The organism is Rhizobium sp. LARHSG275 (assembly GCF_052871115.1).
The window spans coordinates 340,808-397,693 of record NZ_JBIXJN010000001.1; the positions used below are offsets into that span (position 1 = coordinate 340,808).

General features: G+C 61.7%; 54 protein-coding genes (2 of these 54 only partly in view). 31 read left to right on the forward strand and 23 right to left on the reverse strand.

Going from position 1 to position 56,886, the window contains the following annotated elements; all coding sequences use genetic code 11:
* The 3 genes in view from ACIPSK_RS01580 to ACIPSK_RS01590 are tightly spaced (at most 13 nt apart) and all read right to left on the reverse strand, a layout consistent with a single transcriptional unit that may run on beyond the window.
* On the reverse strand, window positions 1-673 hold the 5' portion of the coding sequence (locus ACIPSK_RS01580) for a TadE/TadG family type IV pilus assembly protein (RefSeq protein WP_162115117.1). 125 nt of this gene lie to the left of the window's left edge; only the first 673 of its 798 coding nucleotides appear in the window; it begins with the start codon at window positions 671-673; its stop codon lies beyond the left edge, outside the window.
* Between the two features lie 5 nt (window positions 674-678).
* Window positions 679-1,242, reverse strand: a complete 564-nt coding sequence (locus ACIPSK_RS01585; RefSeq protein WP_162115116.1) for an A24 family peptidase — start codon at window positions 1,240-1,242, stop codon at window positions 679-681.
* A 13-nt stretch (window positions 1,243-1,255) separates the two neighbouring features.
* The gene (locus tag ACIPSK_RS01590; protein WP_018246152.1) at window positions 1,256-1,459 is read right to left on the reverse strand and encodes a hypothetical protein; all 204 of its coding nucleotides are present in this window, start codon (window positions 1,457-1,459) and stop codon (window positions 1,256-1,258) included.
* A 517-nt stretch (window positions 1,460-1,976) separates the two neighbouring features.
* On the opposite strand from ACIPSK_RS01590, the gene ACIPSK_RS01595 reads away from it, so the two are divergent.
* Window positions 1,977-2,099, forward strand: coding sequence for a hypothetical protein (locus ACIPSK_RS01595; protein WP_260060310.1), 123 nt, complete (start codon window positions 1,977-1,979; stop codon window positions 2,097-2,099).
* Entirely contained in the window at window positions 2,099-3,241 is a 1,143-nt protein-coding gene (locus tag ACIPSK_RS01600; protein WP_032985809.1) for a CpaF family protein, read from the forward strand. Before ACIPSK_RS01595 ends, ACIPSK_RS01600 begins: the two co-directional genes overlap by 1 nt.
* Window positions 3,242-3,264: 23 nt before the next feature.
* Here the strand turns inward: ACIPSK_RS01600 and ACIPSK_RS01605 are convergent, their stop codons facing one another.
* Genes ACIPSK_RS01605 through ACIPSK_RS01620 form a run of 4 tightly spaced genes read right to left on the reverse strand, consistent with a single transcriptional unit; the run spans window position 3,265 to window position 8,301 of the window.
* Entirely contained in the window at window positions 3,265-3,810 is a 546-nt protein-coding gene (locus ACIPSK_RS01605) for a sarcosine oxidase subunit gamma (RefSeq protein WP_162115115.1), read from the reverse strand.
* Window positions 3,803-6,760, reverse strand: a complete 2,958-nt coding sequence (locus tag ACIPSK_RS01610) for a sarcosine oxidase subunit alpha family protein (RefSeq protein ID WP_162115114.1) — start codon at window positions 6,758-6,760, stop codon at window positions 3,803-3,805. Before ACIPSK_RS01610 ends, ACIPSK_RS01605 begins: the two co-directional genes overlap by 8 nt.
* Entirely contained in the window at window positions 6,757-7,038 is a 282-nt protein-coding gene (locus tag ACIPSK_RS01615; protein ID WP_162115113.1) for a sarcosine oxidase subunit delta, read from the reverse strand. Before ACIPSK_RS01615 ends, ACIPSK_RS01610 begins: the two co-directional genes overlap by 4 nt.
* Window positions 7,039-7,050: 12 nt before the next feature.
* Window positions 7,051-8,301: a sarcosine oxidase subunit beta family protein gene (locus ACIPSK_RS01620; RefSeq protein ID WP_162115112.1), complete on the reverse strand. Its 1,251-nt coding sequence runs from the start codon at window positions 8,299-8,301 to the stop codon at window positions 7,051-7,053.
* 87 nt (window positions 8,302-8,388) lie between these two features.
* Here ACIPSK_RS01620 and ACIPSK_RS01625 point away from each other — a divergent pair, with 87 nt between their 5' ends.
* From ACIPSK_RS01625 to minE, 16 genes are all read left to right on the forward strand, one after another.
* Window positions 8,389-9,348, forward strand: a complete 960-nt coding sequence (locus tag ACIPSK_RS01625) for a GlxA family transcriptional regulator (RefSeq protein WP_162115111.1) — start codon at window positions 8,389-8,391, stop codon at window positions 9,346-9,348.
* Between the two features lie 79 nt (window positions 9,349-9,427).
* Window positions 9,428-10,111, forward strand: coding sequence for a helix-turn-helix domain-containing protein (locus tag ACIPSK_RS01630; protein WP_162115110.1), 684 nt, complete (start codon window positions 9,428-9,430; stop codon window positions 10,109-10,111).
* 88 nt (window positions 10,112-10,199) lie between these two features.
* A complete protein-coding gene (locus ACIPSK_RS01635) occupies window positions 10,200-11,108 on the forward strand; it encodes a class II glutamine amidotransferase (protein ID WP_162115109.1) in 909 nt (302 codons plus the stop codon).
* A gap of 38 nt (window positions 11,109-11,146) precedes the next feature.
* Window positions 11,147-11,833 carry a GltB/FmdC/FwdC-like GXGXG domain-containing protein gene (locus tag ACIPSK_RS01640; RefSeq protein WP_162115108.1) on the forward strand — a complete coding sequence of 229 codons (687 nt, stop codon included), beginning with the start codon at window positions 11,147-11,149 and terminating at the stop codon, window positions 11,831-11,833.
* Between the two features lie 14 nt (window positions 11,834-11,847).
* Complete coding sequence (locus ACIPSK_RS01645) at window positions 11,848-13,176, forward strand: FMN-binding glutamate synthase family protein (RefSeq protein WP_003548137.1); 1,329 nt, start codon at window positions 11,848-11,850, stop codon at window positions 13,174-13,176.
* Window positions 13,177-13,255: 79 nt separating this feature from the next.
* Complete coding sequence (gene glnT / locus ACIPSK_RS01650) at window positions 13,256-14,563, forward strand: type III glutamate--ammonia ligase (protein WP_017968480.1); 1,308 nt, start codon at window positions 13,256-13,258, stop codon at window positions 14,561-14,563.
* A 94-nt stretch (window positions 14,564-14,657) separates the two neighbouring features.
* The gene (gene purU, locus ACIPSK_RS01655) at window positions 14,658-15,542 is read left to right on the forward strand and encodes a formyltetrahydrofolate deformylase (protein WP_162115107.1); all 885 of its coding nucleotides are present in this window, start codon (window positions 14,658-14,660) and stop codon (window positions 15,540-15,542) included.
* A 150-nt stretch (window positions 15,543-15,692) separates the two neighbouring features.
* Window positions 15,693-16,826: an aminomethyltransferase family protein gene (locus ACIPSK_RS01660; protein ID WP_162115106.1), complete on the forward strand. Its 1,134-nt coding sequence runs from the start codon at window positions 15,693-15,695 to the stop codon at window positions 16,824-16,826.
* 11 nt (window positions 16,827-16,837) lie between these two features.
* A complete protein-coding gene (locus ACIPSK_RS01665; RefSeq protein ID WP_162115105.1) occupies window positions 16,838-17,443 on the forward strand; it encodes a dimethylamine monooxygenase subunit DmmA family protein in 606 nt (201 codons plus the stop codon).
* The gene (locus tag ACIPSK_RS01670) at window positions 17,440-18,405 is read left to right on the forward strand and encodes a PDR/VanB family oxidoreductase (protein WP_162115104.1); all 966 of its coding nucleotides are present in this window, start codon (window positions 17,440-17,442) and stop codon (window positions 18,403-18,405) included. The genes ACIPSK_RS01665 and ACIPSK_RS01670 overlap by 4 nt, the downstream gene beginning before the upstream one ends.
* Window positions 18,406-18,436: 31 nt before the next feature.
* Window positions 18,437-19,477 carry a heme-dependent oxidative N-demethylase family protein gene (locus tag ACIPSK_RS01675; RefSeq protein WP_162115103.1) on the forward strand — a complete coding sequence of 347 codons (1,041 nt, stop codon included), beginning with the start codon at window positions 18,437-18,439 and terminating at the stop codon, window positions 19,475-19,477.
* A gap of 40 nt (window positions 19,478-19,517) precedes the next feature.
* Window positions 19,518-20,855: an NAD(P)-binding domain-containing protein gene (locus tag ACIPSK_RS01680; RefSeq protein ID WP_162115102.1), complete on the forward strand. Its 1,338-nt coding sequence runs from the start codon at window positions 19,518-19,520 to the stop codon at window positions 20,853-20,855.
* Between the two features lie 100 nt (window positions 20,856-20,955).
* Window positions 20,956-21,558, forward strand: coding sequence for a methyl-accepting chemotaxis protein (locus tag ACIPSK_RS01685; RefSeq protein WP_017968473.1), 603 nt, complete (start codon window positions 20,956-20,958; stop codon window positions 21,556-21,558).
* Window positions 21,559-21,757: 199 nt separating this feature from the next.
* Window positions 21,758-22,477: a septum site-determining protein MinC gene (gene minC, locus ACIPSK_RS01690; RefSeq protein ID WP_162115101.1), complete on the forward strand. Its 720-nt coding sequence runs from the start codon at window positions 21,758-21,760 to the stop codon at window positions 22,475-22,477.
* Between the two features lie 86 nt (window positions 22,478-22,563).
* Window positions 22,564-23,379 (forward strand): septum site-determining protein MinD, encoded by an 816-nt coding sequence (gene minD, locus ACIPSK_RS01695; RefSeq protein WP_025397600.1) that lies wholly within the window; start codon window positions 22,564-22,566, stop codon window positions 23,377-23,379.
* Window positions 23,376-23,636 (forward strand): cell division topological specificity factor MinE, encoded by a 261-nt coding sequence (minE, locus tag ACIPSK_RS01700; RefSeq protein ID WP_003574994.1) that lies wholly within the window; start codon window positions 23,376-23,378, stop codon window positions 23,634-23,636. Before minD ends, minE begins: the two co-directional genes overlap by 4 nt.
* 41 nt (window positions 23,637-23,677) lie before the next feature.
* On the opposite strand, the gene ACIPSK_RS01705 is transcribed toward minE, so the two are convergent.
* From ACIPSK_RS01705 to ACIPSK_RS01720, 4 genes are all read right to left on the reverse strand, one after another.
* On the reverse strand, window positions 23,678-24,058 hold the full coding sequence (locus tag ACIPSK_RS01705) for a DUF6481 family protein (RefSeq protein ID WP_017968471.1): 381 nt from the start codon (window positions 24,056-24,058) through the stop codon (window positions 23,678-23,680).
* Window positions 24,059-24,305: 247 nt separating this feature from the next.
* The gene (locus ACIPSK_RS01710; RefSeq protein WP_017968470.1) at window positions 24,306-24,530 is read right to left on the reverse strand and encodes a hypothetical protein; all 225 of its coding nucleotides are present in this window, start codon (window positions 24,528-24,530) and stop codon (window positions 24,306-24,308) included.
* 227 nt (window positions 24,531-24,757) lie between these two features.
* Entirely contained in the window at window positions 24,758-24,967 is a 210-nt protein-coding gene (locus tag ACIPSK_RS01715) for a cold-shock protein (RefSeq protein WP_003548109.1), read from the reverse strand.
* A 270-nt stretch (window positions 24,968-25,237) separates the two neighbouring features.
* Window positions 25,238-27,607 carry a DUF1989 domain-containing protein gene (locus tag ACIPSK_RS01720; protein ID WP_162115100.1) on the reverse strand — a complete coding sequence of 790 codons (2,370 nt, stop codon included), beginning with the start codon at window positions 27,605-27,607 and terminating at the stop codon, window positions 25,238-25,240.
* A 249-nt stretch (window positions 27,608-27,856) separates the two neighbouring features.
* On the opposite strand from ACIPSK_RS01720, the gene ACIPSK_RS01725 reads away from it, so the two are divergent.
* Window positions 27,857-29,641 (forward strand): APC family permease, encoded by a 1,785-nt coding sequence (locus tag ACIPSK_RS01725; RefSeq protein WP_162115099.1) that lies wholly within the window; start codon window positions 27,857-27,859, stop codon window positions 29,639-29,641.
* A 157-nt stretch (window positions 29,642-29,798) separates the two neighbouring features.
* Here the strand turns inward: ACIPSK_RS01725 and ACIPSK_RS01730 are convergent, their stop codons facing one another.
* From ACIPSK_RS01730 to ACIPSK_RS01740, 3 genes are all read right to left on the reverse strand, one after another.
* Window positions 29,799-30,830, reverse strand: a complete 1,032-nt coding sequence (locus ACIPSK_RS01730; protein WP_162115098.1) for an aldo/keto reductase — start codon at window positions 30,828-30,830, stop codon at window positions 29,799-29,801.
* A 232-nt stretch (window positions 30,831-31,062) separates the two neighbouring features.
* A complete protein-coding gene (locus ACIPSK_RS01735) occupies window positions 31,063-32,334 on the reverse strand; it encodes a flavin monoamine oxidase family protein (protein ID WP_162115097.1) in 1,272 nt (423 codons plus the stop codon).
* 63 nt (window positions 32,335-32,397) lie between these two features.
* Window positions 32,398-32,910, reverse strand: coding sequence for a MarR family winged helix-turn-helix transcriptional regulator (locus tag ACIPSK_RS01740; protein WP_162115096.1), 513 nt, complete (start codon window positions 32,908-32,910; stop codon window positions 32,398-32,400).
* Here ACIPSK_RS01740 and ACIPSK_RS01745 point away from each other — a divergent pair, their 5' ends adjacent.
* The 8 genes from ACIPSK_RS01745 (at window position 32,911) to ACIPSK_RS01780 (ending at window position 40,500) form a co-directional block, all read left to right on the forward strand.
* A complete protein-coding gene (locus tag ACIPSK_RS01745; RefSeq protein ID WP_260299551.1) occupies window positions 32,911-33,801 on the forward strand; it encodes a haloalkane dehalogenase in 891 nt (296 codons plus the stop codon).
* A gap of 254 nt (window positions 33,802-34,055) precedes the next feature.
* Window positions 34,056-34,730: a response regulator transcription factor gene (locus tag ACIPSK_RS01750; protein WP_162115094.1), complete on the forward strand. Its 675-nt coding sequence runs from the start codon at window positions 34,056-34,058 to the stop codon at window positions 34,728-34,730.
* A complete protein-coding gene (locus tag ACIPSK_RS01755) occupies window positions 34,727-36,154 on the forward strand; it encodes a sensor histidine kinase (protein WP_162115093.1) in 1,428 nt (475 codons plus the stop codon). Before ACIPSK_RS01750 ends, ACIPSK_RS01755 begins: the two co-directional genes overlap by 4 nt.
* A gap of 27 nt (window positions 36,155-36,181) precedes the next feature.
* A complete protein-coding gene (locus ACIPSK_RS01760) occupies window positions 36,182-37,162 on the forward strand; it encodes a 3'-5' exonuclease (protein ID WP_162115092.1) in 981 nt (326 codons plus the stop codon).
* A 182-nt stretch (window positions 37,163-37,344) separates the two neighbouring features.
* A complete protein-coding gene (locus tag ACIPSK_RS01765) occupies window positions 37,345-37,491 on the forward strand; it encodes a DUF1127 domain-containing protein (RefSeq protein WP_003594835.1) in 147 nt (48 codons plus the stop codon).
* 628 nt (window positions 37,492-38,119) lie between these two features.
* Window positions 38,120-38,956: a 5-dehydro-4-deoxy-D-glucuronate isomerase gene (gene kduI / locus ACIPSK_RS01770; RefSeq protein WP_162115091.1), complete on the forward strand. Its 837-nt coding sequence runs from the start codon at window positions 38,120-38,122 to the stop codon at window positions 38,954-38,956.
* Window positions 38,953-39,717, forward strand: coding sequence for a 2-dehydro-3-deoxy-D-gluconate 5-dehydrogenase KduD (kduD, locus tag ACIPSK_RS01775; protein WP_348642872.1), 765 nt, complete (start codon window positions 38,953-38,955; stop codon window positions 39,715-39,717). The genes kduI and kduD overlap by 4 nt, the downstream gene beginning before the upstream one ends.
* Before the next feature lie 42 nt (window positions 39,718-39,759).
* On the forward strand, window positions 39,760-40,500 hold the full coding sequence (locus ACIPSK_RS01780; RefSeq protein ID WP_017968454.1) for a FadR/GntR family transcriptional regulator: 741 nt from the start codon (window positions 39,760-39,762) through the stop codon (window positions 40,498-40,500).
* Between the two features lie 21 nt (window positions 40,501-40,521).
* On the opposite strand, the gene ACIPSK_RS01785 is transcribed toward ACIPSK_RS01780, so the two are convergent.
* Both ACIPSK_RS01785 and ACIPSK_RS01790 read right to left on the reverse strand, forming a co-directional pair.
* On the reverse strand, window positions 40,522-43,809 hold the full coding sequence (locus ACIPSK_RS01785) for a GH36-type glycosyl hydrolase domain-containing protein (RefSeq protein ID WP_162115090.1): 3,288 nt from the start codon (window positions 43,807-43,809) through the stop codon (window positions 40,522-40,524).
* Between the two features lie 105 nt (window positions 43,810-43,914).
* Window positions 43,915-45,456 carry a DHA2 family efflux MFS transporter permease subunit gene (locus ACIPSK_RS01790; RefSeq protein ID WP_162115089.1) on the reverse strand — a complete coding sequence of 514 codons (1,542 nt, stop codon included), beginning with the start codon at window positions 45,454-45,456 and terminating at the stop codon, window positions 43,915-43,917.
* A 493-nt stretch (window positions 45,457-45,949) separates the two neighbouring features.
* Between ACIPSK_RS01790 and ACIPSK_RS01795 the strand changes: the two genes are divergently transcribed.
* Window positions 45,950-47,971, forward strand: coding sequence for a beta-N-acetylhexosaminidase (locus tag ACIPSK_RS01795; RefSeq protein ID WP_162115088.1), 2,022 nt, complete (start codon window positions 45,950-45,952; stop codon window positions 47,969-47,971).
* 83 nt (window positions 47,972-48,054) lie between these two features.
* Here the strand turns inward: ACIPSK_RS01795 and ACIPSK_RS01800 are convergent, their stop codons facing one another.
* The gene (locus tag ACIPSK_RS01800; protein ID WP_162115087.1) at window positions 48,055-48,531 is read right to left on the reverse strand and encodes a winged helix-turn-helix transcriptional regulator; all 477 of its coding nucleotides are present in this window, start codon (window positions 48,529-48,531) and stop codon (window positions 48,055-48,057) included.
* Between the two features lie 90 nt (window positions 48,532-48,621).
* On the opposite strand from ACIPSK_RS01800, the gene ACIPSK_RS01805 reads away from it, so the two are divergent.
* Window positions 48,622-49,437: an oxidoreductase gene (locus tag ACIPSK_RS01805; RefSeq protein WP_162115086.1), complete on the forward strand. Its 816-nt coding sequence runs from the start codon at window positions 48,622-48,624 to the stop codon at window positions 49,435-49,437.
* A gap of 84 nt (window positions 49,438-49,521) precedes the next feature.
* Here ACIPSK_RS01805 and ACIPSK_RS01810 read toward each other — a convergent pair whose 3' ends face one another.
* Entirely contained in the window at window positions 49,522-50,262 is a 741-nt protein-coding gene (locus ACIPSK_RS01810) for a helix-turn-helix domain-containing protein (protein WP_162115085.1), read from the reverse strand.
* 278 nt (window positions 50,263-50,540) lie between these two features.
* Here ACIPSK_RS01810 and ACIPSK_RS01815 point away from each other — a divergent pair, with 278 nt between their 5' ends.
* Window positions 50,541-51,476, forward strand: a complete 936-nt coding sequence (locus ACIPSK_RS01815; protein ID WP_162115084.1) for a DMT family transporter — start codon at window positions 50,541-50,543, stop codon at window positions 51,474-51,476.
* A 693-nt stretch (window positions 51,477-52,169) separates the two neighbouring features.
* Here the strand turns inward: ACIPSK_RS01815 and ACIPSK_RS01820 are convergent.
* From ACIPSK_RS01820 to ACIPSK_RS01840, 5 genes are all read right to left on the reverse strand, one after another.
* The gene (locus ACIPSK_RS01820; RefSeq protein ID WP_017968444.1) at window positions 52,170-53,372 is read right to left on the reverse strand and encodes an ROK family transcriptional regulator; all 1,203 of its coding nucleotides are present in this window, start codon (window positions 53,370-53,372) and stop codon (window positions 52,170-52,172) included.
* An 84-nt stretch (window positions 53,373-53,456) separates the two neighbouring features.
* On the reverse strand, window positions 53,457-54,656 hold the full coding sequence (locus ACIPSK_RS01825; RefSeq protein ID WP_162115083.1) for an MFS transporter: 1,200 nt from the start codon (window positions 54,654-54,656) through the stop codon (window positions 53,457-53,459).
* 15 nt (window positions 54,657-54,671) lie between these two features.
* On the reverse strand, window positions 54,672-55,448 hold the full coding sequence (locus ACIPSK_RS01830; RefSeq protein WP_162115082.1) for an SDR family oxidoreductase: 777 nt from the start codon (window positions 55,446-55,448) through the stop codon (window positions 54,672-54,674).
* Window positions 55,449-55,473: 25 nt separating this feature from the next.
* Window positions 55,474-56,337: a MurR/RpiR family transcriptional regulator gene (locus tag ACIPSK_RS01835; protein WP_017968441.1), complete on the reverse strand. Its 864-nt coding sequence runs from the start codon at window positions 56,335-56,337 to the stop codon at window positions 55,474-55,476.
* A gap of 21 nt (window positions 56,338-56,358) precedes the next feature.
* On the reverse strand, window positions 56,359-56,748 hold the full coding sequence (locus tag ACIPSK_RS01840; RefSeq protein ID WP_162115081.1) for a RidA family protein: 390 nt from the start codon (window positions 56,746-56,748) through the stop codon (window positions 56,359-56,361).
* A gap of 111 nt (window positions 56,749-56,859) precedes the next feature.
* Between ACIPSK_RS01840 and ACIPSK_RS01845 the strand changes: the two genes are divergently transcribed.
* Window positions 56,860-56,886, forward strand: partial view of a hypothetical protein gene (locus ACIPSK_RS01845; protein ID WP_162115080.1) — the beginning only. 456 nt of this gene lie beyond the right edge of the window; 27 of the gene's 483 nt are visible here — the first part of the coding sequence; it begins with the start codon at window positions 56,860-56,862; its stop codon lies beyond the right edge, outside the window.

Below are 56,886 nucleotides of genomic sequence, written 5' to 3' on the forward strand. Positions count from 1 at the left end.
GCACATGCGGCGAGCGGTTGATGGCGGCATAGAGCGCCATCGGCGCGCGGTCGACGGTCACCGTGACGTTCTGCGGATCGAACATGTAGCGGGCCTGGTTGCGCATCGCCCGCCAGTTCTTCGAAAGGCCCGAGGCATCGGCAAGGCTTTTCAGCGCCTCTTCCGGCGGCTGGCAGGCGCCGACGCATTTCAGCTGGTCGTAGGGTGCGGCCGGGATCAGCGCCAGGCGGGCGGCAAGATCGGCCTTGCCGGCGGCGGCATCGTTATCGCAGGTCTTGACGTCGATGATGCTCCGGATGGTGATCGGCAGGGGCGGGCAGAAATAGACGCGGGCGCTGCGCGCCGCCGCATAGGCGGCATAGTGGGTGAAGAGGTGGTTCTTGGCCAGGATCGTGAACTGGAAGACCACGAACATGAAGAAGACGAAGACCGGTGTCACAAGAACGAAATCCATCATCGTCGTGCTGCCGGAGGTATCGCCGTGCAGCTCCGATATCCGGCGCCGGCGGGCGGAAAGCCGCGGCAGCAGCAGCATCGAGGCAAGCAGCATCATGGCGATCGCAAAGGTACCGAAGAGCGCGCCGTGATCCTCTGGGATCCAGAAGGTCCGTGAGTGCAGGATCGAACTCCAGAAGGCGCCGTCGAAGATGGGGCGTTCGAGTTCCGCGCGCATTGCCGTTACCTCACGAGTGAAAGAGGGGTGAAATCAGGCATGGAAAGGCACCAGAGAAGTCCGAGAGCAGCGGCAACGCCGAAGCGCACGGTATGATGTGTCTCGCGCGGCTTCAGCACGGAAGCGGCGTCGCGGAAACCGGCGGGCAGGAGAAGCGCAAACAGTCCGACCGTTCGCGCCAGCACGCTCCACTGAACACGCCGCGCCATGGAGAAAACGGCAATCACGCCGCCGACCATGAGCGATGCAAGGGTGACGTCGATGGCGGGCCAGAGGCCGAGAATGGCGCCGAGCGCCGCCATCAGCTTGACGTCGCCGCCGCCGCAGCTTCCGGCTGCGAAGGCGATGAGAAAGATCAGGCCGGCTGCAAGGAGGCCTGCGAAGGCAAGCCCTGTTCCTGCGAGACCGCCGCTGACTGCCGCCAACATGAACCCGGCAAGCAGGCAGGGATAGGTGACGGCGTTCGGGATATGACCGTGGCGATGGTCGAGCACCGCCGCGGTCATGGTGCAGGCGACGGCAAGAGCCGCCGCCGCAGGCATCAGGGTCAGATCATAGGTCGTATCCATGATCCCGACCCGCTTATTGACCCGGCTCAGGAATTCTCTCGGCATCCGAGAGCGCCGTGTTCTTTTCATTGAACCATTCGCCGATCTGCTTACCGAATGCGAGCAGAAGCAGCATCAGCGGAATGACGATCAGGGCGACGGCCAGGACGATCTGGGCCATGTCGCCACGCTCGTCCTTGTGAAGTGCAATTGCGAGAGTCTTGAGTTTACCAAACATGTGATTACTCCTCATTCCCAGGTTTGTTTCGGTTCGAAGCCCTGATGAAGATGAACCAAGCATACGCCATCGATCCGAACGAGCATGTTGCTCGATCCAACGATATTTTCTGCTTCAGCTTATCTTCCCCGGCTGCCAACGTTTGTTGAACAACACCATTAAGACCCAAGAGTGCGCCCAAGGCCAGCCCTCCGTCAAGCAAACGAAACGAAGGGTTCCAATTGTCTTGGAGGCATCGCCGGCACAATCGCAGTTGACGTCATATTTTTTCAACTAACCGCTTGAACGGGCTAAGATTTTAGCTGCGTGGCCGAAGTTTTTGCCAACCTGGCGAGGCCTCGTCTACTGCTCCATAATTGGTCAATTCTTTCAAAGCGATAGAAGAAACAGCATATGGCGATCATAATGACTGCCTCCGCGGGGCCCGGCCATGGCGTTGTTTGGCGATCTGGATTAAGCTTTCGGAAAATGGCGGATGTCGCCCGCCAGTCGATCCGGAGAGAGAACGATGGAAACGATGAGCAGCATCTTAATACTTGGATTGGTCCTCATTCCACTGATGATGTTCTTTCCGACCGCGGTCCAGATGATGGCGACACTGTTCGGCATGAGCACGGTCCTGGTCGGGATGCCGCTCTGATGAAGGCCGTTTCCGACGACGCTGCCGAACAGGCAACCTTCCAGGTCCTGACCCGGGCGCTGGACAAGCTGCTCGGGCCGATCCGTTTTCTCCTCGACGATCCGAGCGTGTCCGAAATCCTGATCAACGGGACATCCGACATCTTCGTCGAAAGGCGAGGCAAGCTCGAACGCGCCGATACGCGTTTTGCCAGTCGCGAAGATCTGGAATCGGCCGCGCGCAGCATCGCGCAATTCTCAGGCAAGCGACTGACGCCCGAGGAGCCGAGCATCGAGGCGCGCCTGCCGGATGGTTCGCGCGTGCAGATGATCCAGCCGCCGGCCGCCCGCACCGGGCTCTGCATCTCCATTCGCCGCTTCCTGAAAGAACATCGCAGCATCCGCGACCTCGTCACCCAGGGCAGCCTGACGGAGGAATCGCTGTCGCTGCTGCAGGCGGCCGTCGGGCTGCAGAAGAACGTCATCATCTCCGGCGGCACCGGCACCGGCAAGACGACGATGCTGAACGCGCTGTCGGAAGCCTTTGCCGACCACGAGCGCGTCATCGTCATCGAGGACACGTCCGAACTGCAGATCCGCAAGGAACACGTGGTCTATCTCGAAGTGACCAAGCCCGACCGTTTCGGTCGCGGCGGCGCCAGCATCCGCGACCTGTTCCGCTCGTCGCTGCGCATGCGGCCCGACCGGATCATCGTCGGCGAGTGCCGCGGCGGCGAGGCGCTCGATATGATCCAGGCGATGACATCAGGCCACAGCGGCAGCCTTTCGACGGTGCACGCGAACACCCCCTATGACTCCCTACACCGGCTGGAAACGCTGGCGCTGATGTCTGATATCGACATGCCGCTTCGGCCCCTGCGCGCCCAGATCGCCTCGGCGGTCGATGTCGTCGTGCAGATCGCCCGCTTCAAGCGCACCGGCCGGCGCCGCGTGATCGAGATTTCCGAGATCAAGGGCCTGAACAATGACGGCCAGTATATCGTCGAAAGCATCTACAAGCTCGAGGGCGACGGTCATTCCAATCCCGACGGCGCACTGCTGTGGACGGGTGTCGTGCCGAGCTTCGCCGCCGATGCGCTGGAAGAGCTGCAAGGTGCGGAGCGCCCCGAATGGGTCGGAGCCGCCGCGCTGCATACCGCTTAATAACGATCCCAGACCCTCCTCTGTTAGACGCCGTCCTTTTCCGCGCTCGCCGCCATATGCGCGAGATCGTCCCAGAGGCTTTCGGCAAAACTCCGCAGGACCGTGAGTTCGAAGCTGTCATCGCCGGTGCGGACGATCTGCACGGAGAGATGACCGACCATCGTCAGCACAGAATGGCCTTCCGGAAAGACGGAAGGATCGAGATCGACGGCTGTGCCTCGTGACAGAAGTGCGCGCGAAGAACGGCCGGAAACGCCGATACGCACGCGGCCGTGGCTCTGGTCCATGACGAAGGACCTTCCCGCAAGCGCTGCCGCGAGAGCATGGAGGCTGGCGGGCACGAGCGGCTCGTCACCGGCGACGAACCATTGCCGGAAACCCGCCTGGCGGATCGAACTTTTCGCAAAGCCCGCTTTCACCAATTCCGCGGTGAGCGCTGATGGTTCGATTGCGCCGAGCACATGCAGGAGATGGCCCTCCGGCAAGGCTTCAAGCCGAAGGCCCGCCCCTGAGATGCCGTTATAAACCATGCCGGCCAGAACCGGTTTGTGTTGCGGAAGATCACGCATGGAGCTTCTCGTTTTCGGGATCGATGAAGACGGGATGGCAGAGCACCGCATCGGTGAATTCGTTGCGCAGGCCGTTCCAGACCGTCACCCTTTCACCGATGCGTTCCGGCCCACGCCGGACGAGCGCCAGGCCGATCGTATGGCCGAGTGTCGGCGAAAAGGCACTTGAGGTGACGTAGCCCTGGTCGTTTTCGAGCGTCGCCGCAACGCCGTCGGCAAGAATATGCGAGCCGGTGCGGAAGCCGCTTGCCGGATTAAGCGGCTTGACGCCGACGAGGCGCGGCCGCTCGGGATCCTGCAGCCCTTGGCGCGCCAGCATTGCCTTTCCGATGAAGTCCGGCTTGGTTGATGAGACCATGCGGCCGAAACCGAGATCGCCAGGCGTCACCGTACCGTTGATCTCTGCATGGGTGACATGACCCTTCTCGATGCGCATGACGCCGAGCGCTTCGGCGCCATAGGCGCAGATGCCGTGCTTCTCCCCTGATACCATGATCGCATCGGCAACGCCTTCGCCGTAACCGGCCGGTACTGCCAGCTCGTAGGCGAGTTCGCCGGAGAAGGAGATCCGGAAGAGCCGGCCTTCGAGGCGGCCGCCGAAGAGGGTGACCTTGCGGGCACTCATGAAGGGGAAAGCCGCATCCGACAGGTCCTCGTCGACGATCTCCTGAAGAATGGGGCGCGACTTCGGCCCGGCAACGGCCATTTGCGCCCATTGATCGGTCGAGGAGGCGAAGCAGACGTCGAGCTCCGGCCACAGCGTCTGGGCGCAGAATTCCAGATGGGTCAAAACGCCGGCTGCCAGCGCCGTCGTCGTCGTCATGAAGAAATGCTCGTCACTGAACCGGCTGGTGGTGCCGTCATCATAGATGAAGCCGTCCTCGCGCAGCATGATGCCGTAACGCGCCCTGCCCAAAGCAAGCTTGGCGAAGCCGTTGCAATAGATGCGATCGAGGAAGGCCGCGGCGTCCTTGCCAAAGATTTCGATCTTGCCGAGGGTCGAGACGTCGCAGAGGCCGGCGTTCATCCTGATGTTCAGCACCTCGCGGTCGACGCTTTGGCGCCATGTCGTCTCGCCGGCGCGCGGGAACCAGGAGGAGCGATACCAAAGGCCGGTTTCGACGAAGACCGCGCCGTTCTTCTCGGCCCAGCCATGCAACGGCGATTTGCGGGCCGGCTGGAAATGTTTGCCGCGCGATGCCCCGGTCAAGGCGCCGAAGGAAACCGGTGTATAGAAGGGCCGGAAGGTCGTCGTTCCCACTTCGGCGGGCGACACGCGGCGCGCCTCGGCAAGGATGCCGATGGCGTTGATGTTGGAAAGCTTGCCCTGGTCGGTCGCCATGCCTGATGTGGTGTAACGTTTGGCGAGCTCGACATGGCCGTAGCCTTCGCGGACGGCGAGGCCCAGATCCTTGAGATGCACGTCGTTCTGATAATCGACGAAAGCCTTGCCCTTCGAACCCTTCACCGACCAGAGCGGCTTTGCCTGTGCGGCCGTCTCGGAAGCGGCGGCAAAGGCCGGCTCTGCCGCTGCGAAACCGATCGCCTTCAACGCGGCAGCTGCCTTTTCCGCGCCATCGCCGAGGCAGGTCGCGGTTTGCGCCATGCCGGCGGCCGAGCCGGCAACGGCAAGGCCTTCCTGCTGGACAGGCGCCAGAAACGTCGAGGCCTCGTGCGACCATTGCGGTTTTGCACCGCGATGGCAGGCAAGATGAATGATCGGGCTCCAGCCGCCCGACATGGCAAGCGCATCCGCTTCGATCCGGCGGGTGCCGTCTGCGGTCTTGATGGTGACGCCGCGCAGGCGCTCGCCGCCAAATGCATCGATGACCCTGGCGCCCTCCAGCACTTCGGCGCGGCCCTGCCAACTCCCACCTCCATCCCCGCGGCTGTCGACGATCGCCGCGACCGTGAGGCCGGCGGCCTCGAGATCGGCGGCGGTGCGATATCCGGCATCGTTGGTGGTGAAGATGACAGTGCTTCTGCCGGGCGCGACCGCTTGTCGAGTGAGATAGCTGCGCATCGCGCCTGCCATCATCACACCGGGAATATCGTTGCCGCCGAAGACGAGCGGACGCTCCTCGGCGCCGGTCGCAAGGATCGCCTGGCGGGCGACGATGCGCCACAATCGTTCGACCGGGCGTTCCGGATCGGGCATCGCCACATGCTTCTGCACCCGTTCGACGGCGCCGAAGACATTGTCGTCGTACCAGCCGAACACCGTCATGCGCGGCAGACGCCGCACATTCGGAAGTCCCTCCAGTTCGGCAAGCAACTCACCGAGAAGCGCGCCCGCCGGCTGGCCGTCGATGGTGCCGCTGTCGGAAAGCAGACTGCCGCCCAGGTCGGATCCCTCGTCGGCGAGGATGACGCGCGCCCCGGCACGGCCGGCGGTCAACGCTGCGGCAAGACCGGTCGGGCCGGCGCCGATCACCAGCAGATCGCAATGCGCCCAGCATTTCTCGTAGGAATCGGGATCAGCCTCATAGGATGCTCTGCCGAGGCCTGCCGCCTTGCGGATCACCGGCTCGTAGAGCTTTTCCCAGAGGGCCGCCGGCCACATGAAGGTCTTGTAGTAGAAACCGGCGCTGAGGAAGGGCGACAGCAGCCCGTTGACCGCGCCGACATCGAAGCCGAGCGAAGGCCAGCGATTCTGGCTCCTTGCCGTCAGCCCCTGGTAAAGCTCGATCATCGTCGCGCGTGTATTCGGCTCGGTGCGCCCGCCGTTGCCTGTCGTCACCAGCGCGTTCGGTTCGGCAGCCCCCGCCGTCAGGATGCCGCGCGGGCGATGATATTTGAAGCTGCGGCCGACGAGCTGGACGCCGTTGGCAAGCAGCGCCGAGGCGAGTGTGTCGCCCGGATGGCCTTCGAGCGGCCTGCCGTCAAAGGTGAAACCGAGCGAAGTCGTGCGGTCGATGCGGCCGCCGGAGGAAAGACGGAAGCTCGTCATGCCGGTTCTCCGCCGAGCTTGGAAAGGGCGGCGTCCCTGACGCCGTGGACCGCATGGGTGACGGTATCGCGTTCGACGATCAGCCAGCGCCGGCATCCGGAGGAATGGTGCCAGTATTCACTGTGCCGGCCGCGCGGATTGTCGCGCAGATAGACATAATCGAACCAGGCATCCGCACCGGCATCCGGCGCCGGCCTGATAAGGCCCGCATCGCCGCGGATCGAAAATTCCTCCTTCGGTCGGGCGCCGCAATGGGGACAGGAAATCAGGCTTGCCATCGTCAAATGTCCTCAGTGCAGGTTGGGCTGGGCGCCGACGCCCTTTTCGTCGATCGGATAGCCGCGCGCGAAGCGGTCGAGCCGGAAGGCGCGGGCGGTCTGATGCGGCGTATTGCGGGCGATCAGATGGGCGTAGCAGAAGCCGGAGGCCGGCGTGGCCTTGAAGCCGCCGTAACACCAGCCGGCGTTGAGATAGAGATTGTCGATATGGGTGCGGTCGATGATCGGCGAGCCGTCCATGCTCATATCCATGACGCCGCCCCAGGAGCGCAGATAACGCACGCGCGACAGCGACGGGATCAGCGCCAGCCCGGCTTCCGCGACGTGCTCGACCGAAGCGAGATTGCCGCGCTGGGCATAGGAATTGTAGCCGTCAATATCGCCGCCGAAGACCAGGCCGCCCTTGTCAGACTGGGACGCGTAGAAATGCCCGGCGCCAAAGGTGACGACCGTGTCGATAAACGGCTTCAGTCCTTCGGAAACGAAGGCCTGCAGCACATGGCTTTCGATCGGCAGCCGCAGGCCGGCCATATCGGCGACGACGGTGGAATTGCCGGCGGCCGCCAGCGCCAGCTTGCCGCAGCCGATGAAACCCTTGCTGGTCTCGACGCCGGTCACCTGACCGTTTTCGCTGCGGATGCCGGTCACCTCGCACTGGGTAATGATGTCGACACCGCGGCTGTCTGCGCCGCGCGCATAACCCCAGGCGACCGCATCATGGCGCACCGTGCCGCCGCGCGGCTGGAACAGGCCGCCCATGATGGGGAAACGGGCATTGTCGAAGTCGAGGAAGGGCAATTTCTTGCGCACCGCCTGCCGGTCGAGAAGCTCGGCGTCGACGCCGTGCAGCCGCATGGCGTTGCCGCGGCGCGTATAAGCGTCGCGCTGGGCGTCGGAATGGAAGAGGTTGAGCACGCCGCGCTGCGAGACCATGGCGTTGAAGTTGAAGTCCTGCTCCAGCCCTTCCCAGAGCTTCATCGACAGCTCGTAGAAGGGATTATTGCCCGGCAACAGGTAGTTCGAGCGGATGATCGTCGTGTTCCTGCCGATATTGCCGGAGCCGAGATAGCCCTTTTCGAGGACGGCGACATTGGTGACGCCGAATTCCTTGGCAAGATAATAGGCGGTGGCAAGACCATGGCCGCCGCCACCGACGATGATGACGTCGTAATGCGGCTTCGGCGCCGGGTCGCGCCAGGCAGGCAACCAGCTTTTGTTGCCGCGAAGGCCGTTGAGGATAATCGAAAGAGCGGAATAGCGCATGGGTCACCCCGGAAAGAACAGCTGCATGATGCCAGAAAGGGGAGGGCGGACTTGCACAAAAGGGACATGATTGGCTAAGAAAGAGACATGTCCTCGCTTGATAGCAGAAATGTGCAGACGATCGGCTTCATCCTCATCCCGGGATTTGCGCTGATGTCCTATGCCTCGGCGACGGAGCCGCTCAGGGCGGCAAATCTCTTGGCCGGACGTGAGATCTATCGGCTGCAGATCTTCTCACCGGATGGCGCAGCGGCACTTTCCTCCTCGGGCGTCAGCGTCCCCGCCGAACCTCTCCCTGTCAGGGGCTCGGGGCTCGGAACGGCCTTCGTCTGCGCCGGCGGTTTGCCCCGCGACTGGCGCTATCCCGGCGTGCTGTCCTGCTTGAGGCAGCTGTCGCGCGAAGGTGTGAGGATCGGCGGCATCTCGGGCGGTCCCTATCTGATGGCGGCCGCCGGACTGCTTGGCGGTCGCGACTTCACCATCCATTGGGAGCATGCGGCCGCCCTTCTCGAAGCCTTCCCGGATCTCACGCCGCGCCAGGCGCGCTTCCTGATCGACGGCAACCGGATTACCTGCGGCGGCGGCATCGCACCGCTCGACATGATGCATGTGCTGATCGCCGAGCGCATGGGGCCGGATTTCGCCCGCCGGGTCAGCGACTGGTATCTTCATACGGAGGTCAACGAGCCGGCTGCACCCCAGCGCGCCTCGCTGGCGCAGCGTTACGGCGTCCATCATCCCGGCTTGCTCAGCGTTCTCGAACGGATGGAGGAGACGATCGAGATGCCGCTGGAGCGCGCCGCCATGGCGCGCATTGCCGGCGTCACCACCCGCCATCTCGACCGGCTCTTTTCGGCTCACCTCGGCAGTACCTTCCTCGAGCAGTACCGCAGGATCAGGCTGCAGCATGCCCATCGGCTGCTGAAGCAGAGCCCGCTTTCCGTCTCGGAAATCGCGGTGGCCACCGGCTTTTCCAGCCTGAGCCATTTTTCCCGGATGTTCCGTGCCCTCTACGGCATCGCTCCGCGCGCGGCGCGGCGGGAATAGGTTTTCTTCACGGTTGAGGAATTTTCACTATGGCGATAGGGTTGCCTTGAACAAAAGAGAAGGCGGCAGGGGAAAACCTATGAAATCCAAGCGTGAAGCGGCAGAGCAACCGGAACAGGCGCTTGGCGGACGCGCTCCCTTTTCCCAGGACCCGCACGCCGTTCGCGAGCCGAAGGAAAACAACCTCGAAATGGCGATCGGCCATGAGGTGCGCGCCTACCGCAAGAAACTCGGCATTACCGTGACCGATCTGGCGGCAGCGACCGGCATTTCGCTCGGCATGCTCTCGAAGATCGAGAACGGCAACATCTCGCCGTCGCTGACGACGCTGCAATCGCTGTCGCGGGCGCTCGGCGTGCCGCTGACGGCCTTCTTCCGCCGTTTCGAGGAACCGCGCAACGCCGTCTTCGTCAAGGCAGGCCAGGGCATCGAGCTCGAACGGCGCGGCACGCGCGCCGGCCACCAATATAATCTGCTCGGCCATATCGACAACAATACCAGCGGCGTCATCGTCGAGCCTTACCTCATCACCCTGACGACCGATTCCGACATCTTCCCGACCTTCCAGCACGAGGGGATGGAATTTCTCTATATGCTTGAGGGCGAAGTCGTTTACCGCCACGGCGACCAGCTTTTTCAGATGCAGCCCGGCGATAGCCTGTTCTTCGACGCCGATGCGCCGCATGGGCCGGAGCAACTGGTGAAACTGCCGAGCAAATACCTCTCGATCATCAGCTATCCACAGCAGAGCTCGAAAAGCTGACTTGCCTCAAAGGAAAAAATCTTTCTTCCCAGTTGAAAACTCAAAATAGACCTGCTAGTCCTTTTTCAACACGAACGGAGGTCTGGTCATGTGCGGAATTGTGGGTCTCTTCCTCAAGGATAAAAGTCTCGAACCGGAGCTCGGGGCATTGCTGTCCTCCATGCTGGTGACGATGACGGATCGGGGGCCGGACAGCGCCGGTATTGCGATCTATGGCGACGCCAGCGGCAACAGCGGCAAGATCACCATCCAGTCGTCCAATCCGAAGAAGGATTTCGCCGGCCTCGAGGCCGAGCTCGGCCAGGCGGTTGGCGCATCGGTCGCCGTCCAGGTGAAGAGCACGCATGCCGTCATCACGCTTGCGAGGGACCTGCTCGAGACGGGCAAGGCAGCCGTTTCGGAATTGCGTCCGAACATCCGCATCATGAGCAGCGGCGACGCCATCGAGATCTATAAGGAAACGGGTCTGCCGAAGGATGTCGTCTCGCGCTTCGCGGTCAATTCGATGGCCGGCACCCACGGTATCGGCCATACCCGCATGGCGACGGAATCAGCCGTCACGACGCTCGGCGCCCATCCTTTCTCCACCGGCTCCGACCAATGCCTGGTGCATAATGGCTCGCTGTCCAACCACAACAATCTCCGCCGAGAACTGAAGCGCGAGGGCATGACCTTCGAAACGGAAAACGACACCGAGGTCGCCGCCGCCTATCTGACGGCAGAGATGGCCAAGGGCAAGAATCTCGGCCAGGCGCTGGAAGGCGCGGTGGATGACCTCGACGGCTTCTTCACCTTCGTCGTTGGCACGAAATCCGGCTTCGGCGTGGTGCGCGATGCGATCGCCTGCAAGCCCGCCGTCATGGCCGAAACGGACCAGTATGTCGCCTTCGGTTCCGAATATCGGGCGCTGGTCAACCTGCCCGGCATCGAGAACGCCCGGGTCTGGGAGCCGGAGCCTGCAACCGTCTATTTCTGGGATCACCAGAAGGTCGCTTGACCGGCGCCTCATGCGTATTTTCCAAGGGTTATTGAAACATGCCTGTCATTGATCTTGCCACTACGCCGTTGCGTGAACTCAACAGCGCCCTGCACAACATCCAGAACGGTTCGAACGATCTTTCCTTCGAAGTCGTCAATCCGCGCGGCAGCCATTCGGTTGCCGTCGGCATCGATGCGCCCGTCACGGTCGATGTGAAGGGGTCTGTCGGCTATTATTGCGCCGGGATGAATGACGGCGGGACCGTCATCGTTCACGGTTCGGCAGGTCCGGGTGTTGCGGAAAACATGATGTCTGGAACCGTCGTCATCGAGGGCGATGCCAGCCAGTATGCCGGCGCAACCGGCCGCGGCGGCCTCCTTGTCATCAAGGGCAATGCGGCATCGCGCTGCGGCATCTCGATGAAGGGCATCGACATCGTCGTTCATGGCAATATCGGCCACATGTCCGCCTTCATGGGCCAGTCCGGCCACCTCGTGGTGCTCGGCGATGCCGGCGATGCGCTTGGGGATTCGCTCTACGAGGCGAAGCTCTTCGTGCGCGGTTCGGTCAAGAGCCTGGGTGCCGATTGCATCGAAAAGGAGCTGCGTCCCGAGCATCTGACGAAGCTCGCCGAACTTCTCGAAAAGGCGGGCGTGACCGAAGTGAGGCCCGAGGAATTCAAGCGTTACGGCTCCGCCCGCAAGCTTTACAATTTCAATATCGACAACGCCGACGCGTATTAAGGCGAGGGACCATCATGAGCTATCACAACCCCTATACCCCGCCGCGCAAGTCCGCGACCTTCGACGATTACACGCTGGCGGAAATCCGCCGTGCTGCGGCGACCGGCATTTACGACATCCGTGGCGCCGGCACCAAACGGAAGGTGCCGCATTTCGATGACCTGCTGTTTCTCGGCGCATCGATCTCGCGCTATCCGCTCGAAGGTTACCGCGAGAAGTGCGACACGTCGGTCGTCCTCGGCGCCCGCTTCGCCAAAAAGCCCATTCACCTGAAGACGCCGATCACCATTGCCGGCATGAGCTTCGGCGCGCTCTCCGGCAATGCCAAGGAAGCGCTCGGACGCGGCGCGACGATTGCCGGAACCTCCACCACGACAGGCGACGGCGGGATGACCGATGAAGAACGCGGCCATTCGCAGACGCTGGTCTACCAGTATCTGCCGTCGCGATACGGCATGAATCCCAAGGATCTGCGTCGCGCCGACGCGATCGAAGTGGTTGTCGGTCAAGGCGCAAAACCCGGCGGCGGCGGCATGCTGCTCGGTCAGAAGATCTCCGATCGCGTCGCCAACATGCGCAATCTGCCGAAGGGCATCGACCAGCGCTCGGCCTGCCGCCATCCGGATTGGACTGGCCCGGACGATCTCGAAATCAAGATCCTGGAACTGCGCGAGATCACCGACTGGGAAAAGCCGATCTATGTGAAGGTCGGCGGCGCGCGCCCTTATTACGATACAGCGCTTGCCGTAAAGGCCGGTGCCGACGTGGTGGTGCTCGATGGCATGCAGGGCGGAACCGCGGCAACGCAGGATGTCTTCATCGAGAATGTCGGTATGCCGACGCTCGCCTGCATCCGCCCCGCGGTCCAGGCGCTGCAGGATCTCGGCATGCATCGCAAGGTGCAGCTGATCATCTCGGGCGGCATCCGTTCCGGCGCCGACGTGGCCAAGGCACTGGCGCTGGGGGCCGATGCCGTTGCCATCGGCACGGCGGCGCTGGTTGCGATCGGCGACAACGATCCGCACTGGGAAGAAGAGTATCAAAAGCTCGGCACGACGGCCGGCGCCTATGACGACTGGCACGAAGGCAAGGACCCGGCCGGCATCACGACGCAGGATCCGGAACTGATGAAGCGGCTCGATCCGATCGCCGCCGGCCGCCGTCTTGCCAACTATCTGAAGGTCATGACGCTGGAAGCCCAAACCATCGCGCGCGCCTGCGGCAAGAACCACCTGCACAACCTGGAACCGGAAGATCTTTGCGCCCTGACGATGGAGGCCGCCGCCATGGCGCAGATCCCGCTCGCCGGCACAAACTGGTATCCCGGCAAGGGAGGCTACTGATTTCTACCGGCCGGGCAAATGTCCCGGCCGTCTCGCATCCATAAGCAAAGTGTCTCCAAGAAATCCAAAGGGGAACGAAATGACACTGGACCTTGCTGCTTTTGCCAGAGACAAAGGCATCAAATATTTCATGATCAGCTATACCGACCTGTTCGGCGGCCAACGCGCCAAGCTGGTCCCCGCCGAAGCCATCGCCGATATGCAGAAGGATGGCGCCGGCTTCGCGGGCTTCGCAACCTGGCTGGATTTGACGCCTGCCCATCCCGACCTGTTCGCGCTTCCCGATGCTTCCTCCGTCATCCAGCTACCCTGGAAGAAGGACGTCGCATGGGTTGCCGCCGACTGCGTGATGGACGACCAGCCTGTCGAACAGGCACCACGTGTGGTGCTGAAAAGACTGGTCGCTGAAGCTGCGAAAGAAGGGCTCCGGGTAAAAACCGGCGTAGAGCCCGAGTTCTTTCTCATCTCCTCGGACGGCTCGGTGATTTCGGACCAGTTCGATACAGCCGAAAAGCCCTGCTACGATCAGCAGGCCGTGATGCGCCGGTATGATGTCATCGCCGAGATTTGCGACTACATGCTCGAGCTTGGCTGGAAGCCCTATCAGAACGACCACGAGGACGCGAACGGCCAGTTCGAGATGAACTGGGAATATGACGACGCGCTTCAGACGGCCGACAAGCATTCTTTCTTCAAGTTTATGGTCAAGTCGGTCGCCGAAAAACACGGGCTTCGCGCGACGTTCATGCCGAAGCCCTTCAAGGGCCTGACTGGAAACGGCTGCCATGCCCATATCTCGGTCTGGGACATCGATGGCAAGGTCAACGCCTTCGCGGACAAGGAAATGGCCTTTGGGCTCTCCGCTCAGGGTAAGACCTTCCTCGGCGGCATCATGAAACATGCCTCCGCGCTTGCCGCGATCACCAATCCGACGGTCAATTCCTACAAGCGCATCAACGCGCCGCGCACGACATCGGGCGCGACCTGGGCGCCGAACACCGTGACCTGGACCGGTAACAACCGCACCCACATGGTGCGCGTGCCTGGACCGGGCCGCTTCGAGCTGCGCCTGCCGGATGGTGCGGTCAATCCGTACCTGCTGCAGGCGATCATCATCGCTGCCGGCCTTGACGGCATCCGCAGCCAAGCCGATCCCGGCCGCCACTACGATATCGACATGTATGCCGAGGGGTACCTGGTGAAGGATGCGCCGCGCCTGCCACTCAATCTGCTCGACGCGCTGCGCGCTTATGATGCCGACGAGGGCTTGAAGCAGGCGATCGGGGCCGAGTTTTCCGCCGCCTATCTCAAGCTCAAGCATCAGGAGTGGAACGCTTACTGCTCGCATTTCACCCAGTGGGAACGCGACAGTACGCTCGACATCTGAGTGGACCTTCTGAAGACACGCTCATCACGCCGGAGCGGACAGGCTCCGGCGTCATCTAGCCCTCTGCGCTTGGGATAGCGAAGGAAGCGACAGCATGAAGAGTTTCGTACTCACCGTATCCTGCAAATCGACGCGCGGCATCGTCGCGGCGATTTCGAGCTATCTGGCCGACAAGGGCTGCAACATCATCGACAGTTCGCAGTTCGACGATCTCGATACCGGCAAGTTCTTCATGCGCGTCAGCTTCATCTCGGAAGAGGGGCTGTCGGGCACCGATATCGACGCCGGTTTTGCAGCTGTCGCCGCTCCCTTCGAGATGGATTACGATTGTCACGACAGCGAGAAGCGCATGAAGGTGCTGCTGATGGTGTCGCGCTTCGGCCATTGCCTGAACGATCTGCTCTACCGCTGGAAGATCGGCGCCCTGCCGATCGATATCGTCGGCGTCGTCTCCAACCATTTCGATTACCAGAAGGTCGTGGTCAACCACGACATCCCCTTCCATCATATTCCGGTCACCAAGGCCAACAAGGTACAGGCCGAGGCCCATATCCTTGATGTGGCCGAGCAGACCGGCACGGAGCTGATCGTGCTGGCGCGCTACATGCAGATCCTGTCGGACGAAATGTGCCAGAAGATGTCCGGGAAGATCATCAATATCCACCATTCCTTCCTGCCGAGCTTCAAGGGCGCCAATCCTTATAAGCAAGCCTACCAACGCGGCGTGAAGCTGATCGGCGCGACGGCGCATTACGTCACCGCCGATCTCGACGAAGGCCCGATCATCGAGCAGGACACGGCGCGCATCACCCATGCGCAGTCGCCCGACGACTATGTCTCGATCGGCCGCGATGTCGAAAGCCAGGTGCTGGCGCGTGCCATCCACGCCCATATCCATCACCGCACCTTCATCAACGGCAACCGCACCGTGGTCTTCCCGGCAAGCCCCGGAAGTTACGCGTCGGAGCGGATGGGCTGAGAGATGATTGGCGTCATCGCACCCATCGCGCCGCAGGACAGATACCGTCAAAGTTTTGGGAAATGCATGCCGGGCGGGGTTGCCACGGCGCGAAAGACTTATATAGTCAGGAAATAAATATTCCGTAGAGGAAATAAAAGGGAACGGACAATGGCTTTATCATGGCGTTTCTCCGTCTTGGCGGATCGGCATCGCGCTCTGGGATCGAAGCTCGAGGACTGGAGCGGCATGGGCACCGCCTGGACCTACGACAAGGACATGTCGGAAGAGCATGTCGCCGTCCGCACCAAGGCCGGCATCATGGATGTCTCGGGCCTGAAGAAGGTGCACCTGGTCGGGCCGCACGCCATCGCCGTGCTCGACTACATTACCAGCCGCGACCTGACGAAGATCTACCCCGGCCGTTCGGTCTATGCGACCATGCTGAACGAACGCGGCCACTTCACCGACGACTGCATCGTCTACCGCACCGGCCCGAATTCCTGGATGCTGGTGCATGGCTCGGGCTCCGGCCACGAGGAACTCGTCAAGCAGGCCGCAGGCCGCAATTGCGCCGTCCTCTTCGACGACGACCTGCACGACCTGTCGCTGCAGGGGCCGATCGCGGTCGATTATCTCGCCAAATATGTCCCCGGCATCCGCGACCTCAAATATTTCCATCATATGCAGACGACACTGTTCGGCGCACCGGTGATGATCTCGCGCACCGGCTACACCGGCGAGCGCGGATACGAAATCTTCGTGCGCGGCCAGGACGCCGTCATGGTCTGGGACCGGATCGTCGAGGAAGGCAAGGAGATGGGCATCATCCCCTGCTGCTTCTCGGTTCTCGATATGCTGCGGGTCGAAAGCTACCTGCTCTTCTACCCCTACGACAATTCGCAGATGTATCCCTTCGCCGACCAGCCGCCCGGCGACAGCCTCTGGGAACTCGGCCTCGACTTTACCGTCAGCCCCGGCAAGACGGGCTTCCGCGGCGCCGAGGAACATGCGCGCCTCAAGGGCAAGGAACGCTTCAAGATTTTCGGCATGCTGATCGATGCCGAAGGACCGGCCGATCTCGGCGACGACGTCTTTGCCGACGGCAAAAAGGTCGGCGTCATCACCTGCCCGAGCTATTCGTCGCTGACGAAGAGATCCATGGCGATTGCCCGCCTGGACGTTGACAAGGCAGTGCATGGGACGAAACTCGAGGTCCGCGGCAAGACCGTGCAGGCAAGCGCCACCGCCCACACGCTTCCCTTCGACGATCCGGAAAAGAAAAAGCGGATTGCCGTAGGTTAGGGAGCACGCGCATGCTCGTTGCAGGCATCAAGAGCCGACCAGTCTACACGGGCCTGACCATCCAGCCGCGCGCCCGGCGGCACATTTTCGCGCTCGAAGGGGAGGGCGCCAAGGCTCTGCTCGATCAGCAGCCGGGGCTTGACGAAACGGCGCTTTCCCGCAGCGAAATCCTCTATTTCGCCCGCGGCTCGCAGGGTACCGGCCTGGAGGAGGCGCTGGCCCGCCTCGGCGCCGACATGTTCTTCACGGCGCCGACGATCGCCACGCTGCTCTTCCGATTGAAGGGGTCGCTTGCCACCGCCCATATGGGCACACGGCTTTATCTGTCGGGCACGGAAGGCTTCATCGGCCAGGCAATGCTGGTGGCGCTGGATTACGGCATGGACCATGCCTCCGTCATCACCGAGCATCGCGGTTCGCTCGCCCGGCGTGTGCAATGCGTCCATTGCAAGGGCATCACCGACGACGTCACCACCAGCCCTTTCACGTGTAGCCATTGCGGGCTGCCGCTTCTGGTGCGCGACCATTATTCGCGCCGGCTCGCCGCCTTCCAGGGCGTCAATATCGACGCGGAAGAACCGGGCAGCGCGCCTGACCCGGAGGAGTTGTTCCTTTGAGCGGTGGTACTGAAATTCCTGTCCGCGTGACGCGGATCACGCCGATCGCCGAGCGCGTCAAGCGCTTCCGTTTCGAGCGCCTTGACGGCAAGCCGATGCCTTATTTCTCCGGCGGTGCCCACGTCATCGTTTTGATGAACGATGGCGGCCATATGCGCCGCAATGCTTATTCGCTGATGTCGCCGCCGCATGATTGCGAAGCCTATGAAATCAGCGTGCTGCACGTCGAGGATTCGCGCGGCGGCTCCACCTTCATGCACGAGAAGCTCAGCGAAGGCGACGAGCTCAAGGTCAGCTATCCCGTCAACCTGTTCCAGCCGGACTGGCGCGGGCGCAAGCATCTTCTGATCGCCGGCGGCATCGGCATTACCCCCTTCATCGCGATGATGGAGCAGTTTTCCCGGGAGGGCGCCAATTTCGAGCTGCATTATGCCATCCGTACGCGCGACCGCGGCGCCTATTGGCGGGAACTCACCGAGCGCTATGGCGGACATCGCATCAAGATCTATTGCGATGCCGAAGGCGACGCCATGCCCCTGACGCGCCTGCTCGGCACCCAGCCGCTTGGCACGCATCTTTATGTCTGCGGCCCATCCGGGATGATCGACGGCGTGCTGAAGGCGGGACTGGACGCCGGCTGGCCGGAACAGAACCTGCACTCGGAACGGTTCCTGTCGTCGCTGCCCGGCAAGCCCTTCGCAATCGAGCTCCTGCGGTCCGCCAAGACCGTGAAGGTCGGCCATCACGAAAGCATGCTGGAGGCGATCGAGGCGGCGGGCGTCGACGCGCCCTTCCTCTGTCGCGGCGGCGCCTGCGGTCAATGCGAGACCGGGGTCGTCACCTGCGACGGCAAGCTGCTGCACCATGACGTCTATCTGACGAATGAAGAAAAGGCATCCGGCCGCAAGGTGATGATCTGCGTTTCCCGCTTCGAGGGAAACACGCTGCATCTTGATCTCTAGCGGCATCGGAACCGGAACAAGGAGACCGAACATGGCAATCGTCTTCAAGCAGGAAACCTTCCGGAACGATTTCAGCTATCGGAACAGCTCCGATAACATCCGGCGTTTCCCGTTTCCCTTCGACCGCGACGAATACATGTATTCGGTCAACATGGAGCCGCATGTGCACGGCCGGGCGGGAACCGTCTACGAAAGCCTGATCGACGTCGACGAGCATTATGTCGCCGAGATGCACGACCGGGCACTGGTCCTGAAGGAAGATCCGCTACGCTATCAGGCGCTGCCGCACATGATGAGCGCGCAATGGGATACGCTCGAACTTTTGATGGAAGAGCAGGCGGCGGGTTACCCCGATCATTTCACGCTGATCCGTAACGGCGACCAGTGGCGCTGGATCAACCGCCCGCTCGGCATCGACGACAGCTTCACCTTTGGCGATGCCTCGACGCTGCCCTATGAGCCCTTCGAATATATCACCCGTCAGGCCCAGGGCGATTTCTGCATCGTCGACCAACGCGACGGCAATCTCTGGATGGACGCCGGCATGGTGACGACGCAGGCCGACTGGTCGCTCGATTTCGATATCGGCATGAATTTCATGGAATGGCACGGGCCGGTGCCGCTCGCCCACCAGATCGGCGTCTTCGACCGGGCGCTGAAATTCCTGTTGAACCTGCAGCAGGGCAAGCCGACACGGCGCTTCAACTGGACGATGACGATCAATCCGCGGCTCGACACCAGCCCGGAGAATTATCACAAATGGGGTCCTGACCGCACCACGGTGACGCCGGAAAATGTCGGCGAGAAGGTGCATCTGCGCGTCGAAGTGCAGAGCCTTTGGCGCCTGCCGCGCTCGAACGCCATCCTTTTCGTCATCCGCTGCTACCTGATGAACATGGAAGAGCTCGTCACCGTGCCGAAATGGGCGCGCCGCTTCCCGCGCGTGCTGAAGACGCTGCCGCCCGAGCTCATCGACTACAAGGGCCTCACCCGCTTCCGCGAGACGACGATCGAGTGGCTTTCCAAATATGACGACGGGGCGCCGACCAGCCCCGGCATCTATCCGGACTGACACGCAGGACAATGCGATATAATCAAGAGGGGAATGCTTCATGACAAGAGTAGCCGTCATCGGTGCCGGGCCTTCCGGGCTGGCGCAGCTGCGCGCCTTTCAATCGGCCGCGCAGAAGGGCGCCGAGATCCCGGAGATCGTCTGCTTCGAAAAGCAGTCGGACTGGGGCGGGCTCTGGAACTATACCTGGCGCACCGGGCTCGACGAATATGGCGAGCCGGTCCACGGCAGCATGTATCGTTACCTCTGGTCGAACGGACCGAAGGAATGCCTCGAATTTGCCGATTATTCCTTCGAGGAGCATTTCGGCAAGCCGATCGCTTCCTATCCGCCGCGCGCCGTGCTCTGGGATTATATCAAGGGCCGCGTCGAGAAGGCGAATGTTCGCCACTGGGTGCGCTTCAGCACGCCGGTTCGCATGGTCCGCTTCGACGATCAGACGAAGAAATTCACGGTGACGGCACATAACCGCATCGAGGACCGGATGTATGACGAGGAGTTCGACTATGTCGTCGTGGCATCGGGTCACTTCTCGACGCCGAACGTGCCCTATTTCGAGGGCGTGAGGACGTTCAACGGCCGCGTGCTGCACGCCCACGACTTCCGCGACGCGTTGGAGTTCAAGGGCAAGGACATCCTGCTCGTCGGCCGCAGCTATTCGGCCGAGGACATCGGCTCGCAATGCTGGAAATACGGCGCGAAATCGGTGACCACGAGCTACCGTTCGAAGCCGATGGGCTTCAAATGGCCCGATAATTTCGAGGAGCGGCCGCTGCTGGTGAAGCTCGAAAATCGCACGGCGCACTTCCTCGACGGCTCGACCAAAGAGGTCGATGCGGTGATCCTCTGCACCGGATACCAGCACCATTTCCCCTTCCTGCCTGACGATCTCCGGCTGAAGACAGCCAACCGCCTCTGGGCTGACAGCCTCTACAAGGGGGTGATCTTCGACAAGAACCCGCAGCTTTTCTATATCGGCATGCAGGACCAGTTCTACACCTTCAACATGTTCGACGTGCAGGCCTGGTGGACGCGTGACGTGATGATGGGCCGCATCGCCCTGCCGCCGGAAGAGGAACTGAAGGCCAATTTCGACATGTGGCGCGCCCGCGAGGAGACGCTCGAAGATGCCGAGCAGATGATCTGGTATCAGGGCGACTATGTGAAGGAACTGCTCGCCGAAACCGATTATCCCTCCTTCGACATCGAGGGGACCAACCAGACTTTCATGGAGTGGGAACATCACAAGGCCCACAACATCATGGGCTTCCGCGACCATGCCTACCGATCGCTGATGACCGGCAACCTGTCGCCGACGCACCACACGCCCTGGGTCGAGGCGCTCGACGATTCCATGGAAGAATATCTGCGCAACTGATGAGGCGGGCCTGCATTGCCGGAGGAGTGTGTTCGCGCTCTCTTCCGGCATTGTGACATGCGCCTTTCATCTGCAACTCTTCTCTTCGAATGTGGCCTTCATGGATTTTCAAACGAGCATTCTCGGGCGCATGAGCGGTTTTCTCTATCGCTGCCGTGCCGATGAAAACTATACGATGCTTGAGATGACCAATGGAATCGAGCGCATCTTCGGTTATCCCGTCGACGAAATCATCGGCAATCGCACGCGGACCTTTACCTCGATCATGTACGAGGAAGACGTGCCTCTGATGGACGAGATCGTCGGACGGGCGCTGGAGAAGCGCACAGACTGGACGATGGAATACCGCATCCGCCATGCCATGGGTCATCTCATCTGGGTCACCGAGACCGGCGGCGGCATCTGGGACGAGAAGGGTGAGCTTCTCTATCTCGAAGGCAGCATCATCAACATCGAATCACTCTACCAGCGAATCGATGACCAGACTGCCGACATGCGCATCACCGCCTCGAAGACCAATGAAATCCTGCAATCGCTGCGTTACCTGAAGCTGCTGGCCGTCAATGCCGGCATCGAGGCCGCCCGCGCCGGCACGGCCGGATCGGGATTTGCCGTGCTGGCCGCCGAGATGCGCACGCTCGCCAACTCCTCGGAAGAGGCCGCGCGCGCCATTTCCAACGCACAACGCAAGGCGGAAGGCTGAGCGTTAACCCGATTTGCGGCCCAAGTTCAAAGCCGCATTATTAACCGTTCCGTTCTTCCGGGGATTGCATCGCTTTTCCAATGGCTTACGGCAGTCCGGCGCTTGAAGAATCGGCTGTGATTGTGGGGAATATTAAGGCCGCGTTAACTTATTGTTAACCATAGCAGCGGTAGACATGGTCAACGATTTCTTCACATAGATGACCAAAGTGCTAACAGACGCTCGCTCCATCCGCATCAAGGGCCGCTCTTTCCTCGCGGTCATGCTGTCTCCGGATCTTCCGATCGATGATTGGTTGATCCGGCTGGACGATCTGGCCGCGCGTTCGGCCGGCTTCTTCCTCGGACGGCCTGTCGTGCTCGACCTGACGGACCTGCAAATCGACCTACCGCAGCTGAAGGACCTGATTGCCGAACTTGCCAAGCGCAATGTCAGCATCATGGGCATCGAGGGCGCACGGCCTTCGATCCTCGGGTCCGGCATGCCGCCGGCACTCAAAGGCGGTCGTTCGGTTTCCGATATCGAGGTTCAGGCAAAGGAGCCTGCCGATCAGCCCGGCAAACCGGTAGTGGCAGAGACCCGCCCAACCATGCAATCGATCGTCATCAGGGAGCCGGTGCGCTCCGGGCAATCGGTGATCTTTCCGGAAGGCGACGTCACCGTCATCGGTTCGGTCGCCTCGGGTGCCGAGGTCATCGCCGGCGGGTCCGTCCATATCTACGGCGCCTTGCGTGGCCGAGCCATGGCGGGGTCCATCGGAAACGCATCGGCGCGGATTTTTTGCCGCAAGCTCGAGGCCGAGCTGGTTGCAATCGACGGTATCTACAAGATGGCGGAAGACATGGCGCCCAATCTTCGCGGACAGGCTGTTCAGCTCTGGCTCGAAGACGACGCGATCATGGCAGAGAAACTGATCTGACGACAGCGCCCGCGCGTCTCATCGAGAGCCGCAAAGGACGCTTCAACACTTCGAATTACTGGGGCCACGGCAAAGGAGAGACAATGATGGGGAAAGTGATCGTCGTCACGTCAGGCAAGGGTGGGGTTGGCAAGACGACCTCGACCGCCGCATTGGGAGCGGCGCTGGCGCAACGCAATGAAAAAGTCGTCGTCGTCGATTTCGACGTGGGCCTGCGCAATCTCGACCTCGTGATGGGCGCCGAGCGCAGGGTCGTCTACGACCTGATCAATGTCATCCAGGGCGACGCCAAGCTTACCCAGGCGCTGATCCGCGACAAGCGGCTGGAGACCCTGTTCCTGCTGCCGGCCTCGCAGACGCGAGACAAGGACAACCTGACGGCCGAGGGCGTCGAGCGCGTCATCAACGACCTGAAGCGCTATTTCGACTGGATCATCTGCGATAGCCCCGCCGGGATCGAGCGCGGTGCGACGCTTGCCATGCGCCACGCCGATGTTGCCGTGGTCGTCACAAATCCCGAGGTCTCGTCGGTGCGCGATTCGGATCGCATCATCGGCCTGCTGGATGCCAAGACCGCCAAGGCCGAACGCGGCGAACGGATGGAAAAGCACCTGCTGCTCACCCGCTACGACGCCAACCGCGCCGAACGCGGCGACATGCTCAAGGTCGACGACGTCCTGGAAATCCTGTCCATCCCGCTGCTCGGCATCATACCCGAAAGCATGGATGTTCTGCGTGCATCCAATATCGGTGCGCCGGTCACGCTGGCAGACAGCCGCAGCGCGGCTGCGATGGCCTATTTCGACGCCGCTCGCCGGCTCGCTGGTGAAGTCGTGCCGATCGCCATCCCAGAGGAAAAGCGCAATATTTTCGGCAAGATCTTCGGACGGAGGGCGGCATGAATATTTTCCGTCTTTTCAACAAGCAGAGAACCGCACCGGCCGCCCGCGAACGGTTGCAGGTCCTTCTCGCCCATGAACGTTCCTCGGCGGGGTCGGACCTGGTCTCCCTGCTGCGCGAGGAAATCCTTGCGGTGATCGCAAAGCACGTGCAGCTCGATCACGACAAGGTGCAGGTGACGATCGATCGCAACGAGTACGTTTCGACGCTCGAAATCGACGTCGAAATCCCGCTGAATGCAGCCGTGCAGGCTGCCTGAAAGACAGCGCTGCCTGTCCTGACGACAGGCGGCGCTGACGATCAGGACTGTCTGGCTTTGCGATTGGCGTAGCGCCGGTCGCGCTCGGCCTTTCGGGCGGCTTCGTCGGCAATCACGCGAGCGATCCGGTCTTTGTCAGCCGCTTCGCGGGCATCGGCATCGGCGCGTGCTGCGGCTTCGGCGGCAGCCTGACGTTCGGCTTCCGCGGCCTGAGCCCGCTCCTGCTCTTCGAGCTTGACCCGTTCTCGCTGAGCGCGACGTTCTTCCCTGGCCGCGGCAATGGCTTGACGCTCCGCCTGCTTTGCCAGCCTTGTGGGTTCGGCTGAATCCTTGGCGTTACGATACGCGTTGAGGAGAGCCGCCTTGGCTTCGGCAGCGGCGCTGCGGCGATCGGAAAGCTCGTTGTTTTTGGCGTTTTTCAAATCTGTTTCCTGACTGTTTGACTTCGACCCTAGAGCATGATGCCGAAAAATCTGCGCGGTTTTCGGACGAAATCATGTTCTAACTCTTTAATTTAGGACAAGATTCAGAGTTTAGGCCGATCCGGCGTAAACTCATCTTGTTCCATGGCGCCGCACGCCATCAGACGCGCAAAGGCGCTGTAATACCTTGAACTGCACATGGCTTTATCCTGAAATCGAATCCGATTTAAGGAATTATGCCATAGGGTCAGATTTTCTTTTTTCGCTTCGCGACAGGAGCAGTAACCCCTGTCAAGCGATCCTGCAATTCCTTGGCCTCACGCGCTTCGCGTAACCGCAAGGTTTTTTCCTCGCGGGCACGTACGGTCGAATCGATCTCTTCGACCGCGCGGCTTCGCGCCAGGAACTGCGATTGCACGTTTCCGAAGGCAATCTCCGCCTGCTTGCGTGATTTGCTATGTGACTCTGTCATATCAATCCTGGATTTTATCACAGCGCCGCACGTCTTTCAGACGCGCAAAGGACGCTGTAACGCTTTGAATTCTGCACAATTCGTTAAACGGATTCCGCGTTTAAGAAATTGTGCAGCAGCCCGCTGGCCGACTCAGCAAAAAAGGCCAGGCAACGTGCCTGACCTTGATAGTATCATACTTTCGACAGTGCCGGTACATCCGCGGTCAAAGGAAAGCAGATTTCAGTTTAAGCAGCTTGGAGATTGCAAGCGGACATTTTGCCCGACTTGTTATCGCGCTCAAGCTCGTAGCCGATCTTCTGGCCTTCGACGATTTCGCGCATGCCAGCGCGTTCGACGGCAGAAATGTGAACGAAGGCGTCAGCGCCGCCGTCGTCAGGCTGAATGAAGCCGAAGCCCTTGGTGGAATTGAACCATTTAACTGTGCCAGTGGTCATAACAAACCCTTTCATAGCAATTGAACGACCGCACGTGCGGAAGCACGACGGATGATGATCTCGATTTTGAAGAGGGAAGTTCGTCCAGGGCACGTTGCCAGCGTGCGATAACAAAAGTCAAACAAGCAATATCGACTACCGAGATATAGTCACTCAACCCGAATTTGTCAATTTTTAGTTTTTCAGGGCCGTTCACTCATCATCAGGTTGCATCTCGGCCGCCTTGCATGCCGGGACGCCGATCGCCGGCCTCGACCTCAAAAGCAGGCATTACGAGCGCGGCCGCGTCTTCTGCGGGTCATAATGCGAAAGCGGCACGACCGTCGCCGGCAGGCGCTTCTGGTGGCCGTCAAGCTTGCCGATCTCGACCTCGGTGCCGGGGCTCGCATGCATCACGTCGATGCGGGCGAGCGCGATCGTCTTGCCGAGGATCGGCGAGCGCGTGGCGCTGGTGACAACGCCCACTTGGGCCCGGCCGATATGGATGCAATCGCCATGGCCGACGGCCTCGTTGGCCTTGATGTCGAGCCCGACGAGCAGATGGCGCGGATGCTCCTTGCGCCGGATCAGCGCCTCGCGGCCGATGAATTCGTCCTGCTTGGATTTCAGCGGCACCGTGAAGCCGATCCCGGCCTCGAACGGGTCGGTCTGGTCGGTGAATTCGTGATGGGCAAAGATCAGACCCGCCTCGACGCGGACCATGTCGAGCGCCTCCAGCCCCATCGGCTTCAATCCGTGCGGCTGGCCCGCCTTCCAGACGGCGTCGAACACCGTCAGCGCATCCTTCGGATGACAGAAAATCTCGTAGCCGAGTTCGCCGGTGTAACCCGTGCGCGAGACGACGATCGGGGCACCCTCGAAGCCGCCGATGCGGCCGACAGTGAAGCGAAACCATTCGAGCTCGCCGATGTCAGGCTGGCGCGGCGCCGTCCAGATGATTTCCTTGAGGATATCGCGGCTCTTCGGACCTTGCAGGGCGATATTGTGCATCTGGTCGGTCGAAGAGCGGACCCAAGCCTTGAAGCCCTTCTTCTCCGCCTGCTGGCGCAGCCATATGCCGCTGAAATCATCGCCGCCGATCCAGCGGAAGTTCTTGTCGCCGAGCCGGAACAGCGTGCCGTCATCGATCATGCCGCCGTTTTCGTAGCACATTGTGGAATAGACGACCTGGCCGGTCGACAGCTTGCGCACGTCGCGCGTCAGGCAATATTGCAGCAACTCCTCGGCATCCGGCCCCGTCACCTCGAATTTCCGCAAGGGTGAGAGATCGATGACGGCGGCGCGCTCGCGGCAGGCCCAGTATTCCTCGACCGGACCTTCGCTGGAGAAGCGGTTCGGCAGCCAGTAGCCGCGATATTCGGTGTAGTCCCGCGTCAACGCGGAGAGGCGGGGATGGAAGGCGGTTTCGCGTGTCAGTTCGGCGTCGGCATCTGGGGTCATGCGATAGGCTACCGCTCGTGAGAATTTCTCTTTTCCGGAAAAGGTGCGGACGTGGATATCCGTCGGATCCCAGCCGTTCGCCGCGTCGATATCGTCAGGGCAGGACGAGGAGACGCAGACGAGGTCGGTCAGCGCCCGCATCAGCACGTAATCGCCCGGGCGCGACCAGGGCTCGTCGAGATAGAGCTGGTTGTTGTGGTCGATATTGGTGTTGTAGAAATAGTTCAGCGCTTCCCACCCCTTGCGGCTGGCAATGCCATAGGGCGCCAGCGCCGCGTTGAAATTATCCGTGCAATTGACGTGGCCGGGATAACCCATGTCGTCGTAATAGCGCGAATTGCAGGCGGTCGCGAAAGCGTCGTGACGCCCGACCGTATCCTGGACGATTTCGACCAGCGGCTCGAAGTCGCGGTCGAAGGCCTTGGAGGGGAGACCCGGCATTGGATAGCTGCGGCCAAGCAGCGTGCGGGTGACGGTGGAATCAAGCGCGAGGTCGAGACCCTTGTCGACCTTGCGGGCGGCAAAAGCCTGGAAATCGGTGCACTGGCGTCCATAGACGTCGATGATCTGGATGAATTCGCCGGCACGCACGAAATAGGCTGCGGCGGTCGCCGCCCCGATGCGGATATCCTCGACCGGATCGGCGGCCGGTTCCGGCAGGGCAGAGGCATAATCGCGGATCAGCAGGCTGCGCTTGATCCTGATCTCGATCGGCGTCGCCGTATCCTGCGCCTCCGGCGACATGGCGCTGGCCGGTGCTGCGACGATCAATAGGCCCTTCATGGAAATCGTGAAATCCGCCTGGCTGCCCGGGGTCGATCCCGCCCCGAAGATGCAGAGCGCGCCGGCAACTGCCAGATCGGCGCCGCGACGCTGAAGCGCGGCACGCGTGCGGGCAGCACTCTCATCCTCCGCTTGAAGAATGGCCTTCAAACCCTCGGCTGAATTGCTGAATGCCGTCCCGAGACCGGCGGCCAGGAAGCGGCCCTTCTCGTCGAGGAAGGAGATCTCGCAGACCTGCCCGCCTTCGCTGTCGATGACGCTGACGCTGTCGCCCGGGTCGACGCGCGCAACGACCGATCCGCCGCCCTTTGCCCTGTAGCGCTCAGTTCCCTCCGGCAGGGTGGGAATGCCGGGATAATGCACGAGGCTCGGAGCGGCCGGCCGCAGGCCTGTCATAGCAGGATGAAGTTCTCGCATTCTGCCCTCATGGGGATCGGGCATGCCCTCCGGCATGCGGACACAGGTTTACAAAATGGCTGTGGAAAGTAAAGCGATGTTGACTAAAAAGAAAATATCTTCACTATGCATAAAGAGTTGAGACTCGGGAAATCCGTCGGGAACACGGATCGTCAAAATTATCCGGGCGGGCTTGAGACTGTCAGGGAGACACGTTCAGGGAGACGTACAGAGATACGTCCGGAACAAATAGAATGGGGAATTTCACTGATGACAGACATTGTGGAGGCCGGGATTGCATCCGGCACCGAAGGTAAGCTTGTACGCGCGCTCGACTGGAAGGGCGCATTCTGGGTGGCTGCGGGCGTGCCGCCGCTTGTTCTTTTCTCCATCGGCGGGATTGCGGGCACGACGGGCAAGCTCGCCTTCGTCGTCTGGATCATCTCGATGGTGATGGGTTTCCTGCAATCCTTCACCTATGCCGAGATCGCCGGCATGTTCGCCAACAAATCCGGCGGCGCCTCGGTCTATGGCGCCACCGCCTGGTTGCGTTATTCGAAATTCATCGCGCCGCTGTCCGTCTGGTGCAACTGGTTTGCCTGGTCGCCGGTGCTGTCGCTCGGCTGCGCCATCGCCGCCGGTTACATCCTCAACGCATTCTATCCGATTCCCGCGGCGGATTCGCAAATGGTCCTCGACTGGATCTCAGCGCATGCCGCTTCCATCACGGCCGACAGCCCCCGCGTCGCCGAATATATTGCAGCCCATGCCGGCACGACGCCGGATGACGCCGTCAAGGCATTGCTCGGCACCGACGGTGTCGCCGCCCTGACGCCGGCGATCCGCAGCTGGTCGCTCTTGAGCTTCAACATTCCCTTCCTTGCCACCGCCAATATCAACGCCACCTTCTTCATCGGCGGCATCCTGATGCTGGTCATCTTCGCGATCCAGCATCGCGGCATTTCCGAAACGGCAAGCGTGCAGAAGTGGCTGGCCATCATTGTGCTGGTGCCGCTGCTCATCATCGGCCTCTATCCGATCGTCAGCGGCCATATCCTTGCCGCCAACGTCACCGGTCTCGTGCCTCCGACAGCCGCCTATGCCGCTGTCGACGGCACCTGGAGCAACGGCGGCTGGACACTCTTCCTCGGCGGCCTCTATATCGCCGCCTGGTCGACCTACGGCTTCGAGACGGCCGTCTGCTACACCCGCGAGCTCAAAAACCCGAAGATCGACACCTTCAAGGCGATCTTCTATTCCGGCCTTGCCTGCTGCCTGTTCTTCTTCCTCGTGCCCTTCGCCTTCCAGGGCGTTCTTGGCCACGCAGGCATGCTGGCCCCCGGCATCGTCGATGGCACCGGTGTTGCCGAAGCGCTCGGCGGCCTGATCGGCGCCGGCCGCGTGGTTACCCAATTGCTCGTCGTACTGATGATCATGGCACTCTTCCTCGCCATCATGACGGCGATGGCCGGTTCCTCGCGCACGCTCTACCAGGGCTCGAAAGATGGCTGGCTGCCGAAATATCTCGACCACGTCAACGAGCACGGCGCGCCGACCCGGGCGATGTGGACCGATTTCGCCTTCAATCTCTTCCTGCTGGCGATCGCCTCGGATGCCGGCGGCTACTTCTTCGTGCTCGCCGTCTCGAATGTCGGCTACATTATCTTCAACTTCCTGAACCTCAATTCCGGCTGGATCCACCGGATGGATTCCGGTCATATCGAACGCCCCTGGAAGGCGCCGACCTGGCTGATCGGCCTCAACACCGTGCTGGCCTTCGTCAACGCGCTCTTCCTCGGTGCGGGTGCCAAGGTCTGGGGTTATTCCAATGCCCTCTGGGTCGGCTTCATCTTCGCCGCCCTGATCCTGCCGGTCTTCGCCTATCGCCACTATGTGCGCGACGGCGGCAAATTCCCCGCAGGCGCGATGGAGGATCTCGGACTCGTCGGCCAGGATCTCGGCATCAAGAAAGCCGGCATCCTGCCCTATCTGGCACTCGCCGGCGGCCTGGCGATCGTTCTGATCGCCAACGTGATCTTCCAGCTTCCGGCCTAAAATCGCCTCCCAAGCAGATAGGCCGCCAAGCCGCCATGGAAACATGGCGGCTTTTTGCGTGGAAGCGGGGATCGAGCGATCGTCTCGCCGCCATCAACGGAGATCTGTCCGCTTCGGCAAGAAGCGGACAGGGTTCGTTCGGAGACAGAAGAAAGGCTCAGCGGCCGCCCTCGATCTTGCGATGGCGCTGGTTGATGCCGCCCTTGCCATAGGGATAGTCGAAAGGCTGGGGCGCGCTCACCTCATTGAGCCGCGTCATGTCGTCGTCGGAGAGCTTGAGTTTCATCGCGCCGAGGTTGTCGGCGAGCTGTTCCGGCGTGCGGGCGCCGAGGATGACGGATGTGATCGCCGGCCGTGCCGCCGTCCAGCCGAGCGCCACCTGCGCCATGCTGACGCCATGCGCCTTGGCGATCTCCTCGACGACGGCGATGATCGCCCAGGTTCGTTCCAGCGCATTGCGCGGCGCATAGGATTCGCCGCCGCGATTGGGGTTTTCGCCGAGGCGGGTGGCGCCGGTCGGCATCTCATCGCGCTTGTACTTGCCGGTCAGCCAGCCGCCGCCGAGCGGCGACCACGGCAGCAGGCCCATGCCGGCATCCTGGCAGGCCGCGACGATTTCGAGTTCGATGTCACGCACCAGCAGGTTATATTGCGGCTGCAGCGTCACTGGACGGGTATAGCCGCGCGCCTTGGCGATCTCCGAGGCCTTGGCGATGTGCCAGCCGACATAGTTGGAGAAGCCGTAATAGCCGATCTTGCCGGAGGAAACCGCATCGTCGAGAAAACGCAGCGTCTCCTCGATCGGCGTCAGCGCGTCCCAGGCATGCATCTGGTAGAGGTCGATCTGCTCGAGGCCGAGGCGGCGGAGCGAATCGTCGAGCGCCTGGCTAAGATGCCGGCGCGACAGGCCGATATCGTTGGGGCCGTTGCCCATCGGGAACCGCCCCTTGGTGGCAACGATCGCCTGGCGGGCCTCGGTCGGACGCGCCTTCAGCCAGCGTCCGATGATCTCTTCCGACTTGCCGGCACTATAGACATCGGCGGTGTCGATGAAATTGCCGCCCCAGGCGAAATAATCGTCGAGCAGCTTGTGCGAGGCGGCCTCATCGGCCTCTGCGCCAAAGGTCATGGTGCCGAGGCAATAGGCGGTGACGACGGTCCCGCTCGGACCGAGCTTGCGATAATCCATTTCTTCCTCCTCATTCGGATACCCGCAGCCGACACGCAAACGGTCGGGGTAGAAGCCGGGGCTCCTGCAATCAATGACAATGACAATATTGTGCTTGAGGCGGCCGCTCGCCGCCGGATGGCGTATAGCGCCCTGGGCTGGGAGCACAGGGGCGAGGGGGAGCATAACCAATCCCGTCCGCGCGACCAAGTGAGAAAAAAATATTCCTGCCTGCCATCGCGGCCGGCGAAGGTTACGGACTTTGCGAAAACGACGCTGCGATCAGCTCGGCTGCAGCGACGCCGGTCTCGTAGGCGCCGTGCGCCGTCGAATAACGCGATGTCGAACAGGCTTCGCCGGCAAAGAAGATCCGCCCGTCATGCGGCGCAGCGAGACGGCCACGCAGATCGGAGGCGCCGGGTTCGGCGTAGGAATAGGAGCCGCCGATATGGGGCGCTGCGGCCCAGGCCGACATTGCGACCACCGACAATTCCTTGCGGATATCCGCGCCGAAATGTGCCGCCAGCTCATCTCCAGCGAAGGAGAAGGCAGCCTCTCTACCTTGCCCCTCCAGATCATGTGCGAGGTCGCCGGCAAAATAAGCCTCGACGACGGGAGCGCCGAAGGGTCGGAGCTGATAGGTGCCGGTTGCACCGCGACTGGTAGAGCCGAGCATATGCGTATCCGCCGGCAGCGCCTCCTGATTTGCGAGCTTCAAGAACAGCTTGTCGGCGAGCCCGAGCGGCAAACGGGCCGCTGCCTCGATCTTGTCAGGCAAAGGCGGGTCGAAGGCGATCTTGCCGGCGGCAAGCACATTCGTCGAAACCGTCACCAGCACCGCGCGGGCACTGAGCACGCCCTGGTTCGTCTCGATGCCGATACGGCCGGCATGACGATGGTCAACGCGCGTGACTTCGGTGCAGCGCCTTGCCCGAACCGGCTTGCCGTAAAGTGAGACCAGCGTTCCATAGCCCTCGCGCACCCGCCAGTCAGGGCCAGGGCCGGGATCGTATCTGTTGTAATCGACGACCGACGACCGCTCCAGTTCGGCGCCCGTGATATAGGTGCCGACCGCCCGGATCTGGCCGTTCCAGGGATTGCCGGGCTCGAGCATATCGGCCATGGCTGCATCATTCCCCCCATGGCTCTCGAGGCGCTCGAAGTAGGCGCCGATCGCCTGCCTTGCGGCACGCGCCGCCGCGTCATCCCGCTGAAGCCGCCGTCCGCCATCGTTCCAGGGCGCAGGCGTGCGGTCGACCGTCAGTCCGACCTCGCCGGCGATCGCAGTCCAGGCATTGGTCCGCGCGCCATGCAGCCAGCCGCAGCCGAGATCGAGCCCGATATCGGCGGCTTCAGGCAGCCCGACCGTCCAGGCGCGACCGCCGAGACGATCGCCGGCTTCAAGCAGGAGGATGGAAAGATCCGGGCGGATTGCCTGCAGGCGGCGGGCGGCGGCAATGCCGGCGGCACCGGCGCCGATGACGACGACATCCTCGTCGGCACCTTTGCTGTTGTCACCAGGCATACATTCTCCTTCGGTCGCGCGACGGTTAGTGGAATGGGTCGCTCTCATGCCAGCCCCGCTTCGCTATTGCAGCTGTTCCAGCAGCCGCCGGAGTGCTGTTCGCAAATCGTCCATCTGCTGCTGGCTGGTCAGGGCCGCCCAGCTTTCATCGACGCGCCGGCCCGCCGCTATCGCTATCGGCCTGACCCCCTGGCCTTTTTCCGTCAGAAACACCAGCCGGCCACGCCGGTCATTCGGATCGGGCCGACGCTCGACATAACCCAAGCGCTCGAGTTCTTCCACGGCCTGCGTCATCGTCTGCTTGCGAACACGGGCGAGCCTGGTCAGCTCGCTGACCTGGATGCCCTCCGGCCGCGCGAAGGTGAAGACGTTGGCGTGCGGCGGGCGGATATCGCCGTAGCCGGCCTCATCGAGTGCCGCTTCGACGGCCTGCGTCCAATGCTGATGGACCAGACGCAACAACAGGCCAAGGGAAGAAGACGGCATGAAACCCCGCGCAGCGATATAGACAGTTACCTGTCTATATGATAAATGGACAGTCACCTGCCTATATAGCACGAAAGCGTGGAGCTCCATATGCCGACCATCGATATCCTCACCTCGTTCATCTCCTACGAGGAACTGGGGGAGGGCGACCCGATCGTCTTCCTTCACGGCAATCCCACCTCATCGCATCTCTGGCGGAACATCATGCCCGGCATCGGGCCTGGCCGCTGCCTGGCGCCCGATCTCATCGGCATGGGACGCTCCGGCAAACCCGATATCAGCTACCGCTATGGCGATCACATCGCCTATCTCGACGCCTGGTTCGATGCGCTTGACCTCGACGACGTCGTGCTCGTCGGCCACGACTGGGGCGGCGCCCTGGCATTCGACTGGGCCTCGCGCCACGCCGAGCGGGTGCGTGGCATCGCCTTCATGGAAATCATCCTGCGGCCGATGGGCTGGGAGGATCTGCCGGGTGGAGGAAAGGCGCGTTATGAACTGTTGCGGAGTGCGGGAACCGGCGAGGCCAAGGTCCTCGACGAAAATTTCTTCATCGAACAGGCCTTGCGCGCGACCACGCTGAAAGGGCTCAGCGATTTCGACTGGGATGTCTACCGCGCACCCTATCCCGACCGTAACAGCCGACGCCCGCTGCTGGAATGGCCGCGCGCCATGCCGATCAACGGCGAGCCGGCCGACGTGGTCGCCAGGATCGAGGCCTATGACCGCTGGCTTTCCGCCAGTCCTGAGGTCCCCAAGCTGTTGCTGACCTTCGACGGTCCCTCCGAAACGCTATTGATCGGCAGCGAGATGATTTCGTGGTGCCGCGACAACGTCGCCGGCCTGGAGATCAGGGGGTGCGGGCCGGCGCGCCACATCGCCCCCGAGGACCAGCCCGAGGCGATTGCCGCCGAAATCAAAAGCTGGATCGACAGGAGGGGGCTGAGAGCAACGCAGCGGAAGTTCGCGTCTCAGGCATAAAAATCTGTGTCTGCGTCACCGTGACTGCGACATGACAGACTGTTGCAATGTTGAGCCGGTTCATGGGCGGGATCAATCAGCCACCGTGAAGGTCCCATGCCACGTTTCGATCGCCGACCGAGCAGCGCCGTGCGTGACGATGAAATTATCCTCGGCCATGAGGGGGCGATCTTGCATTCGACGAACGACTGGCACCGCGGACATGCTTAGGTGATATGGTCCGCCTACGGACCGACCGCCGGTAGGAATGTGAGATGCGCATATTACTGATCGAGGACGAACCTCAAATGGCCGTGGCGCTCCGAGGCGCCCTGACCAGGCACGACATGGTGATGGATCATGTTTCGACGCTGTGCGACGCCGAACTGGTGATCGGCGACGGCGCCTACGACGCCGTCCTCCTGGATCGGCAACTGCCCGACGGCGATGGTCTCGAACTCATTCCGAAGATCCGTAAAAGAGGGCTGACGCTGCCGATCATCGTCATCACCGCCAAGGGAGAGGTTCCAGACAGGATCACCGGCCTTGAGACCGGCGCCGACGATTACCTCGCCAAGCCCTTCGTCTTCGACGAACTTCTGGCACGGCTGCGTGCCGTCATGCGCCGCTCCGAAACCTTGCGTCCGGCGCTGATCTCGATCGGCCGTCTTTCGTTCGATCCGACCTATTGCGACATCATCGTCTCCGGCCTGCGTCTGGAAATGCCGCGCCGGGAGGCGCTGGTGCTCGAATGCCTCATGCGACGTGCCGGTCGTATGGTGCCGCGACCGGCCTTGATGGAAGCAGTTTTCGGCTTCGACGACGAGATCCAGTCGAATGCGCTCGATTCCCATATATCGCGGCTGCGTCGCAAGCTGCAAGCGTCGCAGGCGGGCGTGGTCATCAACGTTATCCGGGGCGTGGGTTATCTCCTGCGTGAAGCATCATGAGCAAACGATGCTCCTATTCGCTGCGCAAGCGCCTGTTCTGGCGGCTTCTTGCCGTGCAATCGGTCGTGCTCATCCTGGTGATGATCGTGCTGATTTCGGTTGGCAAGATATCCGAATTCAGATCGACGGAGGGCACGATCGAGATCCTGCGCCAGGCCGTCTTCCGCCAGCCCACCGGAGAGTTGAGCCTGCGGGAGACCGAGAATCTGCGACGGCTGCGGAAGGAGGCGCCCGATCTCTGGTACACCATACGCGACATGCAGGGACATGATTTGACCGAGGGCCGGATTCCGGAAGAATATGCCGCAATCGGCAACACGCTCGATCATGTCGGCCAGGCAAAGTTCGGCTCGGATCTCGGCGATCACGACCGTCCGGCTGCCCGGATGAAGTGGATTGCGACGGATTGGGGACAGGTGCAGTTTCTGACGGGCACCGACGGCCCGAACTCACTCGCCTTCATCCTGTTCCGCGTCTCATTGATCCTTGTGAAAATTGTTATCCCCATCGTCGCAGTGATGGCACTGGGTGCGCTGATTGCAACGCCGCTCGTCGTGCGAAGGTCGCTGGTCGGGATCGACCAGGCCGCGCTTCAGGCCGATACGATCGATATCGACCAGCGCGGCGGCCGGTTGTCGGAAAACGATATTCCGGAAGAGATCGCGCCGCTGGTGCACGCCGTCAATCGCGCGCTCGGCCGTCTCGACGAGGGTTACGAGCGGCAGGAACGGTTTTTGACCGACGCCGCCCATGAGCTGCGCACGCCGATAGCCATTCTGAATACGCGAATTGGATCCCTGCCGCACAGTTCGATCAAGACCGACCTCTTGGAAGATGCGGCGAGGCTTGCCGTTCTCACCGAGCAGATGCTCGATCTTCAGCGGCTGAAACAGGGCAAGGTCCAGTTCACCAAGGTCGATCTCGGCCAGTTGGCGAGGAAGGTCATCATCGAGATGGCGCCGCTGGCCTTTGCCGCCGGTTATACGGTGCAGTTCGATGTCGACGGCGCCGGCGAGATCGACGGCGATCCTCTGGCGCTGCAGCGCGCCCTGATGAACATCCTGCAGAACGCAATCAACCACGGCGGCAGGAAAGGCACCATCTCGCTGACATCAGGCTGCAACTGGATCGAAGTCAGCGACGAGGGACCGGGCATCCCCGCCGATATGCGGGATCGCATATTCGAGCCGTTCTTCAAGCGCCATCACGACGGACGCGGCGCCGGCCTCGGCCTCAATCTCGTTCGTGACATCCTGCGCATGCACGGCGGCGAGGTGACGATCGACAACCGCAATCCCGGCGTCGTCTGCCGGCTGAGCTTCCCGGTGGACAAAACGGCACACGTTGATACTCCACCACATCTGGCTCAAGGTGCTACAGCGCCTCTCGAAAAGAGGCGCGGTGCTGTCCGTGCGATGGATTAAATCGCGTCTCCGTGACATATAGATTCGATGAGCGTGCACAGAGATTCTCAACTCGACATGTTTGCCAGGGCATCGCCCGCGACGGCCAAGGCACGCGGTCCATCGCACCGGCGGCCATCGCAGCCAGTTGTCCACTCCGATGAAGACATGGCGCGGGCGCTCGAAGAGAGCGGCAACTATCGCATCTTGAGAAAGCTGACCGCCCGGCCGGTTGCGTCAGTCAGACGGCCAGGGTTTTCGCAACTCGGCGTCATTCTCGATACGGAGACCACCGGTCTCAACCACCGCAGCGACGAGATCATCGAAATCGGCGCCGTCGCCTTTACTTTCAACGATGACGGTGCGATCGGCGATATCCTCGGCATTTACGGCGGCCTGCAACAGCCGTCCCGGCCGATCCCGCCCGAGATCACCCGGCTGACCGGTATCACCGATGCGATGGTCGAAGGACAGCTCATCGATATCCAATCGCTGAGGGCTCTGATCGAGCCGGCGGATCTGATCATTGCCCACAATGCCGGTTTCGACCGGCCGTTCTGCGAGGCCTTCTCGACGATTTTCACCGGCAAGGCCTGGGCATGCTCGGTTTCGGAGATCGACTGGAGCGCCCGCGGCTTCGAGGGTACGAAGCTCGGCTATCTCGTCGGCCAGGCCGGGTATTTCCACGAAGGCCATCGCGCCGTGGACGACTGCCACGCACTCCTCGAAATCCTCGATCGAGAGCAGCGCGACGGTGAAAGCCCGTTCACCGAACTCTACCGTGCCAGCCAGCGCTCGCGCATCCGTATCTTTGCCGAACACAGCCCGTTCGAGATGAAGGATCATCTGAAGGCGAGGGGTTATCGCTGGTCGGACGGAAGCGACGGTCGCCTGAAGTCCTGGTGGATCGAAGTCGGCGAAGAGGATCTCGGCGACGAGCTTTCCTATCTGCGCTCGGATATTTACCGGTGGGCCGAGGCGGAGCCGCCGATGGTGCGGCTGACGGCCTTCGATCGTTTCAAACTCTGACCGCGAAGCGGTTCGGATCCTGATCGCTACAGGATATGGCGACCCATGCAAGTGCCGCATAGGTGCACTGATGCATTGGCGCTGCAATAATCAGCGGCGTCATATTATATACACCTCATCGAAGCGAACGAAGCGCCAAGGACTGGCAGCTAAGCTTCGAAAGCCCACGAAAGGGGATCATCATGAACGTAGCACGCTCTTTCAATAACTGGCGCAAGTATCGTCAGACGGTCGCTGAACTGGGTCGTATGTCCGCACGCGAACTGGACGACCTCGGCATCGGCCGCGGCGACATCCGCAACGTCGCCCGCGCAGCCATCGCCCGCTAACGGCAGCTTAGACCAAGCATCTTCAAGACCATGCCAGCGCCTGCTTCCTCCCGAGCGGGCGCTTTGCTTTTTGTGCTTCCGGGAGATGGACCAGGTGAATCGAGCCTCCCGCTTTTCGCATAACGCATAGCTGCCCTGCAAAGAAATGCCTATCAACTGAGCAAGAAATAAGTATGATTATTTCTATCGAAGCGATGCACCTCCTCCCGCGTCCCTTCGATGTACAGGCGCCCGTCCTCCTCCCAGGGTCGTCTGTGGAATGACAGCACTCCTCCTCCCAGCTGTCGTTCGGTTTTTTACGAAAGCCTGCCGCACCTCCTCCCGCGGCAGGCTTTTTTCGTTTTGGCCAATAGCACTGCCGGATCGCGCCAAGAACGACCGCTTGCGATCCATTGCTTGGATGATGGCGTCATCATCTCCGGAAATTCTCCTGTCTATTCCCAGATTTTCTTTCGTACTCTTGCGGGCCTTGCGTCTCCTCAAGCGCCCACCGACAAACCTGTTGACACCAAACTTGTCGTACAACTATGTAACCGGATGGATACCGCCGCGGCGGAACAGGCCGGGCAAGATCGGCTTTCGCAATAGCGACAACCCCTGGCGACAATGAAGCGGAAGGAAAATTGACATGCAGATCGACGTGAGGCACGCCTCCCATCCCGAGGCCGTGCGCAATTTCGACACGGAGACGCTGCGGCGTCATTTTCTGGTGGAAACCGTCTTCCAAAGCGGCGAGATCCGGCTCACCTATTCGCATTACGACCGGATGGTCATCGGCGGCGCGACGCCGCTCGGCTCCGGGCTGACGCTGACGGCTCCGACAGCGATCGGACAGGAAACCTTCCTTGCCGAGCGTGAACTCGGCGCCCTGAACATTGGCGGCGCCGGCCGCATCATCGTCGACGGCACGAACTACGATCTTGCCAAATATGATTGCCTCTATGTCGGCAAGGGTGCCAAGGACATCAGGTTCGAGAGCGCGGATGCGGCCGATCCGGCAAAGTTCTATTTGGTCTCGACGCCGGCGCATCAAGCGCACCCGACCGTATTGCTCACCCGCGAAAAGGCCCGTCACCTGACGCCGGGCGAAGCCGCAACAGCCAACAAGCGGTCGATCTACCAGTTCATCCATCCGGACGTCTGCCAGTCGTGCCAACTCACGCTGGGCTTCACCATGATCGAACCGGGCAGCGTCTGGAACACAATGCCCGCCCATACGCATGACCGCCGCATGGAAGCCTATCTCTATTTCGATCTCGAAGCGGAGCAGCGTGTGTTCCACTTCATGGGCGAGCCGCAGCAGACCCGGCATATGCTTGTCGCCAACGAACAGGCGGTCATCTCGCCGCCCTGGTCGATCCATTCGGGCGCCGGCACCAAGAATTACAGCTTCATCTGGGCGATGGCCGGCGACAATAAGAGCTTCACCGACATGGACCATATCGCCATTGCGGATCTGAGGTGAGCATCGTGGCAAATCCCTTCGACCTTTCCGGCCGGGTTGCCGTCGTCACCGGCGCCAATACCGGTATCGGCCAAGCCATCGCGGCCGCACTGGCAGAGGCTGGTGCGTCGATCGTCGCCGTCGGGCGCTCCTCGATGGACGAAACCGAAGCGCTGGTGAAGGAAGCGGGAAGCCGCTTCCATGTCGTCAAGGCCGATCTTGCCAGCATCGAGCCGGTCAAGGGGATCGTCACTGAGACCATCGAGACCTTCGGCGGCCTCGACATCCTCGTCAACAATGCCGGCATCATCCGCCGCGCCGATGCACTCGATTTCACCGAGGAAGATTGGGACGCGGTGATCGACGTCAACCTGAAGACGGCTTTCTTCCTGTCGCAGGCGGCCGGCCGCCACATGGTCGACAAGGGCAGGGGCAAAATCATCAACATCGCCTCGCTCCTCTCCTTCCAGGGCGGCATCCGGATTCCGTCTTATACTGCCTCGAAAAGCGGCCTCGCCGGACTGACCAAGCTGCTTGCTTGCGAATGGGCGGGCAAGGGCGTCAACGTCAACGCCATCGCCCCCGGTTACTTCGTCACCAACAACACCACGGCGCTGCGCGAGGATGCCGCCCGCAATGCCGCTATCCTTGCCCGCATTCCCGCCGGGCGTTGGGGAACGCCTGATGAACTCGGCGGTGCGGCCGTATTCCTGGCGTCGTCGGCATCCGACTACGTGCATGGAACGGTGCTGCCCGTCGATGGCGGCTGGCTGGCGCGGTAATCGCTCTTGGCGCAGCCGCCTCGACACCAGGATCGAAACAGGATGGAAAATAAGGACAACGCAGTCTTCAATACCATTCAGCAGGCGCCGAACCTGCGCAGCAACCTTGCCGATATGTTGACGGCGCAAATCGAGTCCGGCGACCTGAAGCCCGGCCAGCGTCTGCCGACCGAACAGGCGATCATGGCAACGACCGGCGTCAGCCGGACGATCGTTCGCGAAGCGCTCGCCGCGCTGCGGGCGAAGGGTTTGATCACCACGCGGCAAGGCCTTGGAGCTTTCGTCTCGAACGATCCGACGCCCAGATCCTTCTCCATCATTCCAAACGACCTGCAGTCGATCGACGAGGTTCTGCGCGTGCTGGAGTTGCGCATGGGGATCGAATTCGAAGCCGCCGGTCTTGCGGCGCTGCGGCGCACGCAGGAGGATATCGACCGCATGCAGGACCGTCTCGATGCCCTCGACAAGGCGCTCGAGGAGGGCGGATACGGTGCGCAAGAGGACTACGCCTTCCACAGATCCATTCTGGTCGCGACGCACAACTCCTATTACGGCCGCCTCTTCGATACGTTCGGCAACATCATGGTGCCGCGGCAATGGGCGCGCTTGGACAAGATGACATCAGCCGAGCGCAAGCGCCATGCGGCGCGCATGCGCAGGGAACACCATGCCATCTTCGCGGCGATCCGCGACCGTGACGAGCCCGCCGCGCGCCGCGCCATCCGAAGCCACCTGTCGAAGAGCGCCGCGCGCTTCGAGGAGCTGCGCGACGCTACTGCATAGACAGCGCCTCGTCCTGAACTGTTACGCCTTGGGTTTCGGCTTCATCAGCCGCCGCCAGGCGGCGTGGTCGGTGTGCAGATCGGCCGAGGCATGGATTGCGGGCAGAAGCGGTTTGTGTTTGCGCCGGCCGAAGCGCCTTTTGAAGCCCAGGATATTTTCGACGAAGCTTCTGGTATAGAGCCCCGGGCCGCTTGAATAGATGCGCCATCCGCCGTCGACGGCGATCTCTCCCGCCTTGACGTGCTCCCATTCGGCCGCCGCCTGATAACGGTCATGAAAAGCCGCATCGCTGCTGCTGAAATAGGTATTGCGCTGGCGCAGCGATGCATGCGGCAGCGCTGATGTGACTGAAATCGGATTGACGACGGCGATCGCCTTCCAGAGCTCTTCCGCCTCGGCTTGGAGCGCCAACGTCTCGCAATAACGTAGATGCGCGTGCACATACATCAGCCCGATCTCGCGGCCGAAGAAGGAGGAGGATTCGGCGCGGCGAAACAGCGTCTCGGGGCCGCCGGCATAGGTCGCGGGCTTCTCCATCAGCCGCACGCCGTCGGGGAAGAGCAGATGCTCTCTAATCAGCTTCATATGATCGCGTCTCTGCGCCGGCGTGAACAGCCCGCCAAGCATCGCCTGCGTCATCGAGATCAGCGAAAAATGCAGGCCGGTGCGCTGGTCGCTCGGGTGCAGCAGCAATTCGACGCCGTCATGGCCGGGATCGAAGATACCGTAGCCGGCAACGACGCCGCCACGCACGAGATGGCGGTTGAAATCCCGGCGCATCGCCGTTGCGATCTTCCTCAAGCGCTTGGCCTTGTTGCCATGACCGAGGCGACGCAGGATCGTGGAATAACGGACGATCTGCTCGTAGAGCAGGGCAACGGTCCAACTGCTGACCATCCAGTCGCGCAGATGCGGATCGGCCGGCTGCAGGGAATCGTTCCAGTCTCCCTCGCCATAGCGGATCAGATGCGTTCCCGGGATGAAAGCTTCGCGAACGGTCTTGAGCAGCTTCTCGACATGGATCGCGATGGTGTCGAGCCCCGGCGCCCTGGCCATCGTCTTTTCGTCGCGCCAGGAGACCTTCTCGTCGAGGATGGCGAGATCGCCGGTCGCTTCGATATAGTCGCAGAGCGCCTTCAGCGGCCAGACGACGATATCGCCGTGACTGTCGCCCGCCCGGATGTTGACGTAGGGCTCCAGCATGAACCATTGCGGCCAATCGCCTTTCTCCAGGTATTGTTCGCTGAAGACGGTCTTCAGCACCTCCTTGGCTTCGCGATCATGCTCATAGGCGAGCAGGAATTCGATCGGTCCTTGGCAGGCGTCGCGTGTGCCCCAGGCAGCGCCGGTATATTGCTCGAGGCCGTGCGGCACGCTCAGATGCACGATCGCGTCATGCGCCAGCCACGGCAGCAAGGTCGTCTGCGCGGCAAGGTCGGGCGAGGTGCTGCCGATCGTCAGACCGCGCACGGCGTTCCGCCAGAATTTCGATGCCGGGGCAAGCATGGCTTCATCGGTGACGCCGGCCTCATAACGCTGCGCCAGTCGGTCGGCCTCCGCCGCATCGGTCATCGAGCCGACGACAGCGAAGCAGAGCACCTGCGTCGGGCGGGATCTAAGCGCGACGAAGGGGCCGTTGCGTGTTATCCCATCACTGTAGAGCAGTTCGTCGCCGCCGATCTCATCGATGGCATCGGGCGTCGAACTCACCAGCCAATAGCCGGCATCGGGATAGCGCTCGCCCCAGAGCCAGGCCGGGTCCGGCCGGAAAAGCATGCGTTTGCCCGACGGATGGAATTCGATCTGCCCGCCCGCGTCATATTCGCGCTCGCCGAGGACGACGTGACCGAACATCAGAAAGCGGCACGGCTTGCCCTCGACGGAGACGGTCCACTGCATCGCTGGATCCTCGCCGGAGGCGACCGCCGACACGATGATCGTGCGTCCCGCGCAATGATAGATCCAGCGGCAATCGCTGAGCCCCATTTCGAAAGCCGACGGCACCGCCAGAAGCTGCCAGCCGGCGCCGACATCCGCCATGATGCGCAGCCCGCTGGCGCGCGTCAGATTGTAGGGGTCACGGGAGACGGAAAAGAGCTTGTGAAAAGACGTATTGCCGATCGTCAGCTGGGCCGCGAAAATGCCCTGCATCCAGCAGGTCGCGGCAAGCGTCGCATCGTCGAGCAGCATGTTCCCGCCGCTTCTGACGATCGCGCCGTGGCGGCGCGCCACCAGGAGCTCCTTGTCGCGCAGGACCACGTGGCGGTTCAGAACGCCGTCCGGCACGAAAAACGAAAGAAGCTTTCCGTCGACGCGCTCTTCCAGGCTCCGCTCCGGATAGAGCTTGCCGATCGCCTTTTTATCCAGTGCCTCGGCCTTCAGCAGGGCCGCATCCTGGAGCAGGCTGCGGACCGGAGCAACCTCCTCGATATCGGCGGCCGCACTGTCTGTCGCCGCAATCTCATCGAGCCGTGAAAGGTCGGCATCGCTCGACGCTTCGGGATGATCGGCGGCGAAGACGGCAAAGAAAGTCGCGATCGCCCCGCTTGCGGGCACGGAGAGCGGTCTCGACTGGATGGCGGGACAGGCGGTCTCCTGCTGGCGCCGTTTGCTCGGCAGGCTGGTGCCGAAGGCGCCGACCAGCAGGTCGTCGAGGCTGTCGCTCGCCTGCACCAGCTGGATTGCATCCGTGGCATAGGCCGCCGCCCCGTCGAGACAGCCCTGCACGAGCCAGGGGTTGCGGGCGCCCGACTGCTTCAGATTTTGACGGTGCATCACGACAGGGCCGAATGTCCCGTGATCGGCGATATGGTGGTCGACATATTGCGAGGCATAGGCTTCGCTGTTCATCAGGAAGCCGCGATCGCCGAGACCGACGTCCTGGACCAGCACCAGATCGGCCGGCAGCGTTCCATCCTTTCGATGCCGGATGGAGACACGCCAGAACCAGGCCGTTTCGGAGGGATGGAGCTCGAGGCGAACGGTGTAGCCGATATCGCCTCTCTTGCCGCTCCAGGAGAAGCTCGTCGCATCGTGCCCGAAGCTGCCATCGGCACGAGGCCCGACGATCTCGACGACATCAGGTGCCGCACCGCCGATGCGCAGATAAAGCCGTCCGATGCCGCCGGTGAGCGGCGAGCCCTGGATCTGGTTGATCTGCACCGATCCCTTGTCGTCGGCATATTCGATGGCAAACAGCGTGCCGTTCGGCAGGGCCGCTATCGACAGGCCGGACCCGTTGCTGATGGTGAAGAGGCCAAGCTCTTCGCGTCGTGGCATTTGAAAACTGCGCTTGAGGACCGGGGCCATTAAGATCTCGTCGATTGGCTTCAGAGGGGAACTGGAGGATGACGCAAAATGATTGAGAGAAATCTTACCGGCGACCGGAAGATCGGCAACTTGTCACCATGGCTTTCACGTTGACGCCGGCCGCCTGGCGAAGGGCACTGAGAGCAGGGCGCAGCCGGTCAGGGCGGCGACGATCATCCAGGCTTCGTTGATCGCCTGGACGCTGGCCGCGGTCTGGACCAGCGGATCGAGCATCGCCGTGGTATCCGCATCGAAGCCGCCACTATGCCCCGATATGGTTTGAAGAGGGGCGCCGACGAATGTCGCAGCCTCGATGTCGCCGGCTTGAAGGCGGGTCCAGAGGGTTTGTCCAAGCGGTTCCGAGCGCGTGTAGATGATGGTATCGATGAGGGCGATGCCGATCGCCCCGCCGAGATTGCGCATCAGGTTGAAAAGCCCGCTCGCATCGGGAATGCGCTCTGGCGGAAGTGTGCCGAGCGCCAGCCGCGTCGGCGGCAACAGGCAGAACATGATGGCGACGCCGCGCACGACCTGCGGCCAGAACATCGCGTCATAATCCGTACGAGGATCCTGAAAGGCGCTCATTCCGACACCGATCGCAAAGAGCGCGAAACCGACGGCCGACAGCAGGCGAGCATCCAAGCGCTTTTCCAGCGCGACCGCGATTGGCGCGGTGACCAGCTGCGCGATGCCGGTGACCAGCATCGTCATGCCGATTTCGAGGGCGTCGTGTCCCCTGATGAAAGCGAGAAAGACCGGCATGAGATAGACCGAGCCGAAGAGGCCGATGCCAAGGACAAAGCTCAGAACCGAGCCGACGAGAAAGTTCCGGTCGCCGAAATTGCCGAGATCGACGACGGGCCGGCGGCGGCGAAGCGTTCGCCAGACGAAGACGCCTCCCGATGCAAGGCAAACCGTTAGCAGGCTGAGCACATAGGCCGAGATCCAGCCGCTCGTCGGCGCCTCTTTCAGGCTGAGTTCCAGGCTCGTCAGCGCAGTTGCCATCAGCAGAAGCGACAGCCCGTCAAGATGCTTGAGTTCGGACGGATCGGGCGCCTGCCGCGGCAGGAACCGCGCAGCGATGATTGCCGAGACGATGCCCGGAATGACGTTGATCAGAAACAGCCAGTGCCAGGAATAGGTCTGCGTCAACCACCCGCCAACGATCGGCCCGACGGTCGGCGCCAGCACCGCAAGAACGCCGGCAATCGTCGTTGCAAGCGCCTGCCGCTCGTTCGGGAACAGGATGAACACGGCTGAAAACACCGATGGGATCAGCGTCCCGCCGGAAAAACCTTGCAGCACCCGCCAGGCCACCAGCTCGCCGAAGCCGCCGCTCGCCGCACAGCCGGCGGAGGCTGCGACGAACAGGCTGATGGCGGTAACGAACAGCCATCGCATCGTCAGCAACCGGGTCAAAAAGCCGGTGAGCGGGATCGCCACCACCTCGGCGATGAGATAGGCCGTCTGTATCCAGCTCATCTGATCCGGATCGATACCGAGCGCCGACTGGATGGTCGGCAGCGATGTCGCCACCACCTGGACGTCGAGGATCGCCATGAACATGCCGACGCACATCGCCAAGAAGCCAAGCCAGACGATGGCGGGCGCTTCATCAGGACGGGCAGATTCAAGTCGTTCCGACATGCGATGATCCCGCGCGCTGCTTTCTCCGCCTCGGCTGCGAAGACTAAGGCCGATCGCGGTTGCGATCGAGACGACGGACAGCATGGCTAGAAGTGAACCGCGGTTTCGCCGATCGCGACACCATAGTTCGGATGAGGATGGAAGCGATAGGGACCCGCCGGCACAAATTTTCAGGAGTGAATCGAACGCGATCGAGCCCGACAGGGAAGGCCAAGCTCGATCGTGTGATCAACGGACTTGGTCCGGAAGAGCGTGCCCAGCTAATGTTTGCCGAGAGCCGATCCGGAGGGCGCTACAGAAATTTCCAATCGGCAATTGACCTGTCGGCGGGAAACTGACTATCAATCTTAAATCAATTTGATTGACTTCAAAAACAATGGAATCGCGGGCAGCCTTCTACCAAACGGCCGCTTGCGCCATGCTTACCCAAAATTGCGCTCCCGGTATTACGCCGGGATATTCGTGATCCGATCTTCAAGAGGAAAGAGTGACCATGTCCATACCGCGACCAAAGGCCCTGCGGCTTGAAACCCTTTGGAACCCTCCTGCGGACGGCAAGGAATTTTCCTATGTCCTGCGCCTCAAGAACCTTGGCACCGAGCCGCTTTCGAATTTCTCGCTGTGCGTCAGTGGCCCGGGTCGTGTCGATCCGGCCGGGCGCGTCGACGGCGCCACAGTTTCGCAGCGGCTGTCGAATTTCACCGAGTTCCAGCCACCTGCCAATTTCGTTCTCGGCGCGGGCGAGACGTGGACGATCGCGGTCTATGCGTTGAGTTGGCAGTTTCGTCACTGGACGGACGGCGCAACCAGCGGCTATCTCGCGCTTTCCGACGGCAGCACGATCGTGCTCACCATAGAGCCGACGCGATCTTCGGTCAGCAACGCGCCATTGAAGCGTGGCGCCGAGATCTATCCGGTTCCCGTCAATGCGCCTGTTCAAGTGTCGATCATCCCCTGGCCGAACCATGTGTCCGTCACTTCCCGACGGCCGCTGCCGGCCGGTTTTGCGCCGCAGGCGCAGAGCGTGGAAGGAGAGGCGGCATCAAGAAGTTTCGCAACGCTGGTCGAGCATCTCTTCGCCGTCGAAGGCATCGTGCGGAGCGAGGCGGAAGGCGCGGTTCCGGTTGCCCTGAAAGATTCCGCCGGGCTCGGGCCGGAGGCCTATCGGCTGAGCTTCGAGGGTGAGACGATCGCGATCGAGGCCAGCAGCCAGACCGGCTTCCTCTATGGCCTCGTCACACTCGGCCAGATCTGGCGCGGTGCAAGGCTGCATCCCGAGGTCTTCCAGTTTCCGGCCGCAGGCGAAATCGTCGATGAGCCGTCGATGGGTTGGCGCGGCCTGCATCTCGACGTCGCCCGCCAGTTCTATGGTGCCGCCGAGGTCAAAAAATTGCTGGCGGTGCTTGCCTGGAACAAGCTCAACCGCTTCCACTGGCACCTTTCCGACGACGAAGCCTGGCGCGTCGAGATCGACGCCTATCCTGATTTGACCGCGGTCGGCGCCTGGCGCGGTCACGGTCTTGCCGTTCCGCCGCTGCTCGGTTCGAGCCCGGCCCGCACAGGCGGTTATTACACCAAGGCTGCCATCCGCGAGATCGTCGCGCATGCCAAGAGCCTCGGCGTGGAGATCGTGCCGGAGATCGATATGCCCGGCCATTGCTACGCCATGCTGCAGGCGATCCCGGAGCTGCGCGATCCGGCCGAAGTCGGCAGCTATTATTCGGTTCAGGGCTTCCCCGACAATTGCATCAATCCGGCCCGCGAGAAGACCTATGAGATCGTCGAGACGATCCTCTTAGAACTCATCGAGCTCTTTCCGTTCAAGACCATCCATCTCGGCGCCGATGAAGTTCCGCTCGGCGCATGGTCCGGTTCGCCGGAAGCGCTCGAGCGCCTGCGTAGGGTGGCGGGAACCGAGGTTGCCGATGCGCATGCCAAGCGGCTGAACGTCGTCACCAATACCCATGGTGCCGACGACATCCACGGCTCGGGCGCCGCCATCCTGCAGGCGGAGTTCCTGAGCCGCGTCCAGCGCTTCCTTGCCAGCAAGGGCTGCATCACCGGCGGCTGGGAAGAGGCGGCCCATGGCGATGTCATCGATAAATCGAAGAGCTATCTCTGCAGCTGGCGCAATGTCGAGGTCTCGGCCGAACTTGCCGAGCGCGGCTACGACATGGTCGTCTGCCCCGGACAAGTCTACTACCTCGATATGGCGCTCAGGCCCGACTGGGACGAGCCCGGCGCCAGCTGGGCGGGGACTTCGGACGCGGAGAAGCTCTACAATTTCGATCCCATCGGCGGCTGGACGGCAGCTCAGAAACAGAAACTCCTCGGCATCCAGGCCTGCATCTGGTCCGAGCCGATGACGGATCGGGCCGTTTTCGACCGCCTCGTCTTCCCGCGCCTTTCCGCACTTGCCGAAACGGGCTGGACGAAGCCTTCGTCCAAGTCGTGGGAGCGTTTCAGGGCGCTCGCAGGACTGATGCCGCTGCTCTACGGGCTGCAGCAGTCGTAACGCTCGGGTTGGGGCCGCAGGTTTTGATTTGAATATCCCCTTGCCATCGCCGGAGGCGGTGGTGGCAAGGATACTGACTGCTTTCAAGGGGCGTTGTCAGGTGCCACTTCATCTGCCGCGGGCAGCTCGCATCCGGGTGCGGCGATACGAATAGGACGTGTTCCAATCGGCGCGCCGGTCGCGCGGTCGATGGTGACGGGGTCGATCTCGGTTCCGGTCTCGGCGTCGAAGAAGCGGGTAACGGCACCGCCGCCGCGGTGCTTGCGGCCCCAGGCGCCGATTGCAAACAGCACCGGCAGAAAGTCGCGGCCGGCATCCGTCAGCACATATTCATCGCGCGGCGGACGCTCGGAATAGCGACGCTTTTCCAGCAATCCTTCCTCGGTCAGCGATGACAGCCGCCCCGTCAGCATTGTCGGGACGATTCCGAGGCTTTTGCGAAATTCATCGAAGCGGGTCAGCCCCGCATGGGCGTCGCGCATGATCAACATGCTCCACGCATCGCCGACGAGTGCCAGGCTACGGGCGATCAGGCAGGGCTGGTTCGAAAGATTCTTCATGTCGATATCTTTTTAGTAGTGACTTGCTATCAATTTAATAGTAACAGAATGCGCATGGATATTCCACGACAAAAACGAAGGCAGACGTTGATGAGCAAAAGAGAACGCGGCATCGCCCTGGTCACAGGGGCCTCTTCCGGCATCGGGCTGGTAACGGCGAAGGCCTTGCTACGCGACGGTTACCAGGTGTTCGGCACCAGCCGAAAGCCAATGGCCGACACCGCCGACGGCATCACCATGCTGATCTGCGACGTCATCGACGATCAATCGGTGCAGGGCGTCGTCGACGAGGTTCTGAAACGCACGGGACGGATCGATCTTCTCGTCAACAATGCCGGGATCGGCCTGCTCGGCGGCGCCGAGGAATCGACCACGGCGCAGGCTAAAGCCGTGTTCGACGTCAACGTCTTCGGCACGATGCGAATGACCAATGCGGTGCTGCCGGTGATGCGGCGGCAGCGCAGCGGCCGGATCATCAACCTGAGCTCGATCCTTGGGCTGATCCCGGCGCCCTTCAACGCGCTTTACGCGGCGACCAAGCACGCGATCGAAGGCTATTCGGAATCCCTCGATCATGAGGTGCGCACGCAGGGCATCCGTGTCGTGCTCGTCGAACCGGGCATCACCCGCACCTCCTTCGAGGAGAACATCACGCGGCCGGACCGGCCGCTTGCCGTCTATGATGCGGCGCGCGCCGACGCGGAGAAGCTGATGCGCGAGATCATCTCAACGGGCGATGCGCCCGAGGTGGTCGCCGCAACCGTCATCCGGGCTGCCAATGCGGCCTCGCCCAAGAGACGTTACACAGCTGGGAAAGCAGCAGGGCAGATCCGTTTCATCCGCCGCTTCCTGCCCGAGTCCTTCGTCGACAAGAGCCTCCGGAAATTCAACAAGCTTCCCGGTTGAGCCAGCGCCGGCGTTATCGGCGAGGGATCAAGGCTGCCGTCCCGCCCGCCCACAGCCAACAAACACGTGCCGAGCGAAGGCGCTTCACTGCCGTTGCCGGTAGGCGGAGGGTGTGACGCCTGTGCCTAATTTAAATGCCCGTGTCATGTGGCTCTGGCTGCTGAAGCCGCAGGCTGAAGCGATCTGCGCGATCGGGTCACTGCCGGATAACATCGATTTGGCGCGCTCGATACGCCGGTGAGCCACCCAGCCATGTGGGGACACACCGTAGCTTGCCCGGAACATCCGCTGAAAATGAAAGGCGCTGAGCTGCCCGATCGCCGCCAGATCCTGCAAGCGGATTGTCTCACCGAGATTGGCCTCGATATACTCCAGGATCCGGCGCCGCACGTGAGGAGCGAGCCCGCCGCTGATCGCACGGGGACGCATTCCTCCATAACGCGGATCAACGAAGAAATCGTCGATCGTCTGCGTCATCGCTTCTTCAGCCAGCAGATGGTCACCCGCCAACATCGCTTCGGTCAGCTGCCGAAGCTTATGCGCCAAGACGGGTGCATCGGCGAAGGTCGCTTCGGCAACAGCCATAAGCCTGGAATCGCGGTCGAACGTCTCGGCAAACATCCGGCGCATCTGGTCGTCGGGAACGTAGAGATGGACGAATTCGAACGGATCGGTGATTTCCCATTCGGACGAGTGCCCCTGCGGCATGACACACAAGGCGCCGGGCCGGCCTTGACCGGTGGGGCTGCCATCCAGGCGGCGGGTTCCGGCGCCACCGTTGAGATAAAGGCTGAACGTATGGCCGTCCGGGCGCTCATAGCTCATCCTGTCGCTGCCATTGCTCCAGAGGGCCGCAGATCGCCCGAATCCCAAATCGATGGACTGCGACATCCGCGCAGAGGGAGATGCCGACAAAAATCTGAAAACCGAAAGGCGGCTATCCTTCACCAATTCTTCCCCACACCTGGCCAAGCCTTGCGAACAATACTGGTGGGTGGTCCGCATGGCGAGCAGGGAAGTCCGGGCAAATCAATTTCATAGCAAGAATCTGCAAGAGACCTGTCCACGGTTTGCCTATTCGTCGGGAAAACGAGGATCACGCCATGGCAAATGCCGCTCTCTTCATCGCCACCGTCCTGATATGGGGGACGACCTGGATCGCCATTGCGATGCAGGTCGGTCCCGTGCCGGTCCTGGTCTCGGTCTTTTACAGATTTGCGGCCGCAGCCGTGATCCTCGTCGCCATCCTGGCTGTCATGCGGCGGCTCAAGCTCCCTGCCTTGCGCGATCAACCTTTCATCCTTGCGCAAGCGCTCTGCCTGTTTAGCCTCAATTTCATCTGTTTCTACAACGCCGCCGCCTCTATCCCGTCCGGGCTGATCTCGGTGATCTTCTCGCTCGCAACAATCTATAATGCCGTCAATGCGCGCCTCTTCTTCGGCGACCGCATTACAGGCCGCACGCTTCTCGCAGCGGCGCTCGGAGCAACCGGGCTCCTCCTCCTTTTTGGACAGGACGTTGTCGTCGATTTCGATATCGGCACGTTGAAAGGGATCGGGCTCGCAGCACTTGGCACGCTGTTCTTCTCGCTGGGCAACATGGCATCGCGTCGAAACAGCGCGGCCGGAATCTCACCGTTGACCGCCAATGCCTGGGGCATGAGCTATGGCACGATCATCCTCCTCTTCCTGATTGCCGTGACGCAAACGCCGATCGTGGCGCCGCCTGACATCACCTATCTTGCCGCGCTGCTCTATCTCGCGGCAATCGGATCGGTGATCGGCTTCACCACCTATCTCATGCTGGTGTCGCGCATCGGCTCCTCACGCGCGGCCTATGCCACCGTCCTGTTCCCGATCGTCGCCCTGTCCCTGTCGACGGTCTTCGAGGGCTACCACTGGAGCGGTCTGGGCCTGATCGGCCTGGCGCTGACGCTTCTCGGCAACGTGGTCATCTTTGCGCGACCTCTGGCCCGTCGCCCCTCACAACCAGATGCGAGCTTGCCGGCGCGCGGCTCAAGGACCGGCGAGGTGCGCTAAAGCGCGTCGCGATCTTTCAGATGGAACGCGCTGTCTTCGACCTTCTTCTTCCTGCGCGTCTCAGGACTCTCCGAAACCGGGTGGACGAAGCCGTCGGCAAAGTCATGGGAACGCTTCAAAGCGCTCGCAGGGCTGCAGCAGTCTTGAGGGCGATGATGCTGGTGTGGGAGTCTTAGACGAGTTGACTGTTCTGACGATCCGTTAACCACCTTCAATGGCGTAGAAGAGGAAGCAGAGGAAAACGCCTCATTCCACTTGCACGAGGATAAATTCGCGAGAAGGTGGGGGTATAAATGGACTGTTTTCTGGGGGCTGGGGCAAGGAATGACGCACGGTGAAATCAACTTTGCGATCCGCGTCACGCTGGGAATTGATTGTGTAATCATCTGCGCGCTGACTGCTTACTTTTATGTGCGTAACGAAATGCTCGCGGCACGCGCTGCCCGCATAGCGAACATAACTTACCACGCCGGAACTATTTTCACGGGAATCGCCTATGGTCATCCCGATTGCCCGCCCGAGATTTCCACAGAGTATCTATCACTAAGGCGTAAATTTCTCATAATAACCACAATCGCTTCTTCACCGATAATACTCTACATCATTTTTCTTCAGCAATACTTTCACTAAATCAAATTTTCCGCGACCGTTGACCGACTGGCTAAGTTAATAGTCGAACTATCGGCCAACCTTTTAGCCGAGCGGCTTTTGCAGTACGTCGAAGCGCGGATTGGTTTCGGAAAAGATCGGCAGGGCGGCAGCGCCGAGGATCGCGGTATCTTTGCCGGTCATGCCGATCATCACGCGGGGCACCGTCCGCTGCTGGTTGGGATCGATCGGAACGTGCAGCGGCTCCAGCCGTTCCGCAAGCCGAAGCATCAGCGATGTCGATATGCTGCCGCCGAGCACGATGGTCTGCGGATCGAAGGCCAGTTCGAGAAAATCGACGGTCTGCCGCAGCGGTTGGGCGGCCTGATCCAGCCAGGTATCGAGACCTTCGCCGCCCTTGGCGATCAGCGCGTCGAGATCGTCGGGCGACAGCTCCTCGGCGTTGGCAATGCCCATGAATTCGTAGGCGACGGCTGGCGAGATGTAGCGATCCAGACAGCCGCGCTTGCCGCAGCTGCAGAGCTTGCCATGCGGTTCGACGATGATGTGGCCGATCTCGCCGGCATTGTTGCGGCTGCCCTTGTAGAGGTGGCCGTCGAGGAACATTCCAGCGCCGATGCCGCCGCCGCCGGCGAGAAACAGATAGACGAAGCTGCCCAAACCGCGGGCGACACCGTGAAGACGCTCGCCGATCGCCGCTGCCGTCGCGTCGTTTTCGACAAGCACCGGCACCTTTACCCGCTGTTCCAGCTCATGCCCGACAGGAAAACCCTGCCAGCCGGGCAGGTTCAGCGGACTGAGCGACGTGGTGCCGCCATCGGCATAGCGGCCGGGCAGGGCCATCCCGACGCCGAGCAACCTGTTCCGGTCGAATGTGAAAGCCTGCTGAAGATCCTCGACGATGGACTGGAGAGCCGGCATCGCCCTTTGCGGGTCGGGATGTTCGACGTGCCGCTCGATGCGCGCGCAGACGGCGCCGGAGAGATCCGTCAGAACCCCGCTGGCGCGCTGCCGGCCAAGTTCGAGACCGATCGAATAGGCGCCGCGCGGATTGATGGAGTAGGGGATAATCGGCTGGCCGCGCGCCAGCTTCTGCGCCTCGGCCGGAACGAGAAGGTGCGATCGCTCCAGCTCCTCGACGATGTTCGATACGGTCTGAGCTGTCAGCGCCGTCATCCGGGCGATCGCCGCGCGCGACAAGGGACCATTCGTGCGGACAGCCTCGATCACCACACGCCGGTTGTGAGACTTGGCCTGCTCGAGATTCGTGCCGGAGATCGCCTTCATGTCGCCTTCAAAGGAAATGGTGCGTCACCCTTGTCACAAGACGAACACCGATGAAAGCTCCATTCTTCGGAACGTCTTATTTGCTCAACGGACACCGCGTCTGTGCAAGAGGCCGATGATCGCTATCCCGGACAATCCGGTGACGGCGCTCAGGATCGCGGTTCCCGAATAGCCTGTCACATAGGTGCCGACGGCAAAGATCAGCGCGCCGATCCCGGCGCTGGCAAAGATATTGACGGAGATCAGTGCACTGCCGAGCCCCGGCCGGTCGGCGATGAGATCCTGCAGATAGGTGATCGGAAAGCTGATGATTGCGGCGGCTCCGATACCGGCGAGCAAGGTGAGCGCATAGAGGTGCCACGGTTCGGAGGCAAAGCCGAGAAGGCTGAGGAACACGGCGTATATGATGGTGCCGGCGGCAAGCGCGGTCATCTGGCCGGTCTTCCGGGCGATCCGCGACCAGACGATGATGAAGACGACCTCAAGCAATGCGACGATACCGACCAGAATCCCGACGTCGCTCAGCCTGCCATGCGCAGCACCGGTGGCGATCAATGGCAGCAGGGCGTCATTGAGATGCAGCGTGCTGGTGATCAGCGCCACCCCGCAGATATGCGCCGATATTCGCGGCGAAACCACCTGGCGAAGCGCGCCGAGATAGGTGAGATGATGAACTGCAGCCATCTCTGTCGCCGCCCGCTTCGGCAGGGCGAAGATGATGATGCCTTGGCAGAGCAGACATGAGAGGCCGGCAAAGAGGTAAGCCGGCAGCATGCTCGATGCGCCGGACAGCAGCAGGCCGGTGATGCCGGGGATCAGCACCCAGGACAATGAGATCATGGCGCGCACGCCGGAGTTGGCCGTCACCATGTCGCTTCGGCTCATGCCCTGCATCGCCGCACGCGCATTGGCAAACAGCAGCGAGTTCAGCGCCCCGTAGATCGGCAGGGGAAGCAAGCCGGCGATGACGAAGACGGCGGCGCTGGGAAAGGCGTAGACCATGCCGTAGCCGACGATGCCGAACAGGCAGGCGCCGATCATCGTCGACCGGTACTCGCCCAACCGGTCGGCGAGATTGCCGAGCAGGATGCTGATGACGACATTCACGGCCGCCGAGACGAAACTCAGGAAGGAATAGAGCCCATCGCTCAAGCCTAATTCGCGGATACCCACGACCGAACGATAGGGTGCAGTCATCGCCCCCGCCATGCCGAAGGTGAAAATGGCGATCATGCTGGCGCGGATCGCCGGATTGCGGAAGACGTCGGGGAAAAGGCGGCTCATGCGGGCATCTGAATGTCAGTAGTGCTCCGATTGGGAGAAGGTCCGCGCGAGCTCGGCCTGGCCTGCCGTCAGGCCGCAATCGACAGGCAGGCAGACGCCGGTGATGGAGGCGGCCTGGGGACCGGCGAGGAAGGCCACGGCATTGGCGACATCTTTCGGATCGACGACGCGCTGCAGCGGATACCAGCGGCGTGCTTCCTCGAAAACGTTGGGGTTGACTGCCGCGCGCGCTTCCCAGGCCTGCGTCTTCACCGTGCCGGGTGCAACCGCGTTGGAGCGGATGCCGAACTTGCCGTATTCCACGGCGACCAGCCGGGTGAAATGCAGAAGGCCGGCCTTGGCGGCGCTGTAGGCCGGGTGACCGAAGACATGCATGCCGTTGACCGAGGCGATGTTGACGACGGACCCCTTCGAAACCGTCAGCATCGGCTCGAACGCGCGGAAACATAAGAATGCCGCCTCGAGATTAAGCGCATTGTCCGCCCGCCAGATCTCGGGCGTCGTCTCGTGCAGGCTGGTGGCGCGGGCAGCACCCGCATTGTTGACCAGGGTTCGAACGACGCCGACGTCGGCGGCGCGTCTTGCCAATGCCGCAATGCTCGTCTCGCTGGTCACATCGCATTGGACGGCGACGAAGCGGTTGCCCGGTCCGAGCTTCGACGCCACCGCAGCCGCGGCCTTCGCATCGATATCGGCGAGCAACACGACGTCGTGGTCATCGGCGAGCCGTGCGGCGATCGCCGCGCCGATATCACCTGCAGCGCCGGTAACGATGGCTATCGACTGCGTCATTTTCCGTCGCCCCCATTCATGAACCTCAATCTCCAAGCAATTGCCGGTCATCGCCGTCGCGGTGAATGACCAGCTGCTGCTTGATGCGCCGAAGCGTGGTCGTCGCCTTCGGCTGAACGGCATAGGCGACCAGGCTCGACAGGATATCGACCGTGGCGATGTAGGCGATGCGCGTCGAGGTCGGGCGATAGATATTGCTACCTTCGGGTAGATCGATCGGCACGACGATTTCGGCAGCCTTGGCGACCGGGCTTGCCGTCTGTGTCAAAGCGATCGTCTTCACCTTCGCGTGGCGGGCAAGCTCGAAAGCCCGCACCAGCTCCGTATTGCGCCCGGAGAAGGACGAACCGATCAACACGTCGCCCGGCCTTGCCGCGGCCGCCATCATCAGCTGCATACTGTGGTCGGAACTTGCCGTGATGCGAAGCCCGAGACGGAAGAGGCGGTTCTGGAGCTCGTCGGCGATCATCGACGAATTGCCGCCTGACCCGAACGCATAGATCATATCGGCCTTGGCGATATGCGAAACGGCAGCTTCGATCGCGGCAAGATCGAGCGACCGATGCAGCAGGAAGAGCGCGTTCTGGGCCTTGGTGATGATATCCTGGGCGACATCGGCCGGATCGGTGCTTTTCGATTCCGGCTTCAGATAACGCACGCCGATATGGGCAGTGCGGGCGAGTTGCACCTTGAAGTCGGAAAAGCTCTCGCAACCGAGCCGCCGGCAAAAACGGGTGACGGTTGGCGGCGATACCTCGGCCCGTTCAGCGAGCTCGATGATCGAGGCATTCACGGCAAACTCGAAGTCGTTGACGATGATTTCCGCGATGCGGCTCTCGGAGGGAGAGAGCCGGCCCCTATCTTCCTGCAACGTCGAAAAGATATCCAAACCCGTCCCCCCGATGGCTCGCTATGCGTCCTTCTTCTTATAGGCCACGCAATCGATCTCAACCTTGCAATCGACCATCATCGACGATTGCACACAGGCGCGTGCCGGCGGATGTTCGCCGAAATACTCCTGATAGATATTGTTGAAGGTCCAGAAGTCGCGCGAATCGTCGAGCCAGACGCCGACGCGCACCACATCCTCGACGCCGTATCCGGCCTCATCGAGAATCGAAAGGACATTGGCGATCGTCTTGTGGGTCTGGGCAATGATGTTGCCGTCGATGATTTCGCCATCCTCCATCGCAACCTGGCCGGAAACATACAGCCATCCGTCGGCCTCGACCGCACGTGCGAAAGGCAGCGCCTTGCCGCCGGCGCCCGTTTGAACAGTGCCATAGCGCTTGATCGGCATGCTGAAGTCCTTGCAAATTATTTTCTTGATAAGTTGACAAGTGACCATAGAAAGCAGAATTTGACCAGTGAAAAACGCCGTTTATGAAAAGAATTTCAATCCGGGGCTGATATGCGCGATCCTTTCCAGAATCCTTTC

Bases quoted from the DNA above. Each gene is read 5' to 3' on its own strand.
- ACIPSK_RS01585 (WP_162115116.1), bottom strand. From the start codon at position 1,242: ATGGATACGACCTATGATCTGACCCTGATGCCTGCGGCGGCGGCTCTT.
- ACIPSK_RS01590 (WP_018246152.1), bottom strand. From the start codon at position 1,459: ATGTTTGGTAAACTCAAGACTCTCGCAATTGCACTTCACAAGGACGAG.
- ACIPSK_RS01595 (WP_260060310.1), top strand. From the start codon at position 1,977: ATGAGCAGCATCTTAATACTTGGATTGGTCCTCATTCCACTGATGATG.
- ACIPSK_RS01600 (WP_032985809.1), top strand. From the start codon at position 2,099: ATGAAGGCCGTTTCCGACGACGCTGCCGAACAGGCAACCTTCCAGGTC.
- ACIPSK_RS01605 (WP_162115115.1), bottom strand. From the start codon at position 3,810: ATGCGTGATCTTCCGCAACACAAACCGGTTCTGGCCGGCATGGTTTAT.
- ACIPSK_RS01610 (WP_162115114.1), bottom strand. From the start codon at position 6,760: ATGACGAGCTTCCGTCTTTCCTCCGGCGGCCGCATCGACCGCACGACT.
- ACIPSK_RS01615 (WP_162115113.1), bottom strand. From the start codon at position 7,038: ATGGCAAGCCTGATTTCCTGTCCCCATTGCGGCGCCCGACCGAAGGAG.
- ACIPSK_RS01620 (WP_162115112.1), bottom strand. From the start codon at position 8,301: ATGCGCTATTCCGCTCTTTCGATTATCCTCAACGGCCTTCGCGGCAAC.
- ACIPSK_RS01625 (WP_162115111.1), top strand. From the start codon at position 8,389: ATGTCCTCGCTTGATAGCAGAAATGTGCAGACGATCGGCTTCATCCTC.
- ACIPSK_RS01630 (WP_162115110.1), top strand. From the start codon at position 9,428: ATGAAATCCAAGCGTGAAGCGGCAGAGCAACCGGAACAGGCGCTTGGC.
- ACIPSK_RS01635 (WP_162115109.1), top strand. From the start codon at position 10,200: ATGTGCGGAATTGTGGGTCTCTTCCTCAAGGATAAAAGTCTCGAACCG.
- ACIPSK_RS01640 (WP_162115108.1), top strand. From the start codon at position 11,147: ATGCCTGTCATTGATCTTGCCACTACGCCGTTGCGTGAACTCAACAGC.
- ACIPSK_RS01645 (WP_003548137.1), top strand. From the start codon at position 11,848: ATGAGCTATCACAACCCCTATACCCCGCCGCGCAAGTCCGCGACCTTC.
- glnT (WP_017968480.1), top strand. From the start codon at position 13,256: ATGACACTGGACCTTGCTGCTTTTGCCAGAGACAAAGGCATCAAATAT.
- purU (WP_162115107.1), top strand. From the start codon at position 14,658: ATGAAGAGTTTCGTACTCACCGTATCCTGCAAATCGACGCGCGGCATC.
- ACIPSK_RS01660 (WP_162115106.1), top strand. From the start codon at position 15,693: ATGGCTTTATCATGGCGTTTCTCCGTCTTGGCGGATCGGCATCGCGCT.
- ACIPSK_RS01665 (WP_162115105.1), top strand. From the start codon at position 16,838: ATGCTCGTTGCAGGCATCAAGAGCCGACCAGTCTACACGGGCCTGACC.
- ACIPSK_RS01675 (WP_162115103.1), top strand. From the start codon at position 18,437: ATGGCAATCGTCTTCAAGCAGGAAACCTTCCGGAACGATTTCAGCTAT.
- ACIPSK_RS01680 (WP_162115102.1), top strand. From the start codon at position 19,518: ATGACAAGAGTAGCCGTCATCGGTGCCGGGCCTTCCGGGCTGGCGCAG.
- ACIPSK_RS01685 (WP_017968473.1), top strand. From the start codon at position 20,956: ATGGATTTTCAAACGAGCATTCTCGGGCGCATGAGCGGTTTTCTCTAT.
- minC (WP_162115101.1), top strand. From the start codon at position 21,758: ATGACCAAAGTGCTAACAGACGCTCGCTCCATCCGCATCAAGGGCCGC.
- minD (WP_025397600.1), top strand. From the start codon at position 22,564: ATGGGGAAAGTGATCGTCGTCACGTCAGGCAAGGGTGGGGTTGGCAAG.
- minE (WP_003574994.1), top strand. From the start codon at position 23,376: ATGAATATTTTCCGTCTTTTCAACAAGCAGAGAACCGCACCGGCCGCC.
- ACIPSK_RS01710 (WP_017968470.1), bottom strand. From the start codon at position 24,530: ATGACAGAGTCACATAGCAAATCACGCAAGCAGGCGGAGATTGCCTTC.
- ACIPSK_RS01715 (WP_003548109.1), bottom strand. From the start codon at position 24,967: ATGACCACTGGCACAGTTAAATGGTTCAATTCCACCAAGGGCTTCGGC.
- ACIPSK_RS01720 (WP_162115100.1), bottom strand. From the start codon at position 27,607: ATGCGAGAACTTCATCCTGCTATGACAGGCCTGCGGCCGGCCGCTCCG.
- ACIPSK_RS01725 (WP_162115099.1), top strand. From the start codon at position 27,857: ATGACAGACATTGTGGAGGCCGGGATTGCATCCGGCACCGAAGGTAAG.
- ACIPSK_RS01730 (WP_162115098.1), bottom strand. From the start codon at position 30,830: ATGGATTATCGCAAGCTCGGTCCGAGCGGGACCGTCGTCACCGCCTAT.
- ACIPSK_RS01735 (WP_162115097.1), bottom strand. From the start codon at position 32,334: ATGCCTGGTGACAACAGCAAAGGTGCCGACGAGGATGTCGTCGTCATC.
- ACIPSK_RS01740 (WP_162115096.1), bottom strand. From the start codon at position 32,910: ATGGAGCTCCACGCTTTCGTGCTATATAGGCAGGTGACTGTCCATTTA.
- ACIPSK_RS01745 (WP_260299551.1), top strand. From the start codon at position 32,911: ATGCCGACCATCGATATCCTCACCTCGTTCATCTCCTACGAGGAACTG.
- ACIPSK_RS01750 (WP_162115094.1), top strand. From the start codon at position 34,056: ATGCGCATATTACTGATCGAGGACGAACCTCAAATGGCCGTGGCGCTC.
- ACIPSK_RS01755 (WP_162115093.1), top strand. From the start codon at position 34,727: ATGAGCAAACGATGCTCCTATTCGCTGCGCAAGCGCCTGTTCTGGCGG.
- ACIPSK_RS01760 (WP_162115092.1), top strand. From the start codon at position 36,182: ATGAGCGTGCACAGAGATTCTCAACTCGACATGTTTGCCAGGGCATCG.
- ACIPSK_RS01765 (WP_003594835.1), top strand. From the start codon at position 37,345: ATGAACGTAGCACGCTCTTTCAATAACTGGCGCAAGTATCGTCAGACG.
- kduI (WP_162115091.1), top strand. From the start codon at position 38,120: ATGCAGATCGACGTGAGGCACGCCTCCCATCCCGAGGCCGTGCGCAAT.
- ACIPSK_RS01780 (WP_017968454.1), top strand. From the start codon at position 39,760: ATGGAAAATAAGGACAACGCAGTCTTCAATACCATTCAGCAGGCGCCG.
- ACIPSK_RS01785 (WP_162115090.1), bottom strand. From the start codon at position 43,809: ATGGCCCCGGTCCTCAAGCGCAGTTTTCAAATGCCACGACGCGAAGAG.
- ACIPSK_RS01790 (WP_162115089.1), bottom strand. From the start codon at position 45,456: ATGTCGGAACGACTTGAATCTGCCCGTCCTGATGAAGCGCCCGCCATC.
- ACIPSK_RS01795 (WP_162115088.1), top strand. From the start codon at position 45,950: ATGTCCATACCGCGACCAAAGGCCCTGCGGCTTGAAACCCTTTGGAAC.
- ACIPSK_RS01800 (WP_162115087.1), bottom strand. From the start codon at position 48,531: ATGAAGAATCTTTCGAACCAGCCCTGCCTGATCGCCCGTAGCCTGGCA.
- ACIPSK_RS01805 (WP_162115086.1), top strand. From the start codon at position 48,622: ATGAGCAAAAGAGAACGCGGCATCGCCCTGGTCACAGGGGCCTCTTCC.
- ACIPSK_RS01810 (WP_162115085.1), bottom strand. From the start codon at position 50,262: ATGAGCTATGAGCGCCCGGACGGCCATACGTTCAGCCTTTATCTCAAC.
- ACIPSK_RS01815 (WP_162115084.1), top strand. From the start codon at position 50,541: ATGGCAAATGCCGCTCTCTTCATCGCCACCGTCCTGATATGGGGGACG.
- ACIPSK_RS01820 (WP_017968444.1), bottom strand. From the start codon at position 53,372: ATGAAGGCGATCTCCGGCACGAATCTCGAGCAGGCCAAGTCTCACAAC.
- ACIPSK_RS01825 (WP_162115083.1), bottom strand. From the start codon at position 54,656: ATGAGCCGCCTTTTCCCCGACGTCTTCCGCAATCCGGCGATCCGCGCC.
- ACIPSK_RS01830 (WP_162115082.1), bottom strand. From the start codon at position 55,448: ATGACGCAGTCGATAGCCATCGTTACCGGCGCTGCAGGTGATATCGGC.
- ACIPSK_RS01840 (WP_162115081.1), bottom strand. From the start codon at position 56,748: ATGCCGATCAAGCGCTATGGCACTGTTCAAACGGGCGCCGGCGGCAAG.